Genomic DNA, 57671 nt, shown 5'->3' with positions numbered 1-57671 from the left:
CGTTAGTGGAGGTGTCATGCTTGGACACAATCGCGATCTCATCAGGGCTGACATCGAGGGCGGCCAGGCTCGTCGCTAAGCGAGAATCTGTGCCCCCGCGTGCCGCACCAAGCGCGCCCACACCAGGCGCCGGGATAGAGGTGTGCGCACCGTCGGCAAACGACTCAGCGAAACCGATCACACCAAGCACCGGCACACCCATCTCGTAGGCCACACGCCCGCGGGCCAAGATGAGCACGCCACCGCCCTCAGACTCGATGAATCCACCGCGGCGCCGATCGTTGGCGCGGGAGAAGTAGCGGTGCTCGATCCCCTTGGCTTCCATCGCGGCCGAGTCGGCGGTGGCGTTCATATCGCCGAATCCCGTAATGCCCTCGATGGACAAATCATCGATACCGCCGGTCACAACCACATCGGCCTTACCCAGGCGCAGCTTATCCACGCCCTCCTCCACGCTCACCGCGGCGGTGGCGCACGCTGCCACCGGGTGGATCATCTGCCCATAACCACCGACGTAGTCCTGCATCACGTGTGCTGCCACCACGTTCGGCAGCGATTCCTGCAGGATGTCGTTGGGGCGTGGCTCGGCAAGCAACCCGTCGATGTAGAGACTGCGCAACGATTCCACACCACCCATGCCGGTACCCATCGTCGAGGACACCCGCGCCGGGTGGACCGCAGCTAGGAGTTCGGCGGGGCTGAAACCGCTGGACAGGAACGCATCCACGGTGGCCACCAGGTTCCACTGGGCCACACGGTCCAGATTGTCTACCATGTCGGCTGGCAGGCCCCACCGGGCGGGGTCGAAGCCTTCGGGGATCTGGCCGCCCACGAACCGGCTCATGGTGACCCGGCGCGGCACGCGCACAGGTGTTCCGGCTTGACGCGTAACCACGTATTCCCCGTCACCGGTGGCGTGCGCGGTCGTGTTGTCGGGGTCCGAGTCGACAAAGCTTCGAGCGGTCTCGCGGTCGGACACGGTAAACGACAGGTCGCGTTCCAAATAGATGGTGGTCAGCTCGGGTGCGAGATTGTCCACCATGTGGAAATCGTCGTGGTATTGGCGCACACCGCAACGTGCCAGCACCTCGTCGTGAAGCGTGTCGTAAATGTCCTCTTCGGCGATGTCGTTACCGTCGGCGTCCACCCAGCCACCGTCGTAGGTGATCAGCCCCATGGACCAGGCCAGTTCGGTGACACCGGCGGCGGTCAGCGTGCCGGTAAGTTCAGCTTCGAAACGGGTGCGCGAGGAACCGTACGGGCCGATCTCGGCTGCGCCGATGATCACGACCATGTCGTCGATGGACTGCGCCACGTCGAATTCCGGCTCGGTCCACGAGATCGGCGCCGGCACGTTCGGCAGTGCGCGCAGGATGGGTGTGTCGTCGTTACGCGTATCGACGACCGGCTCAGGCCGCTCGGCTGCCAGTGCCGCCAGGTCAATGTTTGCCTCGCCCAGCCCGCCGGTGAAGTCTGCGACCACGGGTGCTTGCGCCGCCTGGGTGCGAACCTGCGGGCTGATCTGGCTGATCAGCTTCGCTGCGATCTCCTCGGTGGAGTATGTAGTCACCCCTGTGGCTTCGACAGCGTCAACCAGTGGGTCGTTGCCGCCCATCAGGCCGGTGCCACGCACCCAGCCGATCAGGGCGTGCACCAGGCTGGTGCGATCCCCCCACACCTTTTCGGCATGCCAGCGGGTGACCACCGCGTCCAGCGCTGCCTTGGCTTCACCGTAGGCGCCGTCGCCGCCGAAACGCCCGCGGTTTGGGCTGCCCGGCAGCACCACATGCAGGCGGTTGTTCACATTCGTGTCCGCACCCAGGCTGGACAGGCCTGCGATCAACCGTTCAACCGACCACAGCAGCAGGCGCATTTGGGATTCGGCGGATGGTCCTGCGTCGGCAAGCGAACCGGCCACGCGTGGTGCGGCGAACGGGAACAGCAAGCTCGGCACGAGCGCGGGCTTGGTGATCTTCTTGTCTGCACCGACGGTCTCGGACTGTTCGGTGCCGATCCAATCGATCACCTGGTCGAGGTCGTGCATCGCCGACAGGTTCGCCGGCACGATCCACGCCTTGGCGGTGCCGCGCGCATGCTCGCGGTAGAGCTGCTTGTAGAACTCGAGGCGAGCATGCCCCAGGTTCGATGTGGTCATGATCACGGTGGCGCCACCTTCCAGCAGCGCGCCTGCCACCGCGGCTCCGATACTGTTCGGCGACGCCCCGGTGACCACGGCTATATCTGAGGCGTAGTCGAGTGGCTCACAGTTACGTGCTTGTGTGGCCTGTTCGCTACGCCCGTAGTAGTCAGCGATCTTGGCCACCGCCTCGCCAGCACCGGTGACATCCACGTCACGTCCGCGGGCCACATCTTCGCGGGCGCTGGCCCAGCGGTCGTCGAGAAGCACGGCCTCGCGCGCGTCGAAACGCGGCGCCACCTGACGCGGCCAATCCTGCCCCAACTCGCGGGTGACCAGGTCGAACAGAGCGTCGTCGGTGTCGTCGAACGCCTCGGTGGCACGCTGTTCGTGGCCGAGGCGGCGCAGCAGTTCGCGCGCTGTTTCTGCCAGCACGCCTGCTTTACCGGTGAGTTGCTCGGCAAACTCACCCAGCGCTGCCGAATCGACCACACCGGCGGTACTACCTGCCTGTGGCAGGGACACACTGACTCCGCGGCTTTCGGCCACGGCGTGGACGGCAGCGTCGATCAGGCCGTCAAGATCGCTTGCCGACGATACCTCTGGCAACGTTGCCAACTCGCCGCCCCGCAGCGACGCGCCCTCACGTGTGCCCATCACGATCTCCGCGGTGACGTGGTCAACCCAGCCGGGGCCAAGCTGCCAGGTGTCGGTGACGCGTTCGGCGATATAGGCGGGTTTTTTGCCGGTGGGCCCGGTGATGCGGCGCAGCGCATCGGCCACGGTTGTGCCCAACACAGGGCCGAACGCGGAGTAGCCCTTCGCCATCGTGGTCACGGTGGTCTTCAGATCATCGAGTTCAGCGTCGGCGGCACCATCGATTGCGCCGAGGCCGAATTCTACACCCAGGTCTAGCAGGAGCTGGTTGCGGCGCGAGGAGACACCCTCGACGAGTGTTTCGATCGAGTCGGTGGCACCCATTTGGTCGGGGCGGACCTTCGTCCAGACGCTGACCAGCATTTCGGTGGCGTCAGCTGGTGTGAATGTGATGTCGGCTGGTCGTTCCGCTGCTGGTGCCGGCGGCGCAGGCGCTACAGTTTCCTCGGCCTGCGGGGTTTCTGCCTGCGGTGCTTCTTCCTCCGGCGACGTGACAGCCGGCGGTACATCGCGGGTAAATTCGTCGGTGCCGAACACCAAGGCGCGGTCGCGCTCAGCGTTCAAGACTTCGATGTCGGTGCCGGCGAACCGCGGTAAGGCCAGGGTTTGGCCGAGCATATTCGCTAAAGTTGGGGCAGCACCAACACCGACTTCCACGAAGCGTTCCACACCCAGGTCAGTCAGCAACAACTCTTGAGTTTCGATCCAGCGCACCGGCGAAGCAAACTGCCACGCCAACAGTTCGATCAACAAGGTGCGTCCCAGGCGGGCGTCGTCGGCACGCGCTGTGTGCGGGGCTGAGTCAAAATCGGCCAGGATGTCACTGATATAGGGCGAATCGACAACTTCGGCAATCGCCTCGACGAACTCGCGAGTCAACTCGAATGGTCGGGCGACCAGGTTCGGGATGTACTGGCCAACAAGCACACCCAAATCTATCTCCGCGGGGATCAACGAGTCCAAGTGATCGCGGAAATCGCCGACGCCACCTAACAATTTCGAAGAGTGGAAGGGCACATCGATGCCCGGAATCATCACCAGTGCTTTGTTACCGGGCCCGCGGGTTTCGGCGTCGTCGGCAAGCGCGCGCAACCCAGCCAGGGTGCCGGCGACCGCGTACTGGCGGCCATCGATGTTGTAATTAACGATCTCCAAAAACTCGCCAGTACGCTCCGACAAGTCCGCCACATACTGTTCAACATTGTCGCCAGACAGCCCCATCCGGTACGGGCGCAGCGCGGCCAAGGCATAGTTAGACAGGCCCTCGTCATTGCGCTCGACGAGCCGATGCATGGTAAGCCCGCGGCGGTAGACGATCTCCACTACAGCTTCCAGCGACAACACCTCAGCGTAGGCGGCCAGCGCGTTGTACTCGCCGACGGAGTGACCAGCGAAAAACGCCTGCGTGTGAAGCACACCAGCTGCACGCATCTCGGCGATCTGCGCGCAGCCCAACGTGGCCATCGCAACCTGGGTGAACTGGGTCAAAAACAGGACACCCTCGGGGTGCTGGAACCGCTCACCGTCGACCACCACCTCGTTGGGATTATTCCGCACGATCTCCAGGATGGAAAAACCCAGCTTGTCGCGGGTGTGGCGGTCGGCGCGGTCCCACACGCCGCGCGCTGCCGCGCTGGAGGCGTAGGCGTCCATGCCCATCCCCTGGGACTGAATGCCCTGGCCCGGGAAGCCGTAAAAAGTGGCAGGTGCTGCCATGACGGCGGTGGCGGTCACAGCGACTTCCCCGTCGGCGGTCACAGTCACGGTGCGGACCTCGCCGCGGCCTGGGCGGGTGTCGATGCCGGTGCGTTCGACCGTGACCTCTAGGTGTGCGCCCGGCTGGATTGGGGTGAGCATGGTGGCGGTGTATTCCATCACCTTGCCACCAGCTGCGGCGGCCATGAGCTGGCCGATCGCACTGGTCCACATGCCGTGTACGATCACACCGGGCAGGCCGGCGAGGCGTGCCGCGTTATCGGAGACGTGGATGGGGTTGCGGTCGCCGGAGACAATCGCAAACGGCTCGAGCGATTTCGGTGCGGTCAGTTGCGCGTGCGCTCGGTGCGAGTTCGGCGCGTCCACCACGCTCGGTAGGACGGTGGTGTTGGTGCCGGCAGTGGCCTTGCCGGCGCGGCCGCGGATGGCAAAGCGTTCGGCCAAGGTGGCCAGTGGTTGGCCGTCGGCGTTGATTTCAGCGCGCACGATGACAACGCGTCCGAGTTCGGTGTCGGAGACGTCGTCGGCATGCGCGGTGATTGTCAGTTTGGTGTCGGCTTCAGGCAGGGCCCGCAGCATGGTGAGGTGGTGTTCGAGGTGGACGAGGGACAGCATCCCTTCGACGACGAGGTTGTTGGTGCCTGGGATTCGGGCGTCGGCGACGGCGGCGAAGATGGCAGGCCATGCTTTGCCCACGAGTACGTCGGGTGCTGCACCACTCACGCCGGGCAGGTAGCCTGCTGTGACGTTGTCGTAGTCGGCGCGGTCGAGGGCGGTGAGGGTGGTGGTCCAGCGTGCGATGCCGTCGCTTATGGATGCGAGTTGGCCGCCGGCGGCCACGCGGGTCAGTTCCAGCATGGCGGCTTCAGCGTCGTGGGTGGACACGGTGGGGCTGAATGCGGGGTCGGCGGGTGCTTCGATCCGGATTGTCAGGTCACTGTGGCCAACGTTTATGGTGAGCTCGGCGTGGGTGTCGTCGACGTCGATAAGCTCGTAGTCGGCGGCGTCGAGGCGTGCGATCAGGTTGGTTTGTTCGCGGCCTGCCCAGTTCAGGCCCGGGGAGGCTGCGATACGTTGGGCCGCAGTGCGCTTATCGACGATTGGTTGCGTCTGCGTGGTGTTTAAGGTGGCGTCGACCCCTGCCTGCTCGAAACGGCCCAGCAGTTCGGCGACGGGTTCGTCGACACGCTCAATGCCCGCGACAGAAACGATGCCTGGAATTATGCACACTGTGTCCGCGTCGTAACGTTCGTCGTGGGCCTGCCAGAGGCTGTCGGTGCGGAAGCTGCGGCGCACATCAGCACCGATTTCTTCGACGAAGCCAACAGGTTTGCCGGGTTCGCGGCACAGTGCGATAAACCAGTCTTGGTCGGATGGGGTGAGCCGGGTGGTGGCGGCGTTGGGATAGGCGGCAACCAGCTCGTCGACTAGTGCTGTGGGGTTTACGTCGGGTGTCGGGGTGAGCTGTGGGGTAAAGGTGCCGTGGTCCTGCGGGGTCAGGCGGGCTTCGGTGCGGGCCAGCATGTCGGCGAAGCGGGTGTACCAGGTGGTATCGACCCACCCGTCAAGGTACGAAAGCTCGGCGTAGCGACGCAACCATTGCTCGTAGGTCATGGTGTCGGTGTCGCCGAAGTAGGGGCGACAGGTGTGCGACAGCGCCTCGACGATTGCTTCTTTGTGTGCCAACGCCGCGTCTTTGTCGCCGACGAAACGGTCCAGGAGGCGGCCGGCGCGTGCCCACGCGTTATCAATCTCGTAGAGGTCCGCGCCCAGCTGGCTCAGTGCCGAGGCCATGCCGTCGCGGCCCTCGCCTTGGCCTACCCAGCCGTCGATGCTGCTGGTGTTCGCGAGTAGTTGCTTCACCGAACTTGACGCGGTGGACTCTTCAGTGGCCATCGCGGCGGTGCCTACGAGGATGCCATCAACCGGCATCGCAGGAAGCTCGTACTTCGTCGACCACGCGCCGGTAACATACTCGGCGGCAGCCGCCGGGGTACCAATGCCTCCCCCAACCACCAACACCACGTTGTCGCGGGCGCGAATCTCGTCGTATGTAGCAACCAGCAGCTCATCCAAGTCCTCCCACGAGTGGTGGCCGCCGGCCTTGCCTCCTTCCACCTGCACGATGATCGGGGTGTCCGGCAGGGCATCAGCAATTTTTAGGATCTTTAAGATTTGGCCGACTGCCCCCGGCTTGAACGCCACCCACGGGAAACCTTCCGCCCGCAGGGTTTGTACCAAAGCCACGGCATCGTCGTGCGGTGGAATGCCAGCGGAGACCACGATGCCGTCGATCGGTGCCCCGTTGGCACGCGCACGTGGCACCAGGCGCTTGCCCTCAATCTGGGTGCGCCATTGTTGTGGGTTCAAAAACATGGCGTTGAACTGGGCATTCGCCCCGGGTTCCAGCAGGTCGGTGAGACGCGCCAGATTCGTGTCGAGCACCTCGTCGGTGACCTGGCCACCGCCGGCCAGCTCGGCCCAGAATCCAGCGTTGGCTGCCGCTGCCACGATCGCCGGATCCACTGTCGTCGGGGTCATGCCCGCAAGCAGGATGGGGCTGCGCCCAGTAACCTCAGTAAAACGGGTCTGCAGGCGGTTAGTTCCTTCGCGCGTGACAACACTCGGGGCGTAGTCGCTGTAGGGGCGAGGCTTGTGAGGTGCCATGCCCACATCGAAGAGTTGGGACTGTCCCTCTGGATCGGCCACGGTGAGCACACCCACACCAAAACCTGCGACATTGGCGCGGGTCAGCGGGGCAACACCTGTGCCGGGTCCGATCTCGAGGATCCAGTCCACTGAATCGTCGGCAAGCGCGCGTGTGTCGCGAACCCAATCAACCGGATCGACCATGACCTGTTCAGCAAGACGGCGGGCCAGTGCCTCGTCGAGACGCGCGCCGCGTGCCCACTGAACAACCTGCTCAACGGCATCCTGCATGGCAGGATGGTGGAACGCCACCTGGACATCTAGTTGGTTGAGCGAAGGGTTAAACGGTAGCCCGCCGCGACGTTTGTCGTCGACTTCTTTCTTATCCCGCGCCGCAGCCGCTTGGAGACGCTGCGTCACCTGCTCAATCTCAGCAGGGGTGGCGCACACCACGAAAGAGTCACGCGTATTGCGCAGGCCGATCACAGCGTCCAGGCCGGCAAGTGCACGCTCCAGCTGATCCCGACTTACCCGGCCAACAGACAGCATTGGTGTCGTGTCCTGTGCGCGCAGCAAGCCGTGTATCCGCCCCGCACGGGTGACGGCGGCACCGATCAGTTCAGCGATGGCCACAACGTGTGCCGACTCATGTTCTAGTGCTGCCACACCCAGCACACCCTGTGAGTGTCCGATCGCAGCCACGCGCGCGTCAACATCCAAGCCCTGGCGGCGCAAGCTTTCCACTACCGCGAGTTGAGCAACCACGATGCCTGGCACGCTGATCGACGCGTCGGAGGTATCAAACCCTGGTGCTGTGTCTGTGTCTGTGTCTGTGCCTGTGCTACTGTCCGCCCACGCGACCGGGTCGAATCCGAAAGGACGGTATGCGGCGAGCTCCTCACAGACCGGGGCGAGCAGCTGGCGGGAGCAAGCGACGGTCTCGTTGATCGCCGCACCTACACCGGAGGCGAGGGCCAAGCGCAAGGTCTCTACCCAGGCGTAACCTTGGCCTGAGAAGGAGAGAGCGAACCGGTCAGGCGATGGCCCAGCCTCCAACGTATCGATCAGGCGGTTATGACTCGGGTTGATGCTCACATCAGTCACGTGAAGAGCTCCTCTAGTGGGTGAATATTATGGGTGGTGGTAGACACGCACCCGGATAGTGTGTAACAATCTTGCGGAAACCTTCACATTTTACTGTGGCGCAGAATCCTACCCGGTTCCCCATTCAAGTTGTTTTGCCAAGCAAACAAGTTGGCATACTACACTCATCGTAGTTTTGCATTCAATAGTTACGGTGTGACACGCTCACTTACATTCTCGAGCAGCGCAAGACACGGAAAGACGCGCCACCACCACAACGCAGGCCTTCCGTAGCGTGACCTACCAGGATCAACGAAAAATTACGCAGCTTGACACATGCGCTGACACGGCTAGCTTCCTCCGACAAAGCTGACTCGGCCGCAAAAGCTGGACTTTTGGTCGATGAACCCTGTGGCCCATCAACAGCTACCGTGGGGGCAATGTTGAAAAGAAGTTGACCACTCTTATTTTCGGCAAACATCGTACTGGAGTCGACGCTACCAGCGTGCCACGTACGGGTATAGGCAGATGATCAACGGCCTTTCCCATGAGCACAAACCCTCCGGTTGAGTTGAAAGCTCCTTTTGACGCATTGAAAAAGAATGCTTCAAGGGAGCAAAAAGAAGCAATCGCTTCCCACCTTTTCGATGCAGACTATCCGGGTGGATATGATGCCGCGTCTAGGGAACTGCTCAATTGGTTATGCGCGCCTTAACCTACGACGCAGGGAAGGCGGACTTGGACCTGACACTTAAGCCCCTCTATACCGCTAAACCGTTTAAGCCAAAACAACGCCCATCCACTTCCTGGGATGGGCGTTGTCGTTGTGGGCCTGGAGAGACTTGAACTCTCACGTCCGAAGACACTGGAACCTAAATCCAGCGCGTCTGCCAATTCCGCCACAAGCCCGGGCTCGGTCAAGTGTACATGCCCGCGCGCCACAACCAAAACTAGCACGGTGTCACACAAATTCTACAACTTTTGACGGAATTGATACACTCGACTGTTGTGAGCGAGTCAACGGATACACACCGCGATGAACACGATGAGGGGCACTCGCCTGCCCCGAAACGCGAACGTATCAAAATCAAGGCGTGGCACATTGTCTTGCTCATCCTCGCCGTAATCACCACCATCTTGTTGGCTTGGTGGCAGTGGACTCGTTTCCAATCAGGTACGGGAACTTTCCAAAACTTGGGGTATGCACTGCAATGGCCCCTCTTCGGTTTCTTCTTTGTATACGCCTACCGCATGGGTATCAAAATGGAGAACGAGAAGATCGATGCCGAAAACGCTGTCGATGATCTTGATTATCTGTACCAGGCTGACCTGGCAGAGTTTGGCGACGACGAGGCGGAACCTGCCATCACGGAGATTGACGAGGATTTCCTCCCAGCCCGACCAGAAATCAACGTGGAAGAGTATAACGCGTTGAACCAGCCACGACGCCGCCGACACAGAGACGACGAAAGCTAAACACTAAACATTATGACGAACGCGAACCAGCCCAAAATCCACCCCGAGCGCAAGCGCCGCGTGAAGCAGGCACTGACAATTTTTTCCGTAACCGCGTGGGTAACTGGTGTCTTGCTGCTACTTCTGGTGGTACGCATGACGATGGAATACGTCCTCAAGATGGATGTTAGCGCCCTCAACTGGGTCGCGATCGCCCACGGTTGGTGCTATCTCTTGTTCTTCCTCGCATCATTGAACCTGGGTTTAAAGGCGCGCTGGACCATGCCGCAATGGGTCATCACCGTGCTCGGCGGGGTGGTGCCCTTCCTCTCGTTTTTCGTCGAGAAGTGGCGCCGCAAGGAAGTCACGGCGAAGTTCCAGCTGAACCAGCCCTAACCACCCCGCACTACACAAGTGCTGCGATGTGGTACGCCAACTGTTTTAACGCCTGCCCCCTGTGGGAGCGGGCGTTTTTCTCGTCGGCAGTCAACTCAGCCGCGGAGCGACCTTGCGCATCAGCGGGCTCAAAAATCGGGTCATAGCCAAACCCATTGTCTCCGCGCGGCTGCGTCAGCAATGATCCTTCCCAGCGCCCCTCGGCGCAGTATTCTTTACCGTCGGGTGTCACCAGCGCACAGCAAGACATAAACGCCGCGTCACGGACGGCGATATCAGCCATCTGTGCAAGGAGCAACCGATTATTCGCAGCGTCATCACCATGCGTTCCCGACCAGCGCGCCGACAGCACACCAGGCATCCCATTCAGCGCCTTAACGACGAGACCTGAATCATCCGCAACACACGCAAGACCGGTTGCTGCTGCCCCTGCACGGGCCTTGATCAGGGCGTTTTCTGCAAAAGTCAGGCCATCTTCAACCGGCTGTTCATAAGGGGAAACATCGCTTAGCAAAACTAGTTCGATGCCAACGATGTGTGCGTCGAAAAGCACCTGCTCAAGCTCACGCAACTTCTTTGCGTTACCTGAGGCAACCAGAACCTTTACCATCCCAGAGCAGCCTTCTGTGCGGCGATCAGCTCATCGCAACCAGCCTGGGCCACATCGAGCATGGAATTAAGCTCCTCGCGGCCGAAGAGGCCGTGCTCGCCGGTGCCCTGGATTTCCACGAAATTTCCACCCTCCTGCATCACCACATTGAGGTCGACCTCCGCCCGAGAATCTTCCTCGTACGGCAGGTCAAGGCACACATGGCCATCAACAATGCCCACCGAAATCGCTGCGATTGGCTTGAGCAGTGGCTCGCCAGGAACGACGCCGCGCTCCTTCAGCACGGAGATCGCGTCGGCCAGCGCAACATACGCGCCGGTGATCGAGGCAGTGCGGGTCCCACCATCAGCCTGGAGGACATCACAATCCAGCTGGATCGTGTTTTCACCCAACTGGCCCAAGTCCACCGCGGCACGCAAAGCACGGCCAACGAGGCGGGAAATCTCGTGGGTGCGGCCCTTGACTTTGCCACGCATGGATTCGCGCGGCATCCGCTCATGGGTAGCAGACGGCAGCATCGCATATTCGGCGGTCAGCCACCCCTCGCCGGAATCCCTCTTAAACCGTGGCACTCCTTCTTCCACACTGGCGGTACACATAACCCGCGTGCCACCAAACTCCACAAGCACAGAGCCGGCAGGGTTGTCGGTAAAGCCACGAGTGATGCGGACGGAACGAAGTTGGTCACAATCGCGCCCATCGGCGCGCACAAAAGTATCAGCCATAACCTCTAGGGTACCCGCCTAGACGTGCAGCTCCATGCCCGGCTCGGCGACAATAATCTCGCCCTTGAAAGCGGCAGCGGCTGCTGCTGCAGTCTCCTTCTTACTCACCCACGGTTGAATATGGGTCAGTACCAACGTCTTCACGCCCGCCTGAGTAGCGATCTCGCCGGCCTCTGCACCGGACAAATGCATTCCTTCTGGGCGGCCTTCAGAACTGGGGCCCCAGGCGGCTTCGCACAGAAGCACATCGGCGTTACGGGCGGCGTCGATAAGCGCGGGCGTAAAAGCGGTATCCCCCGAATACGTCAGCACGGCACCGGTCGCGGGTTCCTCGACGCGCAAAATGCGGGATCCGTCCGCCGGGTGCAGCGCAGGAAACGGGGTGATAGTCAGGTCTCCTAGAATTTCTTTCTGGTGGTCCACCCAGGGGGCGAAAGCGAAGGAATCAGAAATGTCGTCAAAGTCGTCGGGCCCGTCTGCACCCATTCGCCCAAATAAGTCTAGGGTGTGTGCCGGGCCGAACATGAGGTTGCGCCCCTGAGACGGGTGTTCTGGATGGTAGCGTCGCCACACCATCAGGGACACAAAGTCGGAGCAGTGGTCCGCGTGCAGGTGGGAAAACACGACGTGCACGTTGGAGGGGTTTTCCTCTTCCATCAGTTTGGCTAACGCCCCTGGCCCCAGATCCATCACTACGCCCGGCGCGTTTTCGGCACTGACGAGGTACGAAGAACCGGGGTTTCCGGGAGCTCCCAGGGAACCCGAACAGCCCAGTATGGTCAACTTCATATTGCTACTGTCCCATGAAATCCGTAGTTATTTCGCATAAAACACCGATTCTCTTAAGATTCACCCAGATTCGCTATGCCTGATGGTGGGCAAGTCGGGCCCTAGGAAGCGGGTAGCTAAGCGGGCAAATGATTCAGGTTCTCCTGTGGCCTCAAAGATCCTGGAGGGTGTGTGATCAGGGTCGGCGAACATGTCGGACTCTGTGAGTACGCGGATGACGTCTTTGGTAGTTTCTTCCGCGGATGATACGAGAGTGACATGGTCCCCAATGGCGAGCTGAATCACTCCAGACAGCAGTGGGTAGTGGGTGCAGCCAAGCACGAGCGTATCGACGCCCGCGGCTTGCAGCGACTCCAGGTAGCCTTCGGCGATCCCTAAGATCTGGCGGCCTGAGGTGATGCCCCGCTCGACGAATTCGACAAAGGCGGGGCAGGCCTTGGCAGTGACATCTACTTCTGGATTAAGGGAGAAGAGATCCTGGTAGGCACCAGATTGGATTGTTCCTTGGGTGCCGATGACTCCCACTTTTCCGTTGCGGGTGGTGGCCATGGCGCGTCGCACTGCGGGCCGGATCACTTCGACGACTGGGACGTTGTAGCGTTCGCGTGCGTCGTGAAGAAATGCGGCTGTGGCGGTGTTGCAGGCAATCACCAGCATTTTGCACCCGCGAGCGACGAGGCCGTCGGCGATGCGCATGGCATGGTGCCGCACTTCTGCGATTGGCAGCGGACCGTATGGCCCGTTGGCGGTGTCCCCGACGTACATGATGGATTCGCCGGGGAGTTGCTCCATGATTGATCGAGCGACGGTCAGCCCGCCGACACCCGAATCGAATATTCCGATGGGCGAGTTGCGGTCAGGCAGCGTCACAGGCGTTGCTGGCGTCGCGTGCGAAGTCAGTGGAGCGGAAGTCACGCAAAACGATATTACGCTGCCTGCTCCGGGTTCATGGCATCGACGATCTTTGCCATGGCGGAAGCAATCGCGCGGTTCTCTTCGTCGGTGAGGTTGTCGAACACCAGTCGGCGCACCTCGGAAACGTGTCCAGGCGCTGCCTTCTCCACGACTTGCCAGCCTTCGTCGGTGAGTTCCGCCAGGGTGGAACGGCCGTCGTTGGGGTCAGGGACACGCTTGACGTAGCCTTTCTTTTCCAGGCGGGTGATCACGCGGGAAAGGTGGGACAGGCTCATGTCAGATGCTTGGGCCAGCTCGCTCATGCGCAGGGAACCCTCGTCTGTTTCTGCGATGTTGCTCATTGCGTAGTAGTCGAAGTGGCTAATGCCAGCGTCGCGCTTCAGCTGTGCATCAAGTTTAGTGGGCAGGCCGACGTAAAACGACCAAACATTTTCCCAGGTCTTGTTCTCTTCTTCGGTTAGCGAAGGATTCATCTTGTCGTTCATACGCTTTATAATACGCGACAAGTTAAGAAAAGAAACTCAGGTTCACTTAGTTTCATTGTGAAGTATCCCCTATTTTGCTACCCTACCTGCGTGTATTAGAGTTTACTCATTTTCACATAAAAGGCTTTAACGGCCGATTTACTTAAGTTGTACAGGCAATCGCCAGGAAGGGGAAGATCTAAACCATTTGTTCCAAAAACTACCTTTAACGCTTGACTTAACGGGTGATTTGGTTGCGTTGTTTTCGGGCCTTGAGCGCAGGTGGATCATCGGAGGTGATAAAGATCCCTGCACCGAAACCACCTAAAGCTCCGAAGAGGTGTGCTTGCCAGCTCACTCCCGCTGTCCCCGGTATTACTCCCCAAATCAGTCCAGAGTAGGTAAAGCCGAGCACAACCCCCAGAAGGATCTGCCGGAAAGAACGGTTGAAGATACCTCGAATAATCAGGTACGCGAGCCAGCCATAAACGAGACCGGAAGCACCGATGTGGTTGGTTCCGATACCACCAAATAACCACACCCCCGCCCCTGCCACAATGGCGGCGATCAGTGTGACCTCCCAAAACACCCGGTGGCCCGAATAGCCAATGATGAAGCAGAAGATTGCACCCGGCACCGTGTTAGAAATTAAGTGCTCCCAGCTGCCGTGCAGCAACGGAGACGTAAAAATGTTGAGCAACGACGACGGGTCGAGCGGGTGAATACCGAAGGCAATCAGATTTCCACTAAAGAACAGCATGTTAATTATGTGGACCGCCCAGATGACAACCACATAACCGATGGCGTAGCGCATCCCCGTTTTCCACCCATAGCTTTTCGCATGGTGGATCGCAGGTTGCTGTGGCGCGCGGTGCGGGTGTGGCCCAGGGTAATTGCCAAAGGGAGAACCATAAGAAGAGCCATAGACACCGTGCTGTCCGGGGCGCGGGGACTGAGGGTACTGAGGGTACTGGGAAGAAGTCGGGAAGTTAGTCATCCCAACACATCTTAATTGCCAGAAGCTAGAATGTCGTTCCAGCAGGCCACCCCATAGCCGGCGGAGGCGCTGCGCACCGCATCAACGATGGCGGCCTGGACACACTCCGCTGCTGCTTCGCAGAGCTTTCCGACGAGCTCCACGGCCTGTGGTGCCACGTGCTTGGCAGTCGACACCGCAAACAGTGTGTCCCCGTCCAGCGGCGAGTGTGCTGGGCGGACAGCGCGCGCCAACCCATCGTGCCCGGTCAGCGCCAGTCGCTGCAGCTGCGCGACCGGCAAGGGCGCATCCGTGGCCACCACACCGATTGTCGTATTGAGCTGGGGCGCCGGACGTTTCAGAGAGTTAAACTTCGCGAGATTCACCCGAGGCGCTTCCGGGTCACCGTAGAAAGCCCCGGTTGAAGGGTCGATCACACTTCCCACCGGGTTTGCAACAACCCCAGCGGCCACGGTGTATTCGTCGATAAGCACCGATGCCTGGCCGAAACCCCCGCGCAACACCCCCGCAGTCGCGCCACAGCCGGCACCGACGCTTCCCGACGCACGATCCTCCCCCTCACGCAACGCCTTCTCAACGCAGGCCTCACCATCCTGGGAGGTTGGGCGTGACGACGCATCCCCCACCACCAAATCAAAAATGACGGCTGCCGGGACGATCGGAACCCGGGGGCCGGGATTGCCTTCTCCGAAAACGGGGAAACCGTAGCCGTGGGCTTCTAACGCGTTCATTGCGCCACTCGCAGCAGCCAAACCAAACGCAGATCCACCAGCAAACGTAAGAGCGTGCACCCGCTCAACGGTATTGTGTGGAGACAACAGATCAGTTTCGCGGGTGCCCGGTCCCCCACCACGCACGTCAACCGCGCCAACCATGCCACGCTTGTCGCGCGACACAACCGAAGTTACCCCGGTGTCCCCCAACGAGACGTGCCCGATGGCCAGGCCGGGGACGTCGAGAAGCGATCCAGCCACTAGTTCATCAATGCTTCCAACAACGACTCTTGGCAAAAGCCCATCCACTCGACCAGGTTCTGGCGGTCCTGAGCAGCAGACTCACCGCCCGAGTCATCGGCGGAAACGTAGAGGCGCAAGTCATTGAGCCCGGCCAGGAAGCGATGGGCTTCCTCCTCATCCAGCGACACCTCTACCCCACCGGTAGGGCCCAAGGCAGCATTGACTACCTGGAGGTTTTCCAGCTTGGACTTGATAATGTCAGTCTCGTTCATGCTGCGCAGCAAGGAATTATCGCCGTCAAACTCCTGGTCGTCGGCACGCTCAAAATCAGGCAGCAGGCGCGCAAGCTTCGGATCCTGCGGAGCCTCCTTGTGGCCGGTGGGCATATCAACGAGCTCAGCCAACTCATCTTTCGGAGCGGACTGCGCGCGCTGAATCAACGCCTCCGAGACAGTAGCAGTCAGGTCACCAAGCACCTCGCGTTCCAACGGATCCAGCCGAGTCATATACTTCGGTGCTCGCACAAGCCCCTTTTTCTTCCGCCATGCTTCCATGTCGTCCCTTTCTATTCCCGTCGGCGCACGCGCCGACGCTAACCGGCTTGCTGCATCGTGGCCCACAGCCCGGCCGTATGCAATTTCTTGACGTCGCCTTCGACCTTGTCCTTCTCCCCAGTTGACACAACTGCCTTGCCCTCGGTGTGGACCTGCATCATCAACTCAGTCGCACGTTTTTTGTCGTAGCCCAGCACAGTCTGAAAAACATAGGTGACATAGCTCATCAGGTTGACGGGGTCATCCCACACGATGCACATCCACGGCAGGTTCTCCGCAGTGGCGACGTCGAGCTGGATGTCCTGCTCCAACTCAGGGGTCGCCATCGGCGAGCCCATACTTGGTGATCGATTCATACCCCAAGGGTAACCAATTTTCCCTCCTGGGCGCGCACACTTGGACACTAAGCTATGGTCAGTACTACAACGATAAGCCAAAGAAATCCGTTAAGGATCGACTTCAGGAATCGACCATGCCGCGACTATCCAGCAACTTTGCATCATTTGAGGAGATACTCCGCCCACTGATCGGAGTCCTCGGCGTACTTTTCGCACTCGCAGCCAACATCGCCGCAGCCATGGAAAGAGCCCCCGGCGATGACGCTGGCTCATCCCGCGCAGACACCTACGTCGGACCCACCTTCGAAGACTCGGTTGACCTTGAAATGATTCGCGGCGATATCTTTTATGCCGTCAACCACATCCGCGTGCAGGAAGATCACCCAGACGTCGGCCCGCTCGTAGTGGATTTCCCATTGCAAAACGCTGCCCAGCGTCACGCGGAAGGCAACGCTGCAACCGGAAAGTATGCACCTCTTGACGGTGATAGGGCAATGATTCAGGGCAGCATCCCCCAAGGGCAGGCCACTGGCCACAACGTGATGCAGTTAATTTTGGATGATCAGCCGAACTCCGACTTAATGGTGAGCCCGGAGCACCTCCGCCTTGGCGTTGGTATAGCACAGAGCCGCGGACACGTGTGGTTTGTCATCGCGTTTTCTCGCGACTGATGGGCCCGTGCGTAGCGGGTGAGATAGTCTTAACTGCGTGACTGATAATTCTTCCCATGGTCAAGATCGCTCGACATCGTTTCTCACCGACAAGTATGAGCTAACAATGCTGCAGGCAGCGCTGCGCGACGGCACCGCCGACCGCCAGTGCACGTTCGAGGTGTTCTCCCGCAAACTGCAAAACGAGCGCCGCTACGGCGTGGTCGCAGGCACCTCGCGGGTCTTGCGTGCCATCCGCGACTTCCACTTCACCGACGCCCAGCTAGAAACACTGGATTTCCTCGACGACCAAGCCAAGGATTTCCTGCGCGACTACAAATTCTCCGGCGACATTGACGGCTACTTAGAAGGTGATCTCTACTTCCCGTACTCCCCAATTTTGTCGGTGCGCGGAACGTTTGCTGAGTGTGTGGTGCTCGAAACCGTGATTTTATCGATCATGAACGCGGACTCCGCCGTCGCATCAGCCGCGTCACGTATGGTCACCGCAGCTGACGGCCGCCCCATCATCGAGATGGGGTCACGCCGCACCCACGAATACTCTGCGGTCACCGCAGCCCGCGCGGCCTACCTTGCCGGGTTTGAAGCAACGTCCAACATGGAAGCCTCCTACCGCTATGGTGTCCCCGCCTCCGGCACCTCAGCGCACGCGTGGACCCTGCTCCACGTCAATGAAGACGGCACTCCCAACGAGAAGGCGGCTTTCCAGTCGCAGATTAACTCCCTGGGTGTGGGCACCACGCTGCTCGTCGATACGTACGACATCACCCAGGGTGTCGCCAACGCGATCGAGGTGGCCGGCACCGAGCTCGGTGGCGTACGCATTGATTCCGGCGACTTAGGGGCTGTGACCCGCCGCGTGCGCCGCCAACTCGACGAGCTCGGCGCATACAACACCAAAATCGTGGTCTCCTCCGACCTTGACGAATTTGCCATCGCCGGCCTACGCGGCGACCCAGTCGACGTGTACGGTGTGGGTACCTCCGTGGTCACCGGCTCCGGCGCACCGACCGCAGCCATGGTGTACAAGCTCGTGGAAGTAGACGGCCACCCCGTCGCAAAGCGCTCCCGGGGCAAGGCCATGACCGGAGGCGCAAAAACTGCCCTGCGCGCCTACCGCAGCACAGGGGTCGCAGTGGAAGAAGTTGTGTCTCCTTTCGAAGGACCAACGCCTGAGCTTCCCGGGCTGGATACCCGCCAGCTGGTTGTTCCCATGCTGCGTGGTGGGGAGCTCGTCGGCACGCCCCCAACCTTGGAGGAATCTCGCAACCATTTGGCGGAGCAAATCCGCACGCTGCCGTGGGAAGGTCTGGCTCTATCGCGCGACGAGCCGGCGATCAACACGCGGTTTACCGGCTTCCCGGAGGCCTCCGAAGACTAACCGCCCGTGGGGCTGGGTACGTCTGGACCATGACCCAGCCACCAGTGAGATTGTCGGACACGCAAGCCAGACACTGTACGGCACACGTACCTGGCGTGGTGAACAGTCCTCACCACTGCTGTTTGCGGGGCAATACTACGACGATGAATCCGGATGGGCGTATAACCTATACCGCTACTACCATCCTGATGCTGGGTCGATGTTTTAGGGCTGAAGGCTCATGGTGTGGGCAAACACCTTGATCCGAAAGCACAACATCCCGATTTTCCTGGCAGAAATGTCGACGACACGTTCCGAGGTGAAAACGGTGTAGCAGCTAACGGCCGACGAGCTCATGACTTCTATTCAGGTTTCATGCACAACCAAGGTTATGAAGTGAATCGTCAACTCCCCGGTGATACTCGACTTCGACCGGATGCGTATGCTATTGATGACAATGGTTTTTAAAACCGAGATCCGAGAGCTAAAGCCAGATACAGCGTCCGGACATCGAAGAAGTGGGCCTCAACTCAGGCCGATTCAATCACTTGGTGTACCAGCACAACACGATCGGTAGACACGGCAGACACCTCAATCTGCCCAGGCGCTACACTCTCCAGTGTGAGTGACCAGCCGTTGACCCAGACCACCACCGACCTGCTTGCTACTGCAGTAGACGCCCTCGGCGGCGCAAAGCGGGACGGCCAGGTAGCGATGGCCGAGGCTGTCACCAATGCGCTCGAGCAGGAACGGCACCTTGCTGTGCAGGCCGGAACTGGGACGGGAAAATCTTTGGCGTACTTGGTTCCTGCAATTCGCCACGCCCAAGCCGAAGATTCCACCGTTGTCGTGTCCACCGCAACGTTGGCGTTGCAGCGCCAGCTCGTGGAACGCGACCTTCCACGGCTTGCCGACGCCCTCGAACCAGTCATGGAACGCCGCCCCACGTTTGCTATCCAAAAGGGCCGCTCCAACTACGTGTGCCTGCACAAACTATCCGTTGAAGACAAGGAACCGGATGCGCTATTCGACGATGATGCGACCAGCTGGATGGGCCAGCATGTCGCCCGTGTCCATGAGTGGGCCCAGGACACTGAAACCGGCGACCGCGATGACCTCGACCCCGGCGTGCCTGACTTAGCTTGGCGCCAGGTTTCAGTCACGGCTGCCGAGTGTTTGGGGGCAGCCCGCTGCCCGCATGGCGAGGAGTGCTTCGCGGAACGTGCGAAGGCGAAAACCCGTGACGTTGATGTTGTCGTGACCAACCACGCTCTGCTTGCCATCGATGCGCTAGCAGATGTCAATATTCTTCCGGAGCATGATGTGGTGGTCATCGATGAGGCGCATGAGCTCGATGGGCGCATCACGTCGGTGGCTACCTCCGAGATCTCTGCGCGTGCGCTATCGATGTCGGCGAAACGCGCGGGCAAGCTCGATGCGACAAAGCAGAAGCAGGACCTTGAGAATGTGATCGACGACTTCACTTCCGTGGTCGATCTGGAGCAGCCGGGCCGGTGGGAGAATATTTCCGATTCCGCCCGTAGCTCTTTCGTCGCCGTGCGCGACGGGCTGTGGCGCACCCGTGAGGAGATTGCGCGCACTCCTGAAGGCGAAATGCTAAATGACCCTGAGCGTTTTGCCGAGCGCGAGAATTTAAAGAATCACTTGCAGGATCAGCATGATGCAGTGGTGCGCATCCTGGCCGTCTTCGATGAGGAGAATCCTGCCGAATATGATGACGTGGTGTGGCTCGAGCGCTCCGAACGTTATGGCGATACGGTGGCGGTGGCCCCGTTATCGGTGGCGGGCTTGCTGCATGATCGCCTGTTCGGCGAGCAGACTGTGGTTCTTACCTCCGCGACGTTGACCATTGGTGGCAACTTTGAGGCGATGGCAGCTAGCTGGGGGTTGCCACAAGGAACCTGGGACAGCCTTGATGCGGGTACGCCGTTTGATCCCCGGAAGTCCGGCATCCTCTACAATGCCGCGCACTTGCCCACACCGGGTCGTGAGGGGCTCTCAGAAGAAACCCTCGGCGAAATTGCGGGGCTGATTACCGCTGCTGGGGGCCGCACGCTGGGGCTGTTCTCGTCGAAACGCGCGGCCCAGCAGGCAGCGGAGGCGATGCGTACCCGCCTACCGTTTGAGATTTTTGTTCAAGGTGAGGATTCGATTGGGTTGCTCGTCGATAAGTTCGCCAAGAACGAAAACGCGTGCCTGTTTGGCACGCTTACGTTATGGCAGGGCGTCGATGTGCCAGGTAAGTCCCTGTCGCTGGTGATCATCGACCGGATCCCGTTTCCTCGCCCCGATGATCCCCTGTTGCAGGCCCGATCCAAGGCCGCCGATGCCGCCGGGCGTTCCGGTTTCATGGAAGTCTCGGCTACTCACGCTGCGCTGCTTATGGCGCAGGGAGCGGGGCGCTTGTTGCGTCGGGTGACTGATCGTGGCGTCGTCGCTGTACTGGATAATCGCTTCACGACGAAGCGCTATAGTGCTTTCCTGCGCAAGAGTCTGCCGGATTTCTGGACTACGACCGACCCTGATGTTGTCCGCGGTGCTTTACGACGCTTGGTCGCTCCAGCTCCTACCCCTAAATAATTCTCCTAAAAATTGCCGCCGTGACAGAATCAGCAGCGATTTCGGTAAAACCCGCATCGCGCACGCACAGTGCCCCCGGTGTTCTCGCCGCCTGAACGAAAGCTTCTCCTGAACACTCCACAACATTGAGTGGAAAACCGGTCAGGGCCCAAGACACCGCCTGGCTCGTAGACAATTGCGCGGCCCACAACATTGAGGCGTGGCCGACTTGGGCTGCGGCTTTGCCCACTGTCATGTTCAACGCCGCGTCAACTGCGATCGTCGGCACGCGTGGCTCCAGCGCGGTTGTCTTGCTCGCGGGTAAGTCGGTGCCGTGAATCTGTAACTTCTTAATGGGCGCCGGCACTTCCGACACCGCGCTGGGAACGAACGCACGCACCTGCGCGCCGCGAACGCTAGCGGTCACGCCGGGAAACTCCTGAACGTCGTCCCACGCCTTGTTGCGTCCTCGTCGAGCAACTTTGCGGATAAGATGGCTGTACCAGCTTGTCAGGCCGTCGCGCCATGGACCATCCTGGCCTGCCTGTGGTGCCAAGCACACTCCAACGACGGCTTGTGCGGCAGCAACGAGCACGGCGTTGCGGTCCGGCGGATCCTGCTTAGGCAGGTGCAACGCGATCTGCATGGCTTGCACAGTCGACGGATCGTCAGGGTTCTCATGGCGGTCACGCCGGTCCGACGACACGCTGCGGGACAGTACAGCGTGGGCGGCTGCGATGAGGCTTTCCTCGCTGGGGCTGTCGTCGTGCATTAGTGGAGAGGTACTTTCCGGTACGTGCCGTCTTTGAAGTCTGAATCGTCGATTTCGCTGCGCGGAACGCCCAAAATGTAGAGCACTGAATCCAGGAACGGTGTGTTGACGGATGTGTCCGCGATCTGCTTCAACGCTGGCTTGGCGTTGAATGCCACACCGAGGCCGGCAGCGGAGAGCATGTCGATATCGTTGGCGCCGTCGCCTACCGCAACAGTCTGCTGCATCGTCAAGCCGGAGTCCTGCGCGAATTCCTTGAGGAATTCTGCTTTGGCTGCACGGTCAACAATCTTGCCCACCACGTTGCCGGTGAGCTTGCCATCGACAATCTCTAGGGTGTTGGCACGCACGTAGTCCAGCTGCAGGTCCTCCGCTAGGTCCTCGAGTACCTGCACGAAACCGCCGGAGACCACGGCAGTTCGGTACCCCATCTTTTTCAACGTGCGGATCGTGGTGCGAGCACCTGGGGTGAGCTCAATATCGCGGGCTACCTCGTCGATGACAGAAGCATCAAGGCCTGCCAGGGTCTTAACACGCTCACGCAAGGACTCTTCGAAATCGAGTTCGCCCCGCATCGCCCGTTCGGTAACCGCGGCCACCTCTGTTTCTTTTCCTGCATGAGCAGCCAGCATTTCAATGACTTCGCCGGTGATCAGGGTGGAATCGCAGTCGAAGCACACGAGTCGCTTCGCGCGGCGTGTCAGCCCTGCACCTTCAATGGCGAGGTCCACTCCGAGGCGAGGGGTGAGTTCTGCGAGCGCTTCGCGGATCGCCTTGCCGTCACCGGGAGTGTAGTTGGGTATCGTGCAGAACAGTTCGAGGCCTGTCACTGGGTAGTCTGAGATTCCGCGGATGCGGTCGATGTTTGCGTCGAAGTTTGCCAGTGTGCGCCCGACGGCAGAAACATCTGCCGCGTTCACGGGGTTACCGAGCATGACAACAACGTGTGTGGACCTGGGTTGGCCAGAGGAGGCGACATGCTCGCCGACCTCAATGCTGACGCGTTGGTTGTACTGGCTTAAAGTTTCGTTGAGTCCCTGCTCCAGTGTCTCGAGCCCGTCGGCGCGAATCCCGACGAAAGCCGCGAGGAAGAGGTTACCCCGAAAGTTGGCTTGCTCGACGTCGAGCAGTTGCACGTCGTGGGAGGAAAGGACTCTAAAGGCGGAGGCCGAGACACCGGGGCGATCGGGGCCGGTAATGGTGATCACCGCGTGTGTGAGACCGGGCAGGAGATCAACAACATCGGTTGTTGCTGGGTTAGTCACTGTGATTGTTCTTTCTTCGAAGTGGAATGGATCAGTAGTTCACATCAGTTGTTGGCATCTGGGCGATCCGAGGCGGTGTGATCCCCCAATAATCCCCAAAACCCCCGACTCTCAACGATTGGAGTTGAGCCGGGGGTTGTGAACCGTAGTCAGTGTCGGATCAGATGCTTGGGGTAAAGCCGTGGCTCTTAGTGTGAGCCGACGTGGGCTTCCTTGCGCATGCGCTCCACCATATGCGGGTAGTGCAGCTCGAACGCTGGGCGCTCGGAGCGGATACGTGGCAGGGAGGTGAAGTTGTGGCGTGGTGGTGGGCAGGAGGTGGCCCACTCTAGGGAGTTGCCGTAGCCCCATGGATCGTCGACGGTAACAATCTCGCCGTAGCGCCAGGACTTGAAGATGTTCCAGATCAGTGGGATGACCGACGCACCCAGGATGAAGGAACCAATCGTGGAGATCTGGTTGAACAGGGTGAAGCCGTCAGAGTCCAGGTAGTCGGCGTAGCGGCGTGGCATACCCATGTTTCCTAGCCAGTGCTGGATCAGGAAGGTGGTGTGGAAACCGATGAAGGTTAACCAGAAGTGCCACTTTGCTAGGCCTTCGTCTGCCATGCGTCCGGTGATCTTCGGGAACCAGAAGTACACTCCAGCAAAGGAAGCAAATACTACGGTGCCGAACAGGGTGTAGTGGAAGTGCGCAACGACGAAGTAGGAATCTTGCAGGTGGAAGTCGAGCGGTGGGGAGGCCAGCATAATGCCGGTCAGACCACCGAAGAGGAAGGTTGCCATGAAGCCCATGGACCAGATCATCGGAGACTGCCAGGTGATGTGACCATTCCACATGGTGCCCACCCAGTTGAAGAACTTCACTCCGGTTGGAACCGCGATCAGGAAGGTCATGAAGGAGAAGAAGGGCAGCAGAACCGCGCCGGTGGCGTACATGTGGTGTGCCCACACGGACATGGACAGTCCCGCAATCGCTAGGGTTGCGAAGACTAGGCCAATGTAGCCGAAGATCGGCTTCCGAGAGAACACTGGGATGACCTCGGAGATGATACCGAAGAACGGCAGGGCGAGAACGTACACCTCAGGGTGGCCGAAGAACCAGAACAGGTGCTGCCACAGGATAGCGCCACCATTAGCGGTGTCGAAGATGTGGGCACCGAGCTTGCGGTCGTAGAGAACTCCCAAAGCCGCTGCGAGCAGCAAAGGGAAGATCATCAAAGCGATGATGGATGCCGCAAAGATGGTCCAGGTGAACACTGGTAGGCGGAACATAGTCATGCCCGGCGCACGCATCGTCAGTACGGTGGTGATCATGTTGATCGCGGAGGCGACAGTACCGATACCGGTAGCACCAACACCAATGATCCACAGGTCAGCACCCACGCCTGGGGTGTGAACCTGGTCAGACAGCGGCACGTACATGGTCCAACCGAAGTCTGCAGCTCCGCCTGGCGTTATGAAGCCCGCCAGCATCGCGACAACGCCGATCTGGGTAATCCAGAAGCCGAACGCGTTGAGGCGAGGGAAAGACACATCCGGTGCACCGATTTGCAGCGGCAGGACGAAGTTAGCAAAACCCCAGACAACTGGGGTACCGAATGCAAGCAGCATAATCGTGCCGTGCATAGTGAACAGCTGGTTGAACTGCTCGTTGGAGAGGAACTGAAGACCCGGGGAGAATAGCTCCGAACGGATCAGCAGTGCCATGAGACCACCAACGAAGAACCAGACGAAGGACATCACGAGGTACCAGGCACCAAGTGCCTTGTGGTCCGTCGTGGTAAGAACTTTATAAAGCTGGGAACCCTTGCGTTCATTACCGAAAGGTTCCGGGCGTTGTGGCTGGACATAGTCGTCTAGCCGAGGCGCAACTGCGGTCATACGATCCTCCTGACTACTGACGTCCACGTCCGAAGTGGCCGTGACGCCCTATAATACCTCCCTACGCGCATGCTGCAGGCAAGCACACAGAGAGACAACAAATTTCTAACCACCTTGGGCTAGCAACGCTTAAGAGTCTATAGCGTTACGGCCGTACTGCCGAAATAATCTTTATCCGATTAATATTTTGAGATGAATCCCGACCAATAAGCAGGGGATTCGAAGTTTGGTGGTACCTATGGGCGCGTTTTAACGGGGAAGCGCTTGCGATCATTGCCCCCTAATGGAGTTCAAACTAAGGGTTGAGCCTCGGGACACACGGACATATACTACCGCCAATCTGAATATATCCTGCATGAAGTGCACAAGCTCCTCGCAACCTCAACAAGGAGGCGGGAGGCGCTTGACGGAGGTTCACGGCCCTAGGCGGCCCAAGGTAGCTTTTAGAAATCCCAGTCGTCGTCTGTGGTATCCTCGGCCTTGCCGATGACATAGGACGAACCTGACCCAGAGAAAAAGTCGTGGTTCTCGTCAGCATTCGGGGAAAGCGACGCCAGGATGGCCGGCGACACCTTGGTTTCATCAGATGGGAAAAGCCCTTCGTAGCCGAGGTTGTTTAGGGCCTTGTTTGCGTTGTAGCGCAAGAATCGCTTGACATCCTCGGTCCAGCCGATGGGATCATAAATATCCTCGGTGTACTGGGTCTCGTTTTCGTAGAGGTCATACATTAAATCAAAGGAGTATTCCTTCAACTCGTCCCGACGCTGTTGAGTCTCTTCTGCCACCCCAAGTTGGTACTTGTAGCCGATATAGTAACCATGCACCGCTTCATCGCGAATAATTAAGCGAATGATATCTGCAGTGTTAGTTAACTTGGAGTGAACAGACCAGTTCAGGGGCAGGTAGAAACCGGAGTAGAAAAGGAAGGACTCCAGCATGACGGAGGCAACCTTCTTCTTCAGTGGATCGTCGCCTTCGTAGTACGATTGGACAATTTTCGCCTTGCGCTGGACTTCTTCATTTTCTTCGGTCCAACGGAAGGCGTCGTTAATCTGTGGCGTGGTAGCCAGCGTCATGTAAATATTTGAGTAGCTCTTGGCATGGACCGACTCCATGAAGGAAATGTTTGTGTACACCGCCTCCTCATGCATGGTGCGAGCATCTGGAATCAGTGAGACCGCACCAATAGTGCCCTGGATTGTGTCTAGAAGAGTGAGGTTGGCAAATACTCGCATGGTGGCGAGCTGCTCTGCGTCGTTAAGCGTCTTCCACGACGGAATATCATTTGACACCGGAATCTTTTCCGGGAGCCAAAAGTTTCCGGTTAGGCGATCCCATACTTCAAGGTCTTTCTCGTCTGGAATTTCGTTCCAATTGATCGCCTTGATTGGTTCAGCGTGAGCTTCAAGGTACGCGTCGTATTCATGCTGGTCAGCCATTAGAAACTTCCACACTCTTTCTTCGTCGAGACAAATTTATGACAAATTCGGGACAAATTTGGGGCAGGCTTGGAGATAGTGCTGCCCACTTCTATGCCACTACTTTAGGCACTACCCTACCCCAGCTAAAAAATAAGATTACTTGCCCGATTGTGCCAGACGCATAGCACCCCGGATGCAGAAATTTACGCTTCTGACCGTGTTTGTTTGTACGATCATGGACTACCCCCTAATTTCGGATTCATTGTCTTTTCCACGCCCCGCACGCGTAAGGTAATAACTATAAAATTCACCGGTACTACAATATTCAAGGATGGTTACGCGATGCCAACCCCCGAGTCGCCTGCGACCCCTTTACTGACATCGGTCCTTGACCAGCTCGGTGGCGAAATCGTCGCCGGTTCCATTCCAGAGGGACGAACTTTTACCCTGCAGGACATCTCTGCCCGCTTCGGCATTTCTCGTACCGTCGCCCGCGAAGCAATGCGCGCGTTGGAGCAACTCGGGCTAGTGTCCTCGTCACGTCGCGTGGGTATTACGGTACTTCCTCAATCATCGTGGGCTGTTTTCGACGCCTCCGTGATCAGCTGGCGGTTGGCTTCCGACGAGCAGCGCGCCGACCAGCTTAAATCCTTAACGGAACTGCGCATTGCCCTAGAACCCATTGCTGCATTCAACGCAGCGAAGCATGCCACAAGGCAACAGGCAGACCGGCTGATCGTCCTCGCCGAAGAGTTACGCGAGCTGGGCTCTCGGGACCGGGGCGCTTCCGAAGAATTCCTCGCAGCAGACAAGGAATTTCATACTCTGATCTTCCAGGCCAGCGGCAATGAGATGATTAGTGCCTTGGCGATGTCGCTTCTCCACGCCCTTGAGGGGCGCACCCGCCACGGCCTCCAGCCCGATAGCCCAGTAGAAGAAGCCATGGATCTACACGAGGATTTGGCAAACGCTATCGCCTCCGGCGACGCAGAAGCCGCGGAAGCCGCCTCCCGCGAGATTCTCTCCGAGGTTCGCCGCGCGCTCTACGCCTAATTTAGCTTTTCGACGATTAACCCCTCGATTCCAGTTGTTTTGGAATCGAGGGGTGTGTCGTCGTAAAGCGTGCTGCTTACAGCATGCAGGACACGCAGCCTTCGATTTCGGTGCCTGCCAGAGCCATCTGGCGCAAGCGGATATAGTACAAAGACTTAATGCCCTTGGTCCATGCGTAAATCTGGGCACGGTTGATATCGCGGGTGGTCACGGTGTCCTTGAAAAACAGTGTCAGCGAAAGGCCCTGGTCAACGTACTTGGTGGCCACCGCATAGGTGTCAATCACCTTCTCGTAGCCGATCTCGTAGGCATCCTCGAAGTACTCGCCGTTCTCATTATCCAGGTGTGGTGCTGGGTAGTAGACGCGGCCGATCTTGCCTTCCTTACGGATCTCAATCTTGGAGGCAATCGGGTGGATCGACGAGGTCGAGTTATTGATATAGGAAATGGAACCGGTTGGCGGGACGGCCTGGAGGTAGCGGTTATAGATACCGTCTTTCATCACGGCAGCCTTTAGCTCGGCCCAATCCTGCTCGGTGGGTACCTGCGCAGTGGAGTTCTCAAACAGCGCCTTGACCTTGGCAGTTTTCGGCTGGAAGTCCTCTGGGTTGTACCGGTCGAAGAACTCGCCTGACGCGTACTCAGATTTGTCGAAGTCCTTGAACGTCTCCCCCGTCTCCACAGCAATCTTGTGGGACGCCTTGATGCACTCGTACATCACGGTGGCGAAGTACGCGTTGGTGAAGTCCAAACCTTCTTCGGAGCCGTAGTGGATGTGCTCCCGGCCCAAGTAGCCGTGCAGGTTCATCTGGCCCAAGCCGATCGCGTGTGAGGCGTCATTGCCCTCACGGATCGACGGGACCGAATCAATGGAGGTCTGGTCTGCCACAGAGGTTAAACCGCGAATTGCAGTTTCGATGGTGCGGGAGAAGTCGGTGGAGTCCATGGTCATCGCAATATTGAGCGAACCCAGATTGCACGAGATGTCCTCGCCGATGGTTTCGTAGGTTAAGTCAGCATTGAGCACCGACGGTGTGTTGACCTGCAGAATTTCCGAGCACAGGTTGGACATGTTAATGCGGCCAGTTTTCACCGGGTTCGCCTTGTTCGCGGTGTCTTCATACATGATGTACGGGTAGCCGGATTCGAACTGGATCTCTGCGATAGTTTGGAAGAACTGTCGCGCGTTGATCTTCGTCTTCTTAATGCGCGGATCCTCCACCATCTCTTCGTACTTTTCAGTAACCGAGATGTCGGCGAACGGCACGCCGTAGACACGCTCCACGTCATAGGGGGAGAACAAGTACATGGCATCATTACGCTTCGCCAGCTCGAAAGTAATGTCCGGAATAACTACGCCCAACGAGAGAGTCTTAATGCGGATCTTCTCGTCCGCGTTCTCGCGCTTGGTATCTAAAAAGCTCAAGATGTCAGGGTGGTGCGCATTGAGGTACACCGCGCCGGCTCCCTGGCGGGCACCCAGCTGGTTAGCATAAGAGAAGGAGTCTTCCAACAACTTCATCACGGGAATCACACCCGACGACTGGTTCTCGATGTGCTTAATCGGCGCACCAGATTCGCGGATGTTGGTCAACAGCAGTGCCACGCCACCGCCACGCTTGGAGAGCTGCAGCGACGAGTTGATGGCACGTCCAATGGACTCCATATTGTCTTCGATGCGCAGCAGGAAGCAGGAGACGAGCTCCCCGCGTTGTGCTTTACCAGCGTTAAGGAAGGTTGGAGTTGCTGGTTGGAAGCGTCCGGTCATGATCTCGTCGACAAGCGCGCTTGCCAACTCCTCATTGCCGCGCGCTAGGAACAAAGCGGTCATGGACACACGGTCTTCGAAACGCTCGAGGTAGCGCTTACCGTCGAAGGTCTTCAACGTGTACGAGGTGTAGTACTTATACGCGCCCAGGAAGGTTTTGAAGCGGAACTTGAACGCGTAGGCGCGCTTGAAGGTCGACTTTACAAATTCCCAGTCGTACTGCTCGATCACTTCTGGTTCATAGTACTTGTTATCAATCAAGTACTTCATCTTCTCTTCCAAATCATGGAAGTAGACGGTGTTCTGGTTGACGTGCTGCAGGAAGAACTGGTTAGCAGCCTCGCGGTCTTTATCGAACTGGATTTGTCCGTCGTCTCCGTAAATGTTCAGCAGAGCATTCAGAGTATGGTAATCCAACTGTTCTTTCGGGTCAGCGGGTGCAGCAACATTCTTGCCATGTGTCTGGGTAGACGTTAGTGAAGTCACGGTTAGTTAAACCTTTCAGAAGTGATTGGGTAATTAGTCCATCATTCAGTTGTATTTCAGTGGTAGTTCAATCGAAGTTCATTTGAAGTCCGGCGGATTAGCGGCGGTCACGAGGGGGCGTTTAGGAGCGGACCCGATGGTCATACCGGGCACGGAGCCGAGCCAGAATTTCGGCGTTTTGCTTGGTCTTTTCTTCTTGCTCGGCACGAATCGCGTCCACGGTGGCTGAATCGATGGGGTTGAGCCCGAGGCGTTCAGCGTTGTTGATCAACTCGTCACGAACCCGTACGACATCCTCAGGCATGCCCATCAGCTCAAAGCGATACAGGTACGGAACCTGGCACTTGTGCGAGATCACGTCCCCGGAGATGCAGTAATCCGGCCCGAAGTTCGAGTTGCCCGCCGCTATGACACCGCGAATCAGGCTGCGGTTGTGCTCGTTGTTCAGGAAGCGGATCACCTGTTTCGGAACTGGCCGCGTGTTTTGCTGGCTCAACGACACTCCCCCACCGTAGGTTGGGCAGATCAGCACATAGGGCTCATCAACGACCAACGGCTCATCCTTGCGGTATAGGGGAATCCTTTTGCTAGGTAGTCCGAGCTTGTCGACGAACCGGCGGGTGTTCTCCGTAACGGAGGAGAAATACACGACGAGCACGAGCGACTCACGTCCCTTCTTGAAGTGATGCCATAAACAAAAGCCACCGAAACTTTAAGGGGGGGTAGTCGGTGGCAGTGTATGAGAGAGAGATGGGTGGCTACGCGGCCTTCTCAGCCAAACCGCGGATGCGATCTGGGCGGAAACCGGACCAGTGCTCGCCATTGACCTCGACGACTGGCGCCTGGAGATGTCCGAGAGCGAGAACATAATCACGTGCTTCATCGTCCATGCTGATATCGACGAGGGTGTAGTCCAGCCCGGCCTTGTCGAGGGCTTTGGTAGTGAAGTTGCACTGCATGCAGGCTGGCTTGGTGTACACGGTGATGGTCATGGAATGCCCTTCTTCAACTCTCTGCGCCCGCACTGACGTTACTGACGTTACCGACGTTACTGACGTGCGATGCGATACGACGAACTATAAGGGCTTTTTCGAGCCCTTCTGGAACTTTTGCCCCGTTCGGGGCGACACCACAAAACCCTATACTTTGTGCCAGTTCAACGCAAACAACACTACATATAGTAGTTACACCCTTGAAATTCCCAGGATGACACCGAGGAATCACCTACATGTAGTTCAAAGTATCCGCGGCTGCGCCTAACGCGAAATAACAATGATGGCATTAGAGCTGCGCCTTTAGCTTCCATTAAGCGCAGTATAAGCTTTCGTGGACCTGTCATACTCCCCCTTTTCGGGTGGTTGACGCAGAAACTTGCCCATAGCGCGCCAAAAAATACGACTGCCCTAGGTGCTCTCCTTGAGAGCGTGCCTAGGGCAGCCGTGATAGGTTCCTGCGCAGTCTAGCCTTGACGGGCCTTGAAGCGCGGGTCCTTCTTGTTGATCACGTAAACCTTGCCACGACGGCGCACAACCTGAGCGCCCGGCTTGTTCTTCAGCGACCGAAGCGAATTGCGGACCTTCATCGGACGCTCCTTTCTTTCGAGAAGTGAATAGATCATCGGCGACCGTCCCCCAAAAAGGAGAGGCTACCGGCAACGACCAGCTTTAAAGCAGCCGGTATTGACACGGGGATTCATATTACCCGACCACTAGCCAGGAACCAAACCTCCCGCAAGGGCCATTGCTACTTGGAGTACTTGTATTCCAGTTCACGGCTGACATCCTCCAAGCTGCGTCCCATCGTCTCCGGCACCATCGCACGGACGAACCCAAGAGCAACCAGGCCCAGCACAGCGAACATCACAAATGTGCTGGTCGCGCCCAACGCTTCGACGAGGGGCAGGAAAAATTGTGCTACGGCCCAGTTCGCCGTCCACAACGCCAGCCCAGCCAGCCCCATGCCTAGCCCGCGGATTTGCGTGGGAACCAGCTCCGAGATCAACAGCCAGGTAGTCGGCGAAACCGCCGCCTGCTGAGAGGCGATAAATATTGCCATGAGCGCCAATGAAACCATGGCCAGTGCGGTATTACCGTGGGCTGCACCATAGACAGGTGCAAGAATCGCGAGGGCGATCACATTACCGACCAGGCCGATAGTCAGCAACCGTTTTCGCCCGATCCGGTCGATCACCTGCAGCCCAACCCAGCAGGCCACCACAGAGACCAGCCCAATGACAATTGAGGTATACACCGAGTTCTGAGTGGATAGGCCCACCTGGTTCATCATGGTGGGCGCAAAATACACAATCGCGTTGACACCGGTGATTTGCTGGGTGATTCCCAGAAGCGCCGCAACTAAGACGGTGATCTTGAGCCAGCGGTGCTCCTTCAACCGACTCCACTGCCCTTGTTGTGCTTCGCGTTGCGCTGCGTCTTGCTCGGTGATCTCGGTCAGCTCCGCCAAATCCATCCCGGCGCGCGTTGCGGTAGCGCGTGCTTCGTCGACACGTCCTTGACGGGCCAGCCACACTGGAGTGTCACTCAGAAAATACATACCAATTGTCAGGATGAGGCCAGGCACGGCTGCAAGCCCCAGCATCAGTTGCCAATTCTCGGTGGGCGCAAGCAAAGAGTTGACGAGGTAGGCCGCCAGCTGCCCTACCACGATCATGAGAGTGTTCAGCGACACCATCTTCCCGCGCACCGTTGCTGGCACCATCTCGGAAATATACATCGGCGCGACGATGCTGACAGCACCCACTGCAATACCCAAAAGCGTGCGTGCCGACGACAACATCAGCACTGATCCCGACAGGGCGCACCACACTGAGCCGACAATGAAAATGATGCCTCCCACCATCAATGTTGCGCGCCGCCCGATTTTGTCCGCGGTTGCTGAGCCTGTTAAGGCGCCAACAGCGGCTCCCACCAGCAGCATGGAGGTCACCAATCCTTCTTCAGTGGCGGACATCCCGAATTCGGGGCTGACGAATAGCAGGGCACCGCTCATAACACCGGTGTCATAGCCGAAAAGGAGGCCAGCGAACGCGGCGATACTAGCGACAGTGCGCACGTAACGACGTTGCTCCGGCGTGGTTGTTACCCCACGGGTATCGGGGGTGGAACTGGGAGTCTTCATACGAACATCTTTGCCTTTAACTACGATGGTTGTCATGTCTCACCCAGTCGATGAAACACAGAAAACCATCATCGAGACGCTGGTCACCCGCCCCTTGATCGATCCAGCAGAAGAGATTGATAAACGTATCACTTTTCTGCTGGATTATCTTGCGGTAACCGGCGCAAAAGGATACGTCCTCGGCATCTCTGGTGGGCAAGATTCCACCCTGGCTGGACGGCTCGCCCAACTAGCCGTCGAAAAGCGACGAGCAGACGGACACGACGCAACCTTCTGGGCGGTACGCCTCCCGCATGGAGTGCAATCCGACGAAGACGACGCGCAAGCTGCCCTGGAGTTTATCCAGCCGGACCGGCGCCTTGTAGTGAACATCGCACCCGCCACCGCCGCGATGAACAAGGCGGTATCCCACGCCCTAGGAATCGACGCACTAGCCGATTTTAACAACGGCAATGTGAAGGCCCGTCAACGCATGATCGCACAATACGCAATTGCCGGCGAAGTCGGAGCACTGGTAATCGGCACTGATCACGCCGCAGAAAATCTGACAGGTTTCTTCACAAAACACGGAGACGGTGCTGCAGACCTAGTCCCCCTGGCAGGACTAAACAAGCGCCAAGGAGCGCAGCTGCTGAAACACCTGGGCTGCCCACCGCAGCTCTACCAAAAGGTCCCCACCGCCGACCTCGAAGACGACAGGCCAGCACTTTCCGACGAGGAAGCACTGGGAATTACGTATTCAGCGATTGATACTTACCTCGAAGGCAAACCAGTCAGCGAGCAAGACCGCGAGCGCATCGAACAGCTATGGGCTACAGGACAACACAAACGCCACCTGCCACCAGGGCCGCACGACACCTGGTGGAAGTAGCATCCCCTCAAAGAAGGGTTAGGCGCCCAACAGGTCCAGCGTCGCCTCGGCAGCCTGAATAAGGTCCAAGGCGTAGGCCCTGCCGTGCGTTTGGGTGTGTACCGCCAGCGGGTGCAACTGATGCATGGGCAACTGCTCGCGCCAATGACTATCAAGCGGGGCTACAGACTGGTACCCGGCTACGATGTCGTCGAAAAACGGCGCCCCGAAAAGAGCGAGCATCGCAATATCGGTCAGCGCGTGGCCTCCGTGGGCTGCGGGATCAATAAACCACGGCCCGTCTGCTGAGAACATCACGTTTCCGTTCCAGAGATCGCCATGAATGCGGGCAACCGTAGAGTCCTCATCAGTGCGTTCAATCGCCTCGCACGCACGACGAACGGTATCGAGGCCTTCGTCGGCAAGCGTGCCACCGGCGTGCGCCGCCTCAGCGAAGGGCAGGACGCGCTGGCGGGTGTAGAACCGCGCCCAACGATCAGTCGGAGTACATTCCTGCTGAATACGCCCAATGAAGGTGGGGCCACCCCACCCGGCCGGTGGAGCACCAAATGCGTCGGCTCCCTGGGCATGAATTCGGGCAAGTTCACTACCGGCGGTGCGTGCCGATTCGGCGGTGGGGCGACTGCGCCGGATCCGCGGAATAGTCAACGAATTATTCGCTTCGTCTACGTCAAGGACTTCAATAACCCGGTTCGATCCTTCGCGCAGCCAACGCAGGCCAGCAGCCTCAGCTGCGGCGGCACCGGGGGCGGATCCTGACTTGGTGAAAGTTTCTTTTCTCATCGTTAACCACATTAACGAAAAAACCGGAGTGCGCGCTAGGTTTTCGCGTCGCACAACGGCGCTGGCTTACGTCGACGTTTATTTTGATACAAGGCTCTGGGTGGCAGCAGGTAATGCTCTGGTGGGTGCGCAAGCCTGAGCGCTTGACACCCACCCGCGTTCGCTTGCGATTCCAACGAGCACGAGAAGAAGCGCCCCAGTTAGGATGTCCCGTTGCAAACTGTCTGATTGATTTCTCGTTCCAGGCCAACTGGGTCATCGACGGATAGGATGAGGCGACTATACTTGAACGACGGATCAACTTCAATGACGAGCACATCGGCTGCGCCGGTGACGTTCCAGAAGTGGCGTTCGTGATCTTTGCGGTAGGTCGCTGACACCTTCTTACCGAGCGTATTTAACCCCGGAGCTCGCAGCCCCTTCGGTTCTTTCACGATACCTGGATCATGCGTGGCACCTCGCACGAGTGAGAGTGGCACACGGACTTCATTCGTTAACGACCACAACTTGTCTAACCCTCGCGGGGTGACAATAAGTTCTTCGCCCTGAATTTCGACGTTATTACGAGTCATGTTTTTCCTCTTTCTTAACAGCTTTGGCCGGCCGCCTCGGTTAAACCAGCCCGGCCAAGTGCACGCCGACCAAGGGCTTGGGCTGTAATTCCGTTTGTATCGATAATGCGTTGGATCAGTTCAGCAATTTCAGGACTGTGGGATGCAATCTCGAAAACTGCAACGTTGATCAGATTCAGCAGTGTCTCAGGATCGTCCTGCAGATCGGTTGCTGGCAGCTGCCCATCCGGCACTACAGATTGACTCCACTGCTCTGCCGCATGCTCAAGTACTGCGATAAATATTCCTTGCTTCGATCCAAAGATCGAGTACAGACTACCTCGGGCCACTCCAGTGACTTTCACAATCTCATCAATCGACGTTGCGTTATAGCCCCGCCTCACTAACAACTCACCCGCCTGTCGCAGGAACGTTACGGTGTCAAACTCTCTCGGTCTTGCCACAATTCTAGAATAATCATTCTAGAACAGGTAGTCAAGAATTGGGGTGTGAATGATTCCGGCCCATCACAACCACCGATGTAGCTGGTATTCACGGCTTAACCTGAACCTCGATAGCGCCGCCAACCGTGCCCGCTTGGAGAAGGGGTGAGTGTTGGTGGTTCCTTTACCGGAGTACTGGACGAGTTCTGTTTGCACGACATCCCAGGTTGCTGGTTCGACGATCGCTGGATAGTCACCGGCCACGTAGTACTGGGGTACTTCACCTTCATTGACCTTCATGGGTTTGGTCAGGAAATCGGTGGTGTAAGCCTTTTCCTGCAGCTTCAATCGTCCCGTGGTTGACCACTCAATCTTTGCTGCATCCAGCCTCCAGCCGGAGCCCAGAAAAATTTGCAGAAACACATTCGGTTGCCAGTTTTGGAAATCTCTTGGGGAAAAACGAAAAATGACAACCGAAGAGAACAGTGAAGCCGGGAGAACAGAGGCTGGGAGCACACATTTTGTCCCTCAAGCCAGAAATCAAAAAGACGCTCACTTTGTATCAAAATGAGCGTCCTAGTGGTGGAGCATATGGGATTTGAACCCATGACCCCCACAATGCCATTGTGGTGCGCTACCAACTGCGCCAATGCCCCTTTAAGGTGATGAGGTCACTATACCCCGCCCCGTGGGCCAGACAAAATCGCCCCCAAGCTCACACCCCATGCGAAGCTTAGGGACGAGACGTTGCCCAGCTCCTACTTGGCTACCACATCAATCCAGGTATTAATGTCCTCCACCTGGACAACCTGGCCATCGACCAGAACACGTGGAGAGGAGACATCGCCGGTCTGTTCGTTGAGGTAATCAGCATTCGCCTGAGCCACGCTCGTGGCCTCATCGATGTACTCAGCATTACGGATCGCATCCACAGTTGCGGCGTCTGCACCGTATGCTTCAGCTAAGTCAGCGAACTGTTCATCGCTCCACTGGTTGTAAATCTCTTTCTGTTTCTCCATCATCGTCTTGCGGAAGTTCCAGTACAGATCCAAGTCACCACTATCCGCGGTGGCCAACACAGCCGCCAGAACCCTGGTGGAGTTACCTACCTGGCCGCGGTCTAGGAAGTTCAGGCTACGGATCGCAACCTCAAGGTCACCCGCCTTGATCTCCTCAAGCATCTGCTCATCGGTGTTCACCGCAAGTTGAGCACAGTAATTGCAGGAGAAGTCTTCAAAAAGTTCAGCATGCGGAGCTTCTTCACCACCGTCGGCAGCGGAAAGCACGATGGTGCCCTCGTCCTTGTCGTAGGTCATCTCAACACCTTCGACCGGAACCATGTTCTCCGCCATCTCGGCAGCTTTCTGGCTTCGACCGTTGTATACGATGAAGCCAATAACAATCGCTGCAATAACCACGACGGCGACAATTGCCCAGATGAACCCAGTATTGGAACTCTGGTTTGGGTTTTGGACCTTCTTAGTACTCACTCTTACACCTTATCATTTGGGTTAAAACGGAAATTTCTCGTTGACTTTTGCTCACGAACTGTAATTCTATGTGCCCCACTGTGAAGCTCTACCACTGTGATACGTTGTGAGCCACTGTGAAACAACGTGTCACAGTGTTATGGGTAGATGGCCCATTTTTTAAACGGGCGGTAGACAATGTACAAAGACATCGCCGCAAAAACAACGTCGCGCAAAATCGTACTGAGGTAATCCGTGGAGGGATCATCGCTCTGGGGAGAGAAACATCCGCAGTCGATCTCGAGTCCTCGGGCCCACGCTTGCGAGAGACCAATAATGAAAAGCACCATGACTACGGCAGACAGCTTTGCCGACGGGCGCAACCACAGCCCGAGCAGAAGGAACAAGCCACCCGCAATTTCCAACGGGCCAATCAGCTGCGCCAGAATATCCGACCAGTACGGGGTGAATATTTCATACGCAGCAATAGATTGGGTCACCGCCATCCGGTCCCCAATTTTCGTGACTCCACCGGCAATCCAGACGATTGCAAGCCCGAATCGGCAAAGCGCACCAATGGCATCTAGAACCGTCGCGCGGCTGATTCGGGGTGGTGTCTCTTGCTGCTTTTCGATCACGGTCACACAGAAACCATAGCTCACACCAGCCCATTAAGACCAGCAAAAGAAGTCAGCATTCTTAAACAGGAAACGCCACCCGCGACCGAACATGAGTAGTACGCGTGCTGGAAATGGCACGCGCCTACCGCTCAAGCCGGGTTACTTTGGTGTGTCATGATTATGGTGGACAGTGGAAGCTGGAGTATCTGTTGGGCTCTTGGTGTTTTTCTTGTGGAAATGCACTCTCTCTTTGGTCGATGGAAATGTGCTGCGGTCATGGCACTGGGCGTGACGGTCTGGTACGTGGGGTGAACCACTAGCGGCATGGGATGTTTCGTGGTTGGGAGAGTTGTTGGTGGGCTTTCTTGCTCTTTTGGCTGCCTTTTCGGTTGGTACTGCACGTCGTTTGCTGCTCATAGCGGAGGAGAATCAACGGAACCGATCAGAACTGGAGCAGGTAACAGGTAAAAGGACGGATTGATGTTGCCATAGGCTTCACGACGGTGTGGCTGATTCCTTGACCCGCATCGTCTTGCTAACCGCTCCGGAAAACACCGGGAAACAGGCCGAATCTATAAGAAGAATGGTTCATGAGGAAGCACACACGACCATCCGCTCTCTGCGGAGCATTCTGGGTTACCTCAAAGGTGAAACGGCGTTTGTTGTGGCTGAGCATGAACATGAATCCCACTAAGGGCTTTTAAACTCTGAGCTAGAAAATGAGTTGGCGCAGTTACGTCAAATTGGATTACAGTTCTTCAAGCCGTCCAGGAGGCTGCTGCGGGCCGAACATACATTGATTCGGACATTGCTGGCCGTTTAAAGCAATATCTTCGGCCGGTAAAGGAGGATTCGACTTGTGCAAACTCCGTAAACATTGTGCCGACAAAGCGGGAGGCACAAGTATTAAACCTCCTATTAGAAGGGCTTTCTAATCAGGGCATTGCGAAAGAATTAAACGTCACTGAAGCAGCCGTGAAAAAACATGTCGCTAATCTTCTAGTCAAGTATCGGGTACCGTTGCTACTCCAACTCTAGTGGTCCTTCTGGAAGATCTGCGACGTAGTCTCAGCAACAAGCGCTGACTACGAAGAACGGAAAATCTACCACGATGTGCGCGACTTCTTCGCCAGCCTCCAAAACCCACCCGCGCTGAGTATGGAAGTCACAATGCAGCTTTTAGCGTGTCACTGCAAATTTTCCCTTCGACACGCTTATTTCCACAGTGTGACTTCCACATTCAGCGGATGTGGGCATAACAGCGCTAGCCTAGTACGCCGTCTACCAGGGCTTGGGCTTCCTTTTGCACCTGGGCTAGGTGGTCGGCGCCCTTAAAGCTTTCGGCGTAGATCTTGTACTTGTCTTCCGTGCCGGATGGGCGTGCAGCAAACCACGCGGATTCCGTGGTCACCTTCAAGCCACCGATAGGGGCATCGTTTCCAGGAGCATTCGTGAGCTTATCGACGATCGGCTCACCCGCCAGCTCGGTCGCCTTCACATCTTCCGGCGACAAGGCTTTGAGCGTAGCCTTTTGTTCACGATTCGCCTCTGCATCGGTGCGCGCGTAGGCAGGAGCGCCGAACTCGTCGGCAAGCTCGGCGTAGCGCTGCGATGGGGTCTTGCCAGTCTTCGCAGTGATTTCTGCTGCCAGCAGGTCCAAGATAATGCCGTCCTTGTCAGTGGACCAGACTGTGCCGTCGTGGCGCAGGAAGGACGCACCTGCAGACTCTTCACCACCGAAGCCGACCGAGCCGTCGATCAAGCCTGGAACGAACCATTTGAAGCCCACTGGCACCTCGACGAGCTTCTTGCCCAGGGACTTCACCACATTATCGATCATGGACGAAGAGACCAGGGTCTTGCCCACAGCGGTGTTCTCACCCCAGTTCGGGCGGTTAGAGAACAAGTACTCGATGGCCACCGCGAGGTAGTGGTTGGGGTTCATCAGGCCATGGTCTGGGGTGACAATGCCGTGGCGATCCGCGTCAGCATCGTTGCCGGTAGCGATGTCGTACTTGTCGCGATTGGCAATCAGGGAAGCCATCGCGTTGGGGCTGGAGCAATCCATGCGGATCTTGCCGTCTGTATCCAACGTCATGAAACGCCAGGTCGCGTCGACCTCTGGGTTGACCACCGTCAGGTTCAGCTTGTGCGCTTCAGCGATAGCCCCCCAGTAGTCCACAGATGCACCACCCATGGGGTCTGCGCCGATCGAAAGATTAGAGCTGCGGATCACGTCCAAGTCCAGGACGTTCGGCAGATCTTCGACATAGTTACCCATGAAGTCGAACTTCACGGCACGGTCATCGAGCACGCCCGTAACCGCTGTGCGTTTCACACCCTTAAGGCCTGCGCGCAGGTATTCGTTTGCGCGGTTGGCGATCCAATCGGTCGCATCCGTGTCGGCAGGTCCGCCTGATGGTGGGTTGTACTTGAAGCCACCGTCGCGTGGTGGGTTGTGGGACGGGGTAATCACAATGCCGTCAGCACGCTTCGGATCAGTGCCGGTCACGCCGCCATCCAGCGTGGCGTTGTGCGCCAAGATCGCGTGCGACACCGCAGGCGTTGGAGTGTAGCGGCCGCGGTCGTCGACAAGCACCTCGATCTCATTGGCGAGCAACACCTCAAGTGCTGAGACCATGGCAGGCTCAGACAAGGCGTGCGGGTCGCGCCCCACGAAAACCGGGCCACCGATATTGTTGTCGCGGCGGTAGTCAATAATCGCCTGCGTAGTCGCCCAAATGTGTTGCTGGTTGAAAGCGTTATCCAACGACGATCCGCGGTGGCCAGAGGTACCGAAAGCTACCTGCTGATCTGGGTTGTCTGGGTCGATGTCGCGGGTGTAGTAGGCGGTGACCAACTCCGCAATATCAATGAGGTCTTCGGGGCGTGCTACCTGTCCGGCACGTTCGTGGGCCATGTCAGTTCTCCTTCAACATCGGGTTCAACATCAAGTTCTACATCGGGCAACAGGAAAAGTCCCTTCTATCCATTTTGGTCGCCATCGTCACATTTATCTATCGAACTTGACCTTTCTCACTTATCAGCCGCATCTACCAGCAAGTTCACCTACCCCTACCCCCACCCGGGGGTAGCAATAGTGCCACTTTAACGGAAAGTGTTCCGCACCACAGTCCAGTCCCGCTAGTTTCTTAACATGCTTGACTCCCTCAACACCGCCCTTAGCGCCGCGTCCTCTTTCGTGTGGGGCCCGTGGCTACTCATCCCTGTCCTGCTCGGCACAGGTATCTTCCTCACCTTCCGGCTTGCCGGAATCCAATTTCGCACCCTCGGCCGTTCACTACGTCACGCACTGATTGACCAGCAAGAAGACGGCGAAGGAGACATCTCCAACTACCAAGCACTGACGACGGCTCTGGCTGCCACAGTGGGTACCGGCAATATTGTGGGTGTTGCAACAGCCATCGCCCTCGGCGGACCTGGTGCCCTGTTCTGGATCTGGGTCACCGGTGCTGTGGGCATGGCTTCCAAGTACACCGAGGCCTATCTGGGTGTCCGCTTCCGCGTGACAGACGCCAAGGGGGCACAGTCCGGTGGCCCACAAGAGTATCTGCGCCGCGGTATCCCCGGCCCTGTCGGGCAGATCCTGGCGTTTCTGTTCACTGTGTTTGCGATCATCGCGTCGTTTGGCATCGGCAACCTTACCCAGGGCAACTCGGTAGCCGCTGGTATGGAGGACACCTTCGGGGTCGATCCGTGGATCACCGGCATCATCATGTTCGTCGCAGTCGGCGCTGTCTTACTGGGCGGCATTCAGGCGATCGGCAAGATCACCTCGGCGTTCGTTCCACTGATGATCTTCGTCTACGTCACCGGCGGCATCGTCTCGCTGGTATTGATGGCAGACCAGATCCCGGCCGCGCTGGGCGCGATCTTTACTGACGCATTTACCGGTACCGCAGCCACAGGGGGCTTCCTGGGTGCTGGCATTATGATGGCGGTGCGTTTCGGCGTGGCCCGCGGCATCTTCTCCAACGAGTCTGGCATGGGCTCGGCCGCCATTGCCGCGGCAGCGGCAAAAACCTCGCACCCCACCCGCCAGGCGCTCGTGTCAATGACTCAGACCTTCATCGACACCATGATCGTCGTAACGATCACAGGCCTAGTCATCGTCACCTCAGGTGTGTGGGACCAGGGCGCAGACAACGCAGCCACCATGACTTCCTCAGCATTCTCTACTGTCCTGGGCAGCCAATGGGGTGGCACGATCGTTTCTGTTTCGCTGATCTTCTTCGCGTTTTCCACCATCATTGGCTGGTCCTACTACGGTGAGCGCTCCATCGTGGCACTACTTGGCCAATGGGCATCACTGCCCTACCGCCTGTTCTTCACCTGCGTGGTGTTCATCGGCGCGATCAGCCAGATCGAGATCGCCTGGACTTTCTCCGACTTGGCCAACGGATTGATGGCCCTGCCGAACCTGATCGGCCTGCTTATCCTCTCCGGCCTCGTGGCGCGTGAGACCCGCGAGTACCTGAAGTTTGATCCCCATCTCAAACGCTCACCCGAAGAGGTCGCCGAGTTTGTAAAAAAGCAGCAGATGCATTGGAAGTAAGATCTTGTAGATGATCAAAGAGGGACTTCTCGTTGGGGTCGGCGCAGCACTCGGTGCCCTGGCCCGGTTCGGGCTTTCGAGCGTGCTTAACGACGACATCCCCACCGTTCTCCTCATCAATATTGTGGGGTGTTTCCTCATGGGCCTGTGCAATCCCGGAAAGTTTTGGGGCACCGGATTTTTAGGCGGGTTCACTACTTTTTCGGCGTTTGCGTTAGCCACAGCCACCTCCTCGGCAAGCACCGCTTTGGGGTTGGTCGTCGTTACGCTCCTTGCTTGCGTAGGCGCATGGTTGGCCGGCGACTGGTGGCGCAGGAGAGCGTAGATGGAGATACTCTACGCAGTCCTTGCAGTTGGCCTCGGCGGTTTTCTCGGCGGGATGGGGCGCTGGGCACTCAGCTTGATTCCGCGTGCTCGGGTAGGCACTTTCGCCGCAAATATGATCGCTGCGGTGGTGTTAGGCATCGCGGTATCCGGGCCCGGTCTGGTGCCACTGGCCCTTGGCTCGGGATTCGCCGGTGCGTTATCCACCTGGTCCACGCTGGCCAAAGAGATTGGCGGGCTGGCACGGGCGAAACAGTGGCGGGTGCTTACGCGCTATGTTCTCGCCACGGTGGTTATCGGGATCATTGCCGCCCACCGTGGAACCGTGTGGGCTGGGCGTATCTCCGGCACGTTCTAATCCGCGATCGCATCCAGCGACGGGGTTTTAGCAGCACGCTGCGCCGGCCACAGGGCGGCGCGCACACCGACCACCCCAGAACCGAACAGCATCGTGACTAACAAGCCCCACGGAATGGCGATTGTATCCAGGCCCTGGTCCGCCAACACGGTAAGGAATGCCCAACCCAGCGCAAGCCCCACGACCATGCCTGCCACCGCACCAAAGACCGCGATCTGGACAGATTTCAAACTGATCATGGTGCGAATTTGGCCAAGCTGAGTACCCACAGCGCGCAACATGCCGATCTCCTGGCGGCGCTCAATCACAGACAACGTCAAGGTGTTCACAATACCCAGAATCGCGATGATCACCGCCAACGCCAGCAGCGCGTACAGGATGGACAACATCTGGTCGATCGCCACTGTGGCCTCACCAGCCATCTTCTCAGTATTGCGGACCTGGACTACGAATGGTCTTCCACAGCGTCTTCGAGGTTCGCGCGAAGCTGCTCGTGTTCCACCGTTCCATCGCCGTTGACACCCACCATTAAAATCGTGTTCGCCTGTGGTGGGACCAACTCTGTGGCAGCGTCGTAGGAGACGATGAACTTGGGGAAAACCGAGGAATGCTGGAAGATCCCGCCCACCGTTAGTTCGATCGTGTCCTGCGAGATCCCCGGTGCTGAGAGTTCGACTGTGCCTCCGACTTGCCAGCCGTGCTCGTCGGCAAGCTCACGCGGAGAAATCAGGGTGTGGCCTGCCAAGTCGCTCGAGCCTTCCGCCATCTCAAGATCGACTAATTCCGCTGGGTCACCACCCATGACGTCTGTCAAGCTGTGCGGACCAGCCTGGAACGAGTATGTACCGTCGACGGCCACGGGTGACCGCGCATAAAACACAGTCTGATCCACTCCCTCAACATCGCACACCGCATCCGGCACGTCCGCTGGGACAGGCAACGCTCCCGTTTGTGGCCGCAGCATTCCGATCGCCGTGACCAGCGCAATGCCGAACATCAAGGCGAACGCTGTCGCGGATCTGCGCCGCGGGTTACGTATGGTGTTCGTGGAAGCGAGCGTGCCGACGGCCCCAAAAGGTAGCCCGATGAATCGTCTGAACGGTGGTACCAACGGTAATTAGAGCGCCGGACCTGCCAGGAAGAAACCGATGATCACCAGCAAGGTGCCCACCCCTACGAGGATGGTCCGGTTACCCGTGGTGCCTTCCTCCCATGCCACGGCCCAGCCAGCGGTGGCGATCCCCGCACCGATCATGACTAGCCAAATAATCGTGCATGCTACAAGTGGCTGCGGGCTGGCTGCTTCGTTTGAGCGCATCGCCTCGACCGGCTCAACCTGGCCTGCGCGCCGTGCCGGAGCCCAGGCAGAAATCACGGTCACGAGCGTGCCGACGAGAATAGGAACCAACGTTGCGGACACGGAAAGTCCGAGGCCGGAATTTGGCATCGGTGTACCCATTGCCCATTACGTCGTTAGCAGTTTCACCCTAGGGCGCCGAAGATTCATAGCCCGTCCCCTGTTTGGGCGGGTTAAGTTTGTTTCCGTTCCCCTTGTTCTGGAAGGACAGTGGAACTAGTCGCTGGCTTCGGTATGGCTTATTTCCGTCCCTGTTAAGAAAATGATGCGGGGGGGTGATGCCGCCGAAGACAGTGACGTACTCAAAACCGAAAGCGTCCTAACGAAAGTATGAATTCGTTTGCAAAAGGTATCGCCACCCGCAAGATGAATGACCTGGTAGCAATCCTAAGATGAATAAAGCACCCGGTGTGCGCCTGCCCTCTTTTGGTGAGGGGTTGGCGCACTCCGGGTGCTTTGTATTTTGTTGCTATATCTAGTTTTTAGGTCGGCGGTGTCTTACTCTCCCACATCCTCCCGGATGCAGTACCATCAGCGCGGGCGGGCTTAGCTTCCGGGTTCGGAATGGGACCGGGCGTTTCCCCGCCGCTATCTACCACCGACACACCATAAAGGGCATCCCACACCAGTACTCCCCACCCAAACAGTGGGGGGATAGTGTATGTATGTCGATCAGGATCACCTCAACACAGTGACCAGTAGACCAATATTGACTTATATATATGACTCACACACATGTATGTGTGCTGTGTCAGACACTGCATAGTAGACGCAAGCACCACAATGATGCTTTTTGTGTTTCGCTTCAACCACCCAACAACACTCTATGTCATATCCCTGGGTGTTTGAGTGTTTTTCTTATCGGTATATTAGTACCAGTCACCTCCAGTAGTTACCTACCTTCCAGGTCTGGCCTATCAACCCCATCATCTCTAGGGAACCTCAACAGAAACCTCATCTTAAAACAGGCTTCCCGCTTAGATGCTTTCAGCGGTTATCCCTCCCGTACGTAGCCAACCAGCCATGCTCCTGGCGGAACAACTGGCACACCAGAGGTACGTCCGTCCCGGTCCTCTCGTACTAGGGACAGCCTTCTTCAAGTTTCAACGCGCGCGGCGGATAGAGACCGAACTGTCTCACGACGTTCTGAACCCAGCTCGCGTGCCGCTTTAATGGGCGAACAGCCCAACCCTTGGGACCTACTCCAGCCCCAGGATGCGACGAGCCGACATCGAGGTGCCAAACCATCCCGTCGATATGAACTCTTGGGGAAGATCAGCCTGTTATCCCCGGGGTACCTTTTATCCGTTGAGCGACACCACATCCACAAGTAGGTGCCGGATCACTAGTCCCGACTTTCGTCCCTGCTCGAGAAGTCCCTCTCACAGTCAAGCTCCCTTGTGCACTTACACTCACCACCTGATTACCAACCAAGCTGAGGAAACCTTTGGGCGCCTCCGTTACTCTTTAGGAGGCAACCGCCCCAGTTAAACTACCCACCAGGCACTGTCCCCAACCCAGATCATGGGCCAAGGTTAGACATCCAATACGACCAGAGTGGTATTTCAACAACGACTCCACAACCACTAGCGTGACTGCATCAACGTCTCCCACCTATCCTACACAAACCGCATCGAACACCAATACCAAGCTATAGTGAAGGTCCCGGGGTCTTTTCGTCCTGCCGCGCGAAACGAGCATCTTTACTCGTACTGCAATTTCACCGGGCCTGTGGTTGAGACAGCAGGGAAGTCGTTACGCCATTCGTGCAGGTCGGAACTTACCCGACAAGGAATTTCGCTACCTTAGGATGGTTATAGTTACCACCGCCGTTTACTGGGGCTTAAATTCTCCGCTTCGGCAAACAAATGCCTAACGGGTCCTCTTAACCTTCCAGCACCGGGCAGGCGTCAGTCCGTATACATCAACTTAACCGTCTTCGCACAGACCTATGTTTTTGATAAACAGTCGCTTCCCTCTATTCTCTGCGACCACAACCAGCAACCACCACGCACAGCAGCAGCACCAGCCATGGTCCCCCTTCTCCCGAAGTTACGGGGGCAATTTGCCGAATTCCTTAACCACAGTTCACCCGACCGCCTCAGTATTCTCTACCTGACCACCTGTGTCGGTTTCGGGTACGGGCCGTACACACACATCGCTAGAGGCTTTTCTCGACAGCACAGGATCACCACCATCACCCCACAACAGGGCTACGCATCACGCCTCACACAAAAAAGGGACCGCATTTCACAAATCCCCGTGCCACACGCTTACACCACCATCCAACAGATGGCGCGGCTACCTCACTGTGTTACCCCATCACTGAACTACTACAGATCAGGCCCCACGCACGCACACACAACCATCATCAAAAAACAACAGCCACATGATTATGGGTGGTTAGTATCACTGCCTCGCCCTTGGTCGCACATATACGGGTACGGGAATATCAACCCGTTCACCATCGACTACGCCTGTCGGCCTCGCCTTAGGACCCGACTCACCCTGGGAAGACGAACTTAACCCAGGAACCCTTAGTCATCCAGCGGTAAGGATTCTCACCTCACACTCGTTACTCATGCCTGCATTCTCACTCGCACACAGTCCACAACCCCTCACGGAACCGCTTCACACCATGCACGACGCTCCCCTACCCAAACACACACAAAAAATGCGTGCCTGCCGCGGCTTCGGCGGTGTACTTAAGCCCCACTACATTATCGGCGCAGAACCACTCGACCAGTGAGCTATTACGCACTCTTTCAAGGATGGCTGCTTCTAAGCCAACCTCCTGGCTGTCATCGCGACCCCACATCCTTTTCCACTTAGCACACCCTTAGGGGCCTTAACCGGCGATCTGGGCTGTTTCCCTCTCGACTATGAAGCTTATCCCCCACAGTCTCACTGCCATGCAACACTTCACCAGCATTCGGAGTTTGGCTGACATTGCTAAGATAATAGTCCCGCTCAACCAACCAGTAGCTCTACCTCCGGCAAGCTCACACAACGCTGCACCTAAATGCATTTCGGGGAGAACCAGCTATCACGGAGTTTGATTAGCCTTTCACCCCTACCCACAACTCATCCCCTCAGTTTTCAACCTAAGTGGGTTCGCGCCTCCACAACCTCTTACAGCTGCTTCACACTGGCCATGGGTAGATCACCCCGCTTCGGGTCCAAGACATGCCACTACACACACAATTAGTATTCGCTTTCGCTACGACTACCCCACACGGGTTAACCTCGCGACATGCCGCTGACTCGCAGGCTCATTCTTCAAAAGGCACGCCATCACACACAACATGCTCTGACGGATTGACAACACACAGTTTCAGGAACTCTTTCACTCCCCTCCCGGGGTACTTTTCACCATTCCCTCACGGTACTATCCACTATCGGTCACACTAAGTATTCAGGCTTACCGGGTGGTCCCGGCAGATTCACAACAGATTCCACGAGCCCGCTGCTACTCGGGACAACAACACACGCACGCAACCACAGCTTCACGTACAGGACTCTCACCTTCTCCGGTCGACCATCCCAGGCCAGTTCCACTACCACAATCACACACGCGCCGAAATGGCAGTTCCGACAAGTCGCATCCCACAACCCCGCACACGCAACCCCTGCCAGGTATCACACGCATACAGTTTAGCCATCATCCACGTTCGCTCGCCACTACTAGCAGAATCATTATTATTTTCTCTTCCTACGGGTACTAAGATGTTTCACTTCCCCGCGTCACCCCCACACAGACTATCAATTCATCTGCGGGTAGCACCACACAACTGGCACCAGGTTACCCCATTCGGACATCCTCGGATCAACGCTTAGTTGGCAACTCCCCGAGGCATAACGCAGCCTCACACGTCCTTCATCGGCTTAGCATGCCAAGGCATCCACTATGTGCCTACAACAAAAAACACAACACACAAAACACAAAAAGAATAAAGATACTCGCGTCCACTATACAGTTCTCACACAACACACCCACCACAACAACCAACCCCAACACAAAGGATCAGCCACCACAGCAAGCCACGAAACAACACACGTTGCCCCAGACACCCAACAGCATGCCAACACACCCCACAACAACAGTCATGGCAAATCGTTCATATGCACAGCATCCACCCCAGGCACCAAGCAGAACACACAATCCCGCCGGCATGCATCCACCCGGATTCACACAGTGGCAGCACCACACACGGGCACTCAACCACCAACAGTCACCAACCAGTGACCAAAAAACACAAAACTCCATAGAAAGGAGGTGATCCAGCCGCACCTTCCGGTACGGCTACCTTGTTACGACTTCGTCCCAATCGCCGATCCCACCTTCGACAGCTCCCTCACAAAGATAGGCCACTGGCTTCGGGTGTTACCAACTTTCATGACGTGACGGGCGGTGTGTACAAGGCCCGGGAACGTATTCACCGCAGCAATGCTGATCTGCGATTACTAGCGACTCCGACTTCATGGGGTCGAGTTGCAGACCCCAATCCGAACTACGACCGGCTTTACACGATTAGCTCCACCTCACGATATCGCCACGCGCTGTACCGACCATTGTAGCATGTGTGAAGCCCTGGACATAAGGGGCATGATGATTTGACGTCATCCCCACCTTCCTCCGAGTTAACCCCGGCAGTCTCTCATGAGTCCCCAACCAAATGCTGGCAACATAAGACAAGGGTTGCGCTCGTTGCGGGACTTAACCCAACATCTCACGACACGAGCTGACGACAACCATGCACCACCTGTACACCAGCCACAAAAGGGAAACCATGTCTCCATGGCAATCCAGTGTATGTCAAGCCCAGGTAAGGTTCTTCGCGTTGCATCGAATTAATCCACATGCTCCGCCGCTTGTGCGGGCCCCCGTCAATTCCTTTGAGTTTTAGCCTTGCGGCCGTACTCCCCAGGCGGGGCGCTTAATGCGTTAGCTACGGCACAAAACCCGTGGAAGGATCTCACACCTAGCGCCCACCGTTTACAGCATGGACTACCAGGGTATCTAATCCTGTTCGCTACCCATGCTTTCGCTCCTCAGCGTCAGTCACTGCCCAGTAACCTGCCTTCGCCATCGGTGTTCCTCCTGATATCTGCGCATTTCACCGCTACACCAGGAATTCCAGTTACCCCTACAGCACTCAAGTTATGCCCGTATCGCCTGCACTCCCGAAGTTAAGCCCCGGACTTCCACAGACGACGCGACAAACCACCTACGAGCCCTTTACGCCCAGTAATTCCGGACAACGCTCGCACCCTACGTATTACCGCGGCTGCTGGCACGTAGTTAGCCGGTGCTTCTTCTCTAGGTACCGTCACACAAGCTTCGTCCCTAGCGAAAGGAGTTTACAACCCGAAGGCCTTCATCCCCCACGCGGCGTCGCTGCATCAGGCTTCCGCCCATTGTGCAAAATTCCCCACTGCTGCCTCCCGTAGGAGTCTGGGCCGTATCTCAGTCCCAATGTGGCCGTACACCCTCTCAGGCCGGCTACCCATCACCGCCTTGGTAGGCCATTACCCCACCAACAAACTAATAGGCCGCAAGCTCATCCCATACCAGCACAAAACCTTTCCACACACCCACAAAAGATACGTGAATATCCGGTATTAGACCCAGTTTCCCAAGCTTATCCCGAAGTACAGGGCAGATCACCCACGTGTTACTCACCCGTTCGCCACTCGAGCACCCTAGCAAGCTAGAGCCTTTCCGTTCGACTTGCATGTGTTAAGCACGCCGCCAGCGTTCATCCTGAGCCAGGATCAAACTCTCCACAAAAACAATTCCAAAAGAAATCATCGAAATCATTCAGGCCGTGAAAAGCCCAAACCCAACCAAAAACAAACAACCAGCAAAAAACCACTCGTTGTCCACAAAAAAAGAATTACAAAAAACACACCAACCCCCAACCCAACAAAGGGCACAAAAAAGGGGGTCAGCACAAAAAATAAACAAACCACAAAACGGTTCATCTACCAATCGAATGCACATCAACATGCACACTTGCTTCCTGCACCGAAAAAACAAACCACCACAAACCTACGGACAATCCATGGCGACCGGCACACACCCACGCAATTCGCTACGCTCATCACGACACACAAGAACAAACCCACACGCCACAACAAACAACAAACCACGCAAGCACCACAAGGCACACACCAACACACAAACAAAAAGTACATTGGCACACTATCGAGTTCTCACACAACACACGCACACCCAACAACCACGTTAACCACACGTTAACCCAGCATCAGGCAGCCCGTCCCACACTAGTAACCAACCCAACACAAGTCAAATCAGCCACACAACATGAAACAAAAAATTAACATCAACGATAATTTCCCTCACCACCAACACACTTCACACGAAGCAGGGCGCTGTCGGTCACGCTGACACCAACAAACCTACACACACCCCACCACAAACACCAAACCACCAGGCCACACCACAAAACCACAACCAACAATCTCACAACCGATCGTCGTCAAGCGTGTTAAACCGTTTCGCGCTCGACCTGTGCGCCTAGTGCGTTTAATCGCTCCACGAAACGCGGATAGCCACGGTCAATGTGGTACAGATCATGAACCCGCGTAACACCATCGGCGACCAAACCGGCTAGCACCAAACCGGCGCCGGCACGGATGTCAGAAGCCCACACGTCGGTGGAGGAGAGGGTGTCGTTGCCACGTAGTACTACGTGATGCCCATCGACTGAAGCATCAGCACCGAGTCGCAACATCTCGTCAACGAAGCGGAAACGTGACTCGAAAACATTCTCAGTAATCACTGAGACACCATCGGCAATAGACGCGATACCGATTGCCATGGGTTGAAGATCTGTCGGGAAACCGGGGAACGGCAATGTCTGGTAGTCGACCGCTTTCGGACGGTGATTCATGCTGACTCGGAAACCGTTGTCGTAGGTTTCCACATCGGCACCCGCCGTCTTCAATTTCTCCAAAGCAAGGTGCAGATGTCCCGGAGCGATACCGCCAACAGTAATATCACCTTGGGTCATCGCTGCGGCGTAAGCCCATGTACCAGCCACGATTCGGTCACCGACCACACTGTGCGTCGTTGGCCCAAGCTTGTCCACACCCTCAATAGTCAGCGTCGAGGTACCACCACCAGTGATCCGAGCCCCCATAGAGTTGAGCATCTCACAAAGATCAACAATTTCCGGCTCACGGGCAGCGTTATCTAACACCGTGGTTCCGTTCGCCAGGACCGCAGCCGTAAGGATATTCTCGGTTGCGCCCACCGAAGGGAAATCCAAGGTGATTTCTGCACCTTCCAGTGAAGACGCCCGCGCGACAACAGCCCCATGTTCAATATGGGTAGTTGCACCCAACTTCTCAAGCCCGGACTGATGCATATCAAGTGGTCGTGATCCGATAGCGTCTCCACCAGGAAGCGCCACAATCGCCTCACCGCAACGCGCAGTGAGCGGGCCAAGGACGCATACTGAAGCGCGGAATTGTCGCACAGCGTCAAAATCCGCACGAGAGGAAAGTTCTGCGGGGGTGACTATGCTCACCGTCGTTCCGTCGATCGTGACCGAACACCCCAGCCCCTCGAGGACGTCCTTCATCAGTGGGACATCAAGAATTTCAGGGCAGTTGGTTAAAGTGGTCGTGCCCTCGGCAAGGAGAGCTGCCGCCATCAGCTTTAACACACTGTTTTTAGCGCCATCGACGGTTACAGAACCCTGCAGTCGGGCCCCACCTGTCACAAGAAAACGATCTTTCACATCCCCTAGACTACCCAAGGATCCTTAAGGTAGGGCACCAATGCGTCGAGCAGCATTAACAGCTTCATAACGGGTATGTGCGCCGAGCTTTCGCATCACGCTACGAAGATAGGACTTTACTGTTTCTGCGCCAATACCCATTTCTTCGGCAGCCTCGACGTTGGTATGGCCCAAGGCGACACACGAAAGAACGTCCAGTTCGCGAGCGGACAGCTTGGTGGTCTGTTTGACGCGCACTGGCGAGACCATCTGATCACACAACTGCTCCAGCTCCTTGCGGAGAGACTCATCCTCGACGCGATTGGCAAGCATGCGAAGTTTCGAGTGAGTGGAGCGGACCTGCTCCCACTCTGCACCATTCATCACTCGCCCAGTCTTAGCCCCGGCTTTCCCGCCTTCGGCACGACGCAACGCAGAATTAACTTCAAGATCTTGCTCGAGTGTGCGCGCAGTCATCGTCACTTCCTCGATGACCTTGTCACCCAAACGCACCGGCGAATGAACACCAACGTAAAGAACACCGCGAATTTCGCGCTGTACTATTACTGGAACCGCAACGATCGAGTGCAATCCTTCATCTTGAATAGCGCGATCATGTTCATGGGAAATGACGTTGGCGCGCGTGTAATCAGACACACCCACCGCCCTACGCATGGCGACGACGCGGCCTCCAACGCCAACACCTTGATCAATAATGAGGTTCTGAAGCGCAGGGGTACGCAACCCAATCCACTGTGTGATCTGCAGACGATTATCGGCCAGTAGTGTGCCGTACATGGTCACCGGGATGCCAGTCGCGGTTTTCAAGGACGTTAGAGCTGCTCGGATGGCGTCATCGTCGTCTTTGATCCGTTGGGAATCCATCAAATCTCCTGTCGAGTACTACCCCGTCCGTGTGTCCCGCCCTGGGGGCAGCCACGCACGGTTCGATGTCTGCTATCCAAGCATCATACCCTGAATTGGGGGGAGGAAGAAACTAGCTTTAATAGCTTCTTTGCGCGCGGCATGATATCCGGCACCCTAACAAAGGGTAGAAATGGACCACCCCAACCTGCCCACCCCCACTCACCCCCAAACAGAAATCGGCGATCACCTGCTCAAACACTTTGGTCTGCATATAATATACCACTTTGTCTAGATCGGGCGTGTACAGTGATCCCCAGACGTCCCGCAGCCGACGGCTGCACTAGCGCAAACCGTGGAAGGTATGCGTACGGAGACGCAAAAGCCATTTGATAAAACTTGCTGAGCAAAAAGGAGACATACATTTATGGCAAAGGTGTACAACAACGTTCTAGAGACCATCGGCAACACCCCACTGGTAGAGCTGAAGGGGATCTCTGAAGGCACCGGTGCACGCGTGCTGGGCAAGTTGGAGTTCTTCAACCCCGCCAACTCGGTAAAAGACCGCATCGGTAAGGCGATTATCGACGCGGCCGAGGCTTCCGGCCAGTTGAAGCCAGGCGGAACCATCGTCGAGGGTACGTCCGGCAATACCGGTATCGCTCTGGCGCTCGCAGGTGCCGCTCGTGGTTACAAGGTTATCCTGACCATGCCTGAGACCATGTCTAATGAGCGTCGAGTTGTTCTGCGCGCATTCGGCGCAGAGATTGTTCTCACCCCAGGTTCCGCTGGCATGCAGGGCGCCGTGGACAAGGCCAATGAGATCGTCGAATCCACCGAAAACGCAATACTTGCGTCTCAGTTTGAGAACGAGGCGAACCCGAAGATCCATTACGAAACCACCGGCCCTGAGATCTGGAATGACACTGACGGCAAGGTTGATATTCTCGTAGCTGGCGTGGGCACCGGTGGCACCATCTCCGGTGCCGGCAAGTACCTCAAGGAGCAGAACGCGGAGGTTAAGACTGTCGCTGTCGAGCCCGCAGCTTCCCCTCTGTTGTCAGAGGGCAAGGCTGGCCCACACAAGATCCAGGGCCTCGGCGCTAACTTCATTCCGGGCACTTATGATCGCACCGTTGTAGACGAGATCCTCACCGTCTCCAACGAAGATGCAGTAGCGACGTCCCGCGAGCTGGCGGTCAAGGATGCTGTCCTCGGCGGCATTTCCGCAGGCGCCAACGTCAAGGCTGCACTGGAGGTTGCTTCTCGCGAGGAAAATAAGGACAAGACCATCGTGGTCATCATCCCTGATTTCGGCGAGCGTTACGTCTCCACGATCCTCTACGAGGACATCCGCGACTAGTTTTTCGCTTTACGACGATCAGGGCCCCGGCACTTCGCTGCCGGGGCCCTCGTCGTTAAGCGCGAATAAAAACCCTAACTGTTGAAGGTTAAAATGTTTGTCGCTGCTACACTGTGACCTCATGATTAAGGTGCTGAAAATGATCCGCGAGGACCTCGCCAACGCGAAGCTGCACGACCCTGCTGCACGTGGCGACGTGGAGAACGCCATTGTGTACTCTGGGCTCCACGCGATCTGGTTGCACCGCGCCTGCCACGGCCTGTGGACCCGAAATTTTAAGAGTCTCGCGCGCATCCTGGCGCAGATTAATCGGTGGCTCACAGGAATTGAGATTCATCCCGGCGCCACTATCGGTCGGCGCTTCTTCATCGACCATGGCATGGGCATAGTGATTGGGGAAACAGCCGAGATCGGCGACGATGTCATGCTGTACCACGGGGTCACCTTAGGTGGCCAGGTGCTTACTCAAACGAAGCGGCATCCCACCCTGGAGGATGGAGTGACGGTGGGCGCTGGTGCGAAGATTTTAGGCCCAATCGTGATCGGTGAAGGCTCTGCCGTGGGAGCGAACGCTGTAGTGACAAAGGATGTTCCTCCGCACCACATTGCGATTGGCATCCCGGCGAAGAATCGGCCGCGGAAGAAGGATGAAAACGAACCATTGGTCGATCCAGGCAACTACATCATCTAGATTGGCCCTGCGGTCATGGCAGCACTAGTCATTTAGATCATTTACAACGAGGTCTTGATAGGCCTCGTTTTTTGCGAGAAAACGCTCTACTGCACTGCATGTGGTGCGAATTTTCAGCCCTTCCGCCCTAGTATCATCGAGCGCCTCCTGAATTAGCGGAATAGATAGTCGGTGACCACGGTACGCATCGTCGACAACAACATAATCGAAGTCGCGCACCTGCTGGCCAGCGGCGGCAACGTCACTGTACGTTGCGTACCCGGCCTCGCGCCCGTGTACGTTGAGCACATACCGGTTCTTTCCGGGCTGATGAACAATCTCTGGTTGAACGGACATGATGGCCTCCTTGTCGATGCCCCTCACGGCTAACAGAACGCACGCAGATTGCTCTGCGGTGTACCAACAGTATTCCGCTCGCGGCGCATCAACATACGCAGGCCCCCCTTACCGGGGGTAAGGGGGGCCTATCTTTTTGTGGCCAGAGCCGGGATCGAACCGGCGACCCCACACTTTTCAGGCGTGTGCTCTACCGACTGAGCTATCTGGCCAGAAACCACGCATTACACGTATGTTTCAGCGACCCTGACGGGACTTGAACCCGCGACCTCCGCCGTGACAGGGCGGCGCGCTAACCAACTGCGCCACAGGGCCTTATCTAGTTTCATACGCTTTACGACGAAGCTTCAGCCTGACGTGCGCACGAGTTAATACCTTACACATTGTCTGAGCCATGGGACAAATCACCAGTTAACACGCTACTTTAGGCTTTCTAGAACTGCGCAATAGAACTGCGCACTAGAGTCACGCGCTAGAGCTTCAAACGATCGTCGATAAGCAAAAGGCCCAGTTCGAATGAACTGAGCCTTGGAAGCAATGGCGACCCTGACGGGACTTGAACCCGCGACCTCCGCCGTGACAGGGCGGCGCGCTAACCAACTGCGCCACAGGGCCTTATTTATTTATGGAAGAACCGAGGGCTCTTCGTACTCCCAACGGGATTCGAACCCGTGTTGCCGCCGTGAAAGGGCGGAGTCCTAGGCCTCTAGACGATGGGAGCTAGAACAGTGCGCTCAGCGTTGCTTAACGCGACTTGATTAAAGGTATCCGATACTCGCCCGCTTTTGCAAAACGGCAGCTAAACAGCCGTGTTCACAGGATTGTAAAGCGCCTTCGTCATACCCCCTCACCCTATAGAATGACAGTCATGGCTGACACGATCTCTCCGAAAGAGAGCCCCGATGATCCCATGACTCCCCACGCACCCGAACACGGGCAGGACCACGGCGGAGACACCTGCTGCGGCGGCCAGCACGGCTATAGCGCGGACCGAGACCGGTACCTAGCACGCCTCAAGCGCATCGAAGGCCAGGTCCGGGGCATCCAGCGGATGATCGGTGAGGATCAGTACTGCATTGACATCTTGACTCAGATGTCTGCCATTAACTCGGCGCTGGAGAATGTGGGCCTGGCCTTACTTGAAGATCACTTGCACCACTGCGTTGCTGGGGCGATAGCCGATGGGGGTGAGCTTGCCGACGACAAAATCACCGAGGCCATGGCCGCCGTGAGGCGAATGGTGAAGTCTTAAGATTTATGCTGCCTTTCGGTTGATGCAACTTTCTTACGCCATTGCCTTGCCACGCTTGGTGGCTTCACGGAGTTCCTTCTGGCGTTCAGCCTATTGACATTTCAGCTTTTTGCACTTGTCTATTATTTGGTGTTCCCTTGTTCACCTGCGCAAACCTCCTCTGCGAGGGGAATTCGCCTCATAATGGCGGCGAAAATCGCACCAGTAATGTTGTGCAGCACGGCAGCCACCGCGCCCGGCAACGCTGCCTCCGGAGAAAAGAATTTCGCAGACATACCCGAGGCCAGCCCGGCCGACTGGGTGCCAATCTCAGTGGACAAGGTTCGCACCTGGGGGTCCCGGAAACGCCCTACCTTGCCCGTCACCCAACCCAACACGTACCCGAACACGTTATGCAACAGCACCGCAACAAATACGATGAGGCCAACTTGGGCGAGACGCTCCACGTTTGCGGCAACCGTCGGAAAGACCACCCCACCAATCCCAACAATGGAGACCCACGGCAGCGCCGGTGTGATCTTTTCGACGAAACTGTCGAAGAAATAGCGAATAATCAATCCACCGATCACCGGCAGCAGCACGGTCTGCGCCAGCGACCACGCCATCCCCATCGCGTCCACCTCGGTCTGCTGACCTGCTAACCACAGCATGATCAGCGGAGTCATTATTGGCGATACCAGAGTCGAGACAGACGTCATTGCCACTGACAATGCTACATCTCCCTTCGCAAGGTAGGCGATCACATTCGACGACGTACCACCCGGCACCGAGCCCAACATGAGCAAACCGAGCGTGAGCATTTCATTCAGCCCGAGCAGCCTCGCCACCGCGACGGCGGTGAGCGGCATGATGATAAATTGTGCAACCACGCCGATCAACACGGGCCAGGGGCGACGCGCAATTTCTTTAAAGTCTGGAATGGTCAGCGTTAGCCCCATCGCGAACATAATTATCATCAAGAAATAGGTGATGTAGTCCGCCAGCGGCAGAAATGGTGCCGGAACGAAATATGCGAGGATGGCACCCGCCAAGATGAACAGCGGAAAACCGGTCACCGCGATTGCTGCTGACCGATCTTCGCGCGCCTGGGCTTGATCCACAGAGATTGACATATAACTCAGCCTTCTTAAGAGAAAACTTTTCAAGGTACATAGTAATGAAGCCGACAATGCGAATGCACTGTCGGCTTCAACCCTTAAGGGAAACGTGGGCCCTGCGGGGATCGAA

49 protein-coding genes, 6 tRNA genes and 3 rRNA genes (1 of these 58 cut by a window edge) are annotated in these 57671 nt (G+C 57.3%); 16 read left to right on the top strand and 42 right to left on the bottom strand.

Annotated elements, in window-relative coordinates; genetic code table 11:
* Together CKV99_RS01610 and CKV99_RS01605 are read right to left on the bottom strand one after the other, a co-directional pair.
* Positions 1-8263, bottom strand: partial view of a type I polyketide synthase gene (locus CKV99_RS01610; protein WP_092257492.1) — the 5' portion only. It extends 575 nt beyond the left edge of the window; only the first 8263 of its 8838 coding nucleotides appear in the window; its start codon is at positions 8261-8263; its stop codon lies off the left edge, out of view.
* A gap of 806 nt (positions 8264-9069) precedes the next feature.
* Positions 9070-9151, bottom strand: a tRNA-Leu gene (locus CKV99_RS01605).
* A gap of 99 nt (positions 9152-9250) precedes the next feature.
* Here CKV99_RS01605 and CKV99_RS01600 point away from each other — a divergent pair.
* Both CKV99_RS01600 and CKV99_RS01595 read left to right on the top strand, forming a co-directional pair.
* A complete protein-coding gene (locus tag CKV99_RS01600; protein WP_092257489.1) occupies positions 9251-9718 on the top strand; it encodes a hypothetical protein in 468 nt (155 codons plus the stop codon).
* Between the two features lie 12 nt (positions 9719-9730).
* On the top strand, positions 9731-10093 hold the full coding sequence (locus CKV99_RS01595) for a DUF3817 domain-containing protein (RefSeq protein WP_092257486.1): 363 nt from the start codon (positions 9731-9733) through the stop codon (positions 10091-10093).
* 10 nt (positions 10094-10103) lie between these two features.
* Here the strand turns inward: CKV99_RS01595 and rdgB are convergent, their stop codons facing one another.
* The 9 genes from rdgB to clpS all read right to left on the bottom strand — a co-directional run bounded on the left by rdgB (position 10104) and on the right by clpS (position 16441).
* Positions 10104-10703: an RdgB/HAM1 family non-canonical purine NTP pyrophosphatase gene (gene rdgB / locus CKV99_RS01590; protein ID WP_092257484.1), complete on the bottom strand. Its 600-nt coding sequence runs from the start codon at positions 10701-10703 to the stop codon at positions 10104-10106.
* Positions 10697-11428, bottom strand: a complete 732-nt coding sequence (gene rph / locus CKV99_RS01585) for a ribonuclease PH (protein WP_092257481.1) — start codon at positions 11426-11428, stop codon at positions 10697-10699. The genes rdgB and rph overlap by 7 nt, the downstream gene beginning before the upstream one ends.
* A gap of 18 nt (positions 11429-11446) precedes the next feature.
* Positions 11447-12217: an MBL fold metallo-hydrolase gene (locus tag CKV99_RS01580; protein ID WP_092257478.1), complete on the bottom strand. Its 771-nt coding sequence runs from the start codon at positions 12215-12217 to the stop codon at positions 11447-11449.
* 60 nt (positions 12218-12277) lie between these two features.
* Positions 12278-13117 (bottom strand): glutamate racemase, encoded by an 840-nt coding sequence (gene murI / locus CKV99_RS01575; RefSeq protein ID WP_092257888.1) that lies wholly within the window; start codon positions 13115-13117, stop codon positions 12278-12280.
* Between the two features lie 26 nt (positions 13118-13143).
* A complete protein-coding gene (locus CKV99_RS01570; protein ID WP_092257475.1) occupies positions 13144-13617 on the bottom strand; it encodes a MarR family winged helix-turn-helix transcriptional regulator in 474 nt (157 codons plus the stop codon).
* A 217-nt stretch (positions 13618-13834) separates the two neighbouring features.
* Positions 13835-14593, bottom strand: coding sequence for a rhomboid family intramembrane serine protease (locus tag CKV99_RS01565; RefSeq protein ID WP_408607548.1), 759 nt, complete (start codon positions 14591-14593; stop codon positions 13835-13837).
* A gap of 11 nt (positions 14594-14604) precedes the next feature.
* Positions 14605-15567, bottom strand: coding sequence for a P1 family peptidase (locus tag CKV99_RS01560; RefSeq protein ID WP_092257468.1), 963 nt, complete (start codon positions 15565-15567; stop codon positions 14605-14607).
* On the bottom strand, positions 15567-16103 hold the full coding sequence (locus CKV99_RS01555; RefSeq protein ID WP_092257465.1) for a DUF2017 domain-containing protein: 537 nt from the start codon (positions 16101-16103) through the stop codon (positions 15567-15569). The genes CKV99_RS01560 and CKV99_RS01555 overlap by 1 nt, the downstream gene beginning before the upstream one ends.
* Positions 16104-16141: 38 nt before the next feature.
* Positions 16142-16441 carry an ATP-dependent Clp protease adapter ClpS gene (gene clpS, locus CKV99_RS01550; protein ID WP_231910213.1) on the bottom strand — a complete coding sequence of 100 codons (300 nt, stop codon included), beginning with the start codon at positions 16439-16441 and terminating at the stop codon, positions 16142-16144.
* A 134-nt stretch (positions 16442-16575) separates the two neighbouring features.
* Here clpS and CKV99_RS01545 point away from each other — a divergent pair, with 134 nt between their 5' ends.
* From CKV99_RS01545 to CKV99_RS01535, 4 genes are all read left to right on the top strand, one after another.
* Positions 16576-17112, top strand: a complete 537-nt coding sequence (locus tag CKV99_RS01545) for a CAP domain-containing protein (RefSeq protein WP_092257462.1) — start codon at positions 16576-16578, stop codon at positions 17110-17112.
* Positions 17113-17218: 106 nt separating this feature from the next.
* A complete protein-coding gene (locus CKV99_RS01540) occupies positions 17219-18493 on the top strand; it encodes a nicotinate phosphoribosyltransferase (protein ID WP_231910212.1) in 1275 nt (424 codons plus the stop codon).
* Positions 18494-18718: 225 nt separating this feature from the next.
* Entirely contained in the window at positions 18719-18940 is a 222-nt protein-coding gene (locus CKV99_RS14190; RefSeq protein WP_143063413.1) for a hypothetical protein, read from the top strand.
* 153 nt (positions 18941-19093) lie between these two features.
* Positions 19094-21073, top strand: coding sequence for an ATP-dependent DNA helicase (locus CKV99_RS01535; protein WP_092257456.1), 1980 nt, complete (start codon positions 19094-19096; stop codon positions 21071-21073).
* On the opposite strand, the gene CKV99_RS01530 is transcribed toward CKV99_RS01535, so the two are convergent.
* From CKV99_RS01530 to nrdF, 4 genes are all read right to left on the bottom strand, one after another.
* On the bottom strand, positions 21066-21824 hold the full coding sequence (locus tag CKV99_RS01530; protein WP_092257451.1) for an aminoacyl-tRNA hydrolase: 759 nt from the start codon (positions 21822-21824) through the stop codon (positions 21066-21068). The genes CKV99_RS01535 and CKV99_RS01530 overlap by 8 nt on opposite strands.
* Positions 21824-23089 carry a phosphoserine phosphatase SerB gene (gene serB / locus CKV99_RS01525; protein WP_092257448.1) on the bottom strand — a complete coding sequence of 422 codons (1266 nt, stop codon included), beginning with the start codon at positions 23087-23089 and terminating at the stop codon, positions 21824-21826. The genes CKV99_RS01530 and serB overlap by 1 nt, the downstream gene beginning before the upstream one ends.
* Before the next feature lie 188 nt (positions 23090-23277).
* Complete coding sequence (gene ctaD / locus CKV99_RS01520; protein WP_092257445.1) at positions 23278-24972, bottom strand: aa3-type cytochrome oxidase subunit I; 1695 nt, start codon at positions 24970-24972, stop codon at positions 23278-23280.
* Between the two features lie 443 nt (positions 24973-25415).
* On the bottom strand, positions 25416-26411 hold the full coding sequence (gene nrdF, locus CKV99_RS01515; protein WP_092257441.1) for a class 1b ribonucleoside-diphosphate reductase subunit beta: 996 nt from the start codon (positions 26409-26411) through the stop codon (positions 25416-25418).
* Positions 26412-26735: 324 nt separating this feature from the next.
* Between nrdF and CKV99_RS01510 the strand changes: the two genes are divergently transcribed.
* On the top strand, positions 26736-27446 hold the full coding sequence (locus CKV99_RS01510; protein ID WP_092257438.1) for a FadR/GntR family transcriptional regulator: 711 nt from the start codon (positions 26736-26738) through the stop codon (positions 27444-27446).
* A 76-nt stretch (positions 27447-27522) separates the two neighbouring features.
* Here the strand turns inward: CKV99_RS01510 and nrdE are convergent, their stop codons facing one another.
* The 5 genes from nrdE to CKV99_RS01485 form a co-directional block, all read right to left on the bottom strand.
* Entirely contained in the window at positions 27523-29700 is a 2178-nt protein-coding gene (gene nrdE, locus CKV99_RS01505; RefSeq protein ID WP_092257435.1) for a class 1b ribonucleoside-diphosphate reductase subunit alpha, read from the bottom strand.
* Positions 29701-29821: 121 nt separating this feature from the next.
* Positions 29822-30358: a class Ib ribonucleoside-diphosphate reductase assembly flavoprotein NrdI gene (gene nrdI, locus CKV99_RS01500; protein WP_092257432.1), complete on the bottom strand. Its 537-nt coding sequence runs from the start codon at positions 30356-30358 to the stop codon at positions 29822-29824.
* Between the two features lie 100 nt (positions 30359-30458).
* Entirely contained in the window at positions 30459-30692 is a 234-nt protein-coding gene (gene nrdH, locus CKV99_RS01495; protein ID WP_092257429.1) for a glutaredoxin-like protein NrdH, read from the bottom strand.
* 467 nt (positions 30693-31159) lie between these two features.
* Positions 31160-31282: a type B 50S ribosomal protein L36 gene (gene ykgO, locus CKV99_RS01490; protein ID WP_034665258.1), complete on the bottom strand. Its 123-nt coding sequence runs from the start codon at positions 31280-31282 to the stop codon at positions 31160-31162.
* 161 nt (positions 31283-31443) lie between these two features.
* Entirely contained in the window at positions 31444-32838 is a 1395-nt protein-coding gene (locus tag CKV99_RS01485) for a sugar porter family MFS transporter (RefSeq protein ID WP_092257427.1), read from the bottom strand.
* A 25-nt stretch (positions 32839-32863) separates the two neighbouring features.
* Between CKV99_RS01485 and nadE the strand changes: the two genes are divergently transcribed.
* The gene (gene nadE, locus CKV99_RS01480) at positions 32864-33709 is read left to right on the top strand and encodes an ammonia-dependent NAD(+) synthetase (protein WP_092257424.1); all 846 of its coding nucleotides are present in this window, start codon (positions 32864-32866) and stop codon (positions 33707-33709) included.
* Between the two features lie 18 nt (positions 33710-33727).
* Here the strand turns inward: nadE and CKV99_RS01475 are convergent, their stop codons facing one another.
* From CKV99_RS01475 to CKV99_RS01445, 7 genes are all read right to left on the bottom strand, one after another.
* Complete coding sequence (locus CKV99_RS01475; protein WP_092257421.1) at positions 33728-34492, bottom strand: fructosamine kinase family protein; 765 nt, start codon at positions 34490-34492, stop codon at positions 33728-33730.
* Positions 34493-34692: 200 nt separating this feature from the next.
* Positions 34693-35064 carry a hypothetical protein gene (locus tag CKV99_RS01470; protein ID WP_092257418.1) on the bottom strand — a complete coding sequence of 124 codons (372 nt, stop codon included), beginning with the start codon at positions 35062-35064 and terminating at the stop codon, positions 34693-34695.
* Positions 35065-35078: 14 nt separating this feature from the next.
* Positions 35079-35507 carry a TetR/AcrR family transcriptional regulator gene (locus CKV99_RS01465; RefSeq protein ID WP_157728335.1) on the bottom strand — a complete coding sequence of 143 codons (429 nt, stop codon included), beginning with the start codon at positions 35505-35507 and terminating at the stop codon, positions 35079-35081.
* Between the two features lie 63 nt (positions 35508-35570).
* On the bottom strand, positions 35571-35909 hold the full coding sequence (locus CKV99_RS01460) for a hypothetical protein (protein ID WP_143063412.1): 339 nt from the start codon (positions 35907-35909) through the stop codon (positions 35571-35573).
* A 157-nt stretch (positions 35910-36066) separates the two neighbouring features.
* Positions 36067-36142 (bottom strand) — tRNA-Ala (locus CKV99_RS01455).
* A gap of 102 nt (positions 36143-36244) precedes the next feature.
* A complete protein-coding gene (locus CKV99_RS01450) occupies positions 36245-36976 on the bottom strand; it encodes a DsbA family protein (protein WP_092257408.1) in 732 nt (243 codons plus the stop codon).
* 137 nt (positions 36977-37113) lie between these two features.
* Positions 37114-37599, bottom strand: coding sequence for a MauE/DoxX family redox-associated membrane protein (locus CKV99_RS01445; protein ID WP_092257882.1), 486 nt, complete (start codon positions 37597-37599; stop codon positions 37114-37116).
* 481 nt (positions 37600-38080) lie between these two features.
* Between CKV99_RS01445 and CKV99_RS14185 the strand changes: the two genes are divergently transcribed.
* Positions 38081-38269: a hypothetical protein gene (locus CKV99_RS14185; protein WP_143063411.1), complete on the top strand. Its 189-nt coding sequence runs from the start codon at positions 38081-38083 to the stop codon at positions 38267-38269.
* 185 nt (positions 38270-38454) lie between these two features.
* The gene (locus CKV99_RS15040; protein WP_197697202.1) at positions 38455-38613 is read left to right on the top strand and encodes a response regulator transcription factor; all 159 of its coding nucleotides are present in this window, start codon (positions 38455-38457) and stop codon (positions 38611-38613) included.
* A 226-nt stretch (positions 38614-38839) separates the two neighbouring features.
* Here CKV99_RS15040 and pgm read toward each other — a convergent pair whose 3' ends face one another.
* Positions 38840-40495: a phosphoglucomutase (alpha-D-glucose-1,6-bisphosphate-dependent) gene (gene pgm / locus CKV99_RS01435; protein ID WP_092257402.1), complete on the bottom strand. Its 1656-nt coding sequence runs from the start codon at positions 40493-40495 to the stop codon at positions 38840-38842.
* Between the two features lie 237 nt (positions 40496-40732).
* Between pgm and CKV99_RS01430 the strand changes: the two genes are divergently transcribed.
* Genes CKV99_RS01430 through CKV99_RS01420 form a run of 3 tightly spaced genes read left to right on the top strand, consistent with a single transcriptional unit; the run spans position 40733 to position 42833 of the window.
* Positions 40733-42151 carry an alanine/glycine:cation symporter family protein gene (locus CKV99_RS01430; RefSeq protein WP_092257399.1) on the top strand — a complete coding sequence of 473 codons (1419 nt, stop codon included), beginning with the start codon at positions 40733-40735 and terminating at the stop codon, positions 42149-42151.
* Positions 42152-42161: 10 nt separating this feature from the next.
* Positions 42162-42476, top strand: a complete 315-nt coding sequence (locus CKV99_RS01425) for a fluoride efflux transporter family protein (protein ID WP_092257396.1) — start codon at positions 42162-42164, stop codon at positions 42474-42476.
* Positions 42477-42833 carry a FluC/FEX family fluoride channel gene (locus tag CKV99_RS01420; RefSeq protein WP_092257393.1) on the top strand — a complete coding sequence of 119 codons (357 nt, stop codon included), beginning with the start codon at positions 42477-42479 and terminating at the stop codon, positions 42831-42833.
* On the opposite strand, the gene CKV99_RS14645 is transcribed toward CKV99_RS01420, so the two are convergent.
* The 8 genes from CKV99_RS14645 to ramA all read right to left on the bottom strand — a co-directional run bounded on the left by CKV99_RS14645 (position 42830) and on the right by ramA (position 52823).
* Positions 42830-43255, bottom strand: coding sequence for an FtsX-like permease family protein (locus tag CKV99_RS14645; RefSeq protein ID WP_231910129.1), 426 nt, complete (start codon positions 43253-43255; stop codon positions 42830-42832). The genes CKV99_RS01420 and CKV99_RS14645 overlap by 4 nt on opposite strands.
* A gap of 23 nt (positions 43256-43278) precedes the next feature.
* Entirely contained in the window at positions 43279-43830 is a 552-nt protein-coding gene (locus tag CKV99_RS14640; protein ID WP_231910128.1) for an ABC transporter permease family protein, read from the bottom strand.
* Between the two features lie 120 nt (positions 43831-43950).
* Complete coding sequence (locus CKV99_RS14635) at positions 43951-44280, bottom strand: hypothetical protein (RefSeq protein WP_231910127.1); 330 nt, start codon at positions 44278-44280, stop codon at positions 43951-43953.
* Between the two features lie 395 nt (positions 44281-44675).
* Positions 44676-44793 (bottom strand): 5S ribosomal RNA (gene rrf, locus CKV99_RS01410).
* 245 nt (positions 44794-45038) lie between these two features.
* A 23S ribosomal RNA gene (locus tag CKV99_RS01405) occupies positions 45039-48118 on the bottom strand.
* Between the two features lie 341 nt (positions 48119-48459).
* Positions 48460-49981 (bottom strand): 16S ribosomal RNA (locus CKV99_RS01400).
* The 16S, 23S and 5S rRNA genes sit together here, the layout of an rRNA operon.
* A gap of 721 nt (positions 49982-50702) precedes the next feature.
* Positions 50703-51959, bottom strand: a complete 1257-nt coding sequence (murA, locus tag CKV99_RS01395) for a UDP-N-acetylglucosamine 1-carboxyvinyltransferase (RefSeq protein ID WP_092260688.1) — start codon at positions 51957-51959, stop codon at positions 50703-50705.
* Positions 51960-51983: 24 nt separating this feature from the next.
* On the bottom strand, positions 51984-52823 hold the full coding sequence (gene ramA, locus CKV99_RS01390; RefSeq protein WP_092260686.1) for an acetate metabolism transcriptional regulator RamA: 840 nt from the start codon (positions 52821-52823) through the stop codon (positions 51984-51986).
* A gap of 406 nt (positions 52824-53229) precedes the next feature.
* Between ramA and cysK the strand changes: the two genes are divergently transcribed.
* Together cysK and epsC are read left to right on the top strand one after the other, a co-directional pair.
* The gene (gene cysK / locus CKV99_RS01385; RefSeq protein ID WP_092260684.1) at positions 53230-54165 is read left to right on the top strand and encodes a cysteine synthase A; all 936 of its coding nucleotides are present in this window, start codon (positions 53230-53232) and stop codon (positions 54163-54165) included.
* Positions 54166-54286: 121 nt separating this feature from the next.
* Complete coding sequence (gene epsC / locus CKV99_RS01380; protein ID WP_092260682.1) at positions 54287-54856, top strand: serine O-acetyltransferase EpsC; 570 nt, start codon at positions 54287-54289, stop codon at positions 54854-54856.
* A gap of 24 nt (positions 54857-54880) precedes the next feature.
* Here epsC and CKV99_RS01375 read toward each other — a convergent pair whose 3' ends face one another.
* The 5 genes from CKV99_RS01375 to CKV99_RS01355 all read right to left on the bottom strand — a co-directional run bounded on the left by CKV99_RS01375 (position 54881) and on the right by CKV99_RS01355 (position 55913).
* Complete coding sequence (locus CKV99_RS01375) at positions 54881-55192, bottom strand: GNAT family N-acetyltransferase (RefSeq protein ID WP_092260680.1); 312 nt, start codon at positions 55190-55192, stop codon at positions 54881-54883.
* A 139-nt stretch (positions 55193-55331) separates the two neighbouring features.
* Positions 55332-55404 (bottom strand) — tRNA-Phe (locus CKV99_RS01370).
* Between the two features lie 29 nt (positions 55405-55433).
* A tRNA-Asp gene (locus tag CKV99_RS01365) sits at positions 55434-55507 on the bottom strand.
* Positions 55508-55730: 223 nt separating this feature from the next.
* A tRNA-Asp gene (locus CKV99_RS01360) sits at positions 55731-55807 on the bottom strand.
* 33 nt (positions 55808-55840) lie between these two features.
* Positions 55841-55913 (bottom strand) — tRNA-Glu (locus CKV99_RS01355).
* 189 nt (positions 55914-56102) lie between these two features.
* Between CKV99_RS01355 and CKV99_RS01350 the strand changes: the two genes are divergently transcribed.
* Complete coding sequence (locus CKV99_RS01350; RefSeq protein ID WP_092260698.1) at positions 56103-56444, top strand: metal-sensitive transcriptional regulator; 342 nt, start codon at positions 56103-56105, stop codon at positions 56442-56444.
* A gap of 122 nt (positions 56445-56566) precedes the next feature.
* Here CKV99_RS01350 and CKV99_RS01345 read toward each other — a convergent pair whose 3' ends face one another.
* Complete coding sequence (locus tag CKV99_RS01345; protein WP_092260678.1) at positions 56567-57556, bottom strand: bile acid:sodium symporter family protein; 990 nt, start codon at positions 57554-57556, stop codon at positions 56567-56569.
* Positions 57557-57671: the final 115 nt, after the last annotated feature.

It is taken from the genome of Corynebacterium cystitidis, from assembly GCF_900187295.1.
GTDB lineage: Bacteria > Actinomycetota > Actinomycetes > Mycobacteriales > Mycobacteriaceae > Corynebacterium > Corynebacterium cystitidis.
This window is presented reverse-complemented; position numbering and strand designations above follow the sequence as displayed.

Bases quoted from the DNA above. Each gene is read 5' to 3' on its own strand.
- CKV99_RS01595 (WP_092257486.1), top strand. From the start codon at position 9,731: ATGACGAACGCGAACCAGCCCAAAATCCACCCCGAGCGCAAGCGCCGC.
- rdgB (WP_092257484.1), bottom strand. From the start codon at position 10,703: ATGGTAAAGGTTCTGGTTGCCTCAGGTAACGCAAAGAAGTTGCGTGAG.
- rph (WP_092257481.1), bottom strand. From the start codon at position 11,428: ATGGCTGATACTTTTGTGCGCGCCGATGGGCGCGATTGTGACCAACTT.
- CKV99_RS01580 (WP_092257478.1), bottom strand. From the start codon at position 12,217: ATGAAGTTGACCATACTGGGCTGTTCGGGTTCCCTGGGAGCTCCCGGA.
- CKV99_RS01570 (WP_092257475.1), bottom strand. From the start codon at position 13,617: ATGAACGACAAGATGAATCCTTCGCTAACCGAAGAAGAGAACAAGACC.
- CKV99_RS01565 (WP_408607548.1), bottom strand. From the start codon at position 14,593: ATGACTAACTTCCCGACTTCTTCCCAGTACCCTCAGTACCCTCAGTCC.
- CKV99_RS01555 (WP_092257465.1), bottom strand. From the start codon at position 16,103: ATGGAAGCATGGCGGAAGAAAAAGGGGCTTGTGCGAGCACCGAAGTAT.
- clpS (WP_231910213.1), bottom strand. From the start codon at position 16,441: ATGGGCTCGCCGATGGCGACCCCTGAGTTGGAGCAGGACATCCAGCTC.
- CKV99_RS01545 (WP_092257462.1), top strand. From the start codon at position 16,576: ATGCCGCGACTATCCAGCAACTTTGCATCATTTGAGGAGATACTCCGC.
- CKV99_RS01540 (WP_231910212.1), top strand. From the start codon at position 17,219: ATGCTGCAGGCAGCGCTGCGCGACGGCACCGCCGACCGCCAGTGCACG.
- CKV99_RS01530 (WP_092257451.1), bottom strand. From the start codon at position 21,824: ATGCACGACGACAGCCCCAGCGAGGAAAGCCTCATCGCAGCCGCCCAC.
- ctaD (WP_092257445.1), bottom strand. From the start codon at position 24,972: ATGACCGCAGTTGCGCCTCGGCTAGACGACTATGTCCAGCCACAACGC.
- nrdF (WP_092257441.1), bottom strand. From the start codon at position 26,411: ATGGCTGACCAGCATGAATACGACGCGTACCTTGAAGCTCACGCTGAA.
- CKV99_RS01510 (WP_092257438.1), top strand. From the start codon at position 26,736: ATGCCAACCCCCGAGTCGCCTGCGACCCCTTTACTGACATCGGTCCTT.
- nrdH (WP_092257429.1), bottom strand. From the start codon at position 30,692: ATGACCATCACCGTGTACACCAAGCCAGCCTGCATGCAGTGCAACTTC.
- ykgO (WP_034665258.1), bottom strand. From the start codon at position 31,282: ATGAAGGTCCGCAATTCGCTTCGGTCGCTGAAGAACAAGCCGGGCGCT.
- CKV99_RS01485 (WP_092257427.1), bottom strand. From the start codon at position 32,838: ATGAAGACTCCCAGTTCCACCCCCGATACCCGTGGGGTAACAACCACG.
- nadE (WP_092257424.1), top strand. From the start codon at position 32,864: ATGGTTGTCATGTCTCACCCAGTCGATGAAACACAGAAAACCATCATC.
- CKV99_RS01475 (WP_092257421.1), bottom strand. From the start codon at position 34,492: ATGAGAAAAGAAACTTTCACCAAGTCAGGATCCGCCCCCGGTGCCGCC.
- CKV99_RS01470 (WP_092257418.1), bottom strand. From the start codon at position 35,064: ATGACTCGTAATAACGTCGAAATTCAGGGCGAAGAACTTATTGTCACC.
- pgm (WP_092257402.1), bottom strand. From the start codon at position 40,495: ATGGCCCACGAACGTGCCGGACAGGTAGCACGCCCCGAAGACCTCATT.
- CKV99_RS01430 (WP_092257399.1), top strand. From the start codon at position 40,733: ATGCTTGACTCCCTCAACACCGCCCTTAGCGCCGCGTCCTCTTTCGTG.
- CKV99_RS01425 (WP_092257396.1), top strand. From the start codon at position 42,162: ATGATCAAAGAGGGACTTCTCGTTGGGGTCGGCGCAGCACTCGGTGCC.
- CKV99_RS01420 (WP_092257393.1), top strand. From the start codon at position 42,477: ATGGAGATACTCTACGCAGTCCTTGCAGTTGGCCTCGGCGGTTTTCTC.
- CKV99_RS14645 (WP_231910129.1), bottom strand. From the start codon at position 43,255: ATGGCTGGTGAGGCCACAGTGGCGATCGACCAGATGTTGTCCATCCTG.
- CKV99_RS14640 (WP_231910128.1), bottom strand. From the start codon at position 43,830: ATGTTCGGCATTGCGCTGGTCACGGCGATCGGAATGCTGCGGCCACAA.
- CKV99_RS14635 (WP_231910127.1), bottom strand. From the start codon at position 44,280: ATGCCAAATTCCGGCCTCGGACTTTCCGTGTCCGCAACGTTGGTTCCT.
- ramA (WP_092260686.1), bottom strand. From the start codon at position 52,823: ATGGATTCCCAACGGATCAAAGACGACGATGACGCCATCCGAGCAGCT.
- cysK (WP_092260684.1), top strand. From the start codon at position 53,230: ATGGCAAAGGTGTACAACAACGTTCTAGAGACCATCGGCAACACCCCA.
- epsC (WP_092260682.1), top strand. From the start codon at position 54,287: ATGATTAAGGTGCTGAAAATGATCCGCGAGGACCTCGCCAACGCGAAG.
- CKV99_RS01375 (WP_092260680.1), bottom strand. From the start codon at position 55,192: ATGTCCGTTCAACCAGAGATTGTTCATCAGCCCGGAAAGAACCGGTAT.
- CKV99_RS01350 (WP_092260698.1), top strand. From the start codon at position 56,103: ATGACTCCCCACGCACCCGAACACGGGCAGGACCACGGCGGAGACACC.
- CKV99_RS01345 (WP_092260678.1), bottom strand. From the start codon at position 57,556: ATGTCAATCTCTGTGGATCAAGCCCAGGCGCGCGAAGATCGGTCAGCA.